Source organism: Microscilla marina ATCC 23134, from assembly GCF_000169175.1.
GTDB classification, from domain to species: Bacteria; Bacteroidota; Bacteroidia; order Cytophagales; family Microscillaceae; genus Microscilla; species Microscilla marina.
Genome location: NZ_AAWS01000022.1, coordinates 1 through 57,671, shown reverse-complemented (window position 1 = coordinate 57,671; position 57,671 = coordinate 1). Strand labels below are relative to the sequence as shown.

At 41.6% G+C, this 57,671-nt stretch carries 39 protein-coding genes and 1 riboswitch (1 of these 40 running past the window's edge); of the genes, 15 read left to right on the top strand and 24 right to left on the bottom strand.

Translation table 11 applies throughout. From position 1 onward, the window contains the following. From M23134_RS20050 to M23134_RS19990, 13 genes are all read right to left on the bottom strand, one after another. On the bottom strand, positions 1-173 hold the 5' end (the start) of the coding sequence (locus M23134_RS20050; RefSeq protein WP_002699221.1) for a hypothetical protein. Its footprint begins 427 nt before the window's first position; only the first 173 of its 600 coding nucleotides appear in the window; the start codon lies at positions 171-173; its stop codon lies beyond the left edge, outside the window. A 7-nt stretch (positions 174-180) separates the two neighbouring features. After that, a complete protein-coding gene (locus M23134_RS20045) occupies positions 181-1,623 on the bottom strand; it encodes an intein C-terminal splicing region domain protein (RefSeq protein ID WP_002699219.1) in 1,443 nt (480 codons plus the stop codon). A 37-nt stretch (positions 1,624-1,660) separates the two neighbouring features. Beyond that, positions 1,661-2,935 (bottom strand): hypothetical protein, encoded by a 1,275-nt coding sequence (locus M23134_RS20040; protein ID WP_045113953.1) that lies wholly within the window; start codon positions 2,933-2,935, stop codon positions 1,661-1,663. Next, on the bottom strand, positions 2,926-4,008 hold the full coding sequence (locus M23134_RS20035; RefSeq protein ID WP_002699215.1) for a polymorphic toxin-type HINT domain-containing protein: 1,083 nt from the start codon (positions 4,006-4,008) through the stop codon (positions 2,926-2,928). Before M23134_RS20035 ends, M23134_RS20040 begins: the two co-directional genes overlap by 10 nt. A 79-nt stretch (positions 4,009-4,087) precedes the next feature. After that, a complete protein-coding gene (locus M23134_RS20030) occupies positions 4,088-4,777 on the bottom strand; it encodes a hypothetical protein (protein ID WP_002699213.1) in 690 nt (229 codons plus the stop codon). A gap of 16 nt (positions 4,778-4,793) precedes the next feature. Beyond that, on the bottom strand, positions 4,794-5,489 hold the full coding sequence (locus tag M23134_RS20025) for a hypothetical protein (RefSeq protein WP_002699211.1): 696 nt from the start codon (positions 5,487-5,489) through the stop codon (positions 4,794-4,796). A gap of 4 nt (positions 5,490-5,493) precedes the next feature. Next, complete coding sequence (locus M23134_RS20020; RefSeq protein ID WP_002699208.1) at positions 5,494-9,123, bottom strand: polymorphic toxin-type HINT domain-containing protein; 3,630 nt, start codon at positions 9,121-9,123, stop codon at positions 5,494-5,496. A 15-nt stretch (positions 9,124-9,138) separates the two neighbouring features. Further along, a complete protein-coding gene (locus M23134_RS20015; protein ID WP_002699206.1) occupies positions 9,139-11,499 on the bottom strand; it encodes a fibronectin type III domain-containing protein in 2,361 nt (786 codons plus the stop codon). Positions 11,500-11,777: 278 nt separating this feature from the next. Next, positions 11,778-12,026, bottom strand: coding sequence for a helicase associated domain-containing protein (locus tag M23134_RS20010; protein ID WP_002699204.1), 249 nt, complete (start codon positions 12,024-12,026; stop codon positions 11,778-11,780). A 151-nt stretch (positions 12,027-12,177) separates the two neighbouring features. After that, complete coding sequence (locus tag M23134_RS20005; RefSeq protein WP_045113952.1) at positions 12,178-12,372, bottom strand: cold-shock protein; 195 nt, start codon at positions 12,370-12,372, stop codon at positions 12,178-12,180. A 188-nt stretch (positions 12,373-12,560) separates the two neighbouring features. Then, the gene (locus M23134_RS20000) at positions 12,561-12,998 is read right to left on the bottom strand and encodes an SRPBCC family protein (protein WP_002699203.1); all 438 of its coding nucleotides are present in this window, start codon (positions 12,996-12,998) and stop codon (positions 12,561-12,563) included. 66 nt (positions 12,999-13,064) lie between these two features. Further along, positions 13,065-13,823 (bottom strand): SDR family NAD(P)-dependent oxidoreductase, encoded by a 759-nt coding sequence (locus M23134_RS19995; protein WP_002699202.1) that lies wholly within the window; start codon positions 13,821-13,823, stop codon positions 13,065-13,067. A 128-nt stretch (positions 13,824-13,951) separates the two neighbouring features. Next, positions 13,952-19,240 (bottom strand): AAA family ATPase, encoded by a 5,289-nt coding sequence (locus M23134_RS19990; RefSeq protein ID WP_002699201.1) that lies wholly within the window; start codon positions 19,238-19,240, stop codon positions 13,952-13,954. Between the two features lie 594 nt (positions 19,241-19,834). Between M23134_RS19990 and M23134_RS19985 the strand changes: the two genes are divergently transcribed. Together M23134_RS19985 and M23134_RS39965 are read left to right on the top strand one after the other, a co-directional pair. Further along, positions 19,835-20,737, top strand: a complete 903-nt coding sequence (locus M23134_RS19985; RefSeq protein WP_002699200.1) for a histone deacetylase family protein — start codon at positions 19,835-19,837, stop codon at positions 20,735-20,737. Positions 20,738-20,901: 164 nt separating this feature from the next. Beyond that, a complete protein-coding gene (locus M23134_RS39965; RefSeq protein WP_075164051.1) occupies positions 20,902-22,293 on the top strand; it encodes an eCIS core domain-containing protein in 1,392 nt (463 codons plus the stop codon). 145 nt (positions 22,294-22,438) lie between these two features. On the opposite strand, the gene M23134_RS19975 is transcribed toward M23134_RS39965, so the two are convergent. Continuing rightward, complete coding sequence (locus M23134_RS19975; RefSeq protein WP_002699198.1) at positions 22,439-31,501, bottom strand: fibronectin type III domain-containing protein; 9,063 nt, start codon at positions 31,499-31,501, stop codon at positions 22,439-22,441. 756 nt (positions 31,502-32,257) lie between these two features. Between M23134_RS19975 and M23134_RS19970 the strand changes: the two genes are divergently transcribed. Then, positions 32,258-33,172 carry a bile acid:sodium symporter family protein gene (locus M23134_RS19970; protein WP_002699196.1) on the top strand — a complete coding sequence of 305 codons (915 nt, stop codon included), beginning with the start codon at positions 32,258-32,260 and terminating at the stop codon, positions 33,170-33,172. 573 nt (positions 33,173-33,745) lie between these two features. Here the strand turns inward: M23134_RS19970 and M23134_RS19965 are convergent. The 3 genes from M23134_RS19965 to M23134_RS19955 form a co-directional block, all read right to left on the bottom strand. Then, complete coding sequence (locus M23134_RS19965) at positions 33,746-34,792, bottom strand: YncE family protein (RefSeq protein ID WP_002699194.1); 1,047 nt, start codon at positions 34,790-34,792, stop codon at positions 33,746-33,748. 283 nt (positions 34,793-35,075) lie between these two features. Then, positions 35,076-36,974 carry a TonB-dependent receptor gene (locus tag M23134_RS19960; protein WP_157558560.1) on the bottom strand — a complete coding sequence of 633 codons (1,899 nt, stop codon included), beginning with the start codon at positions 36,972-36,974 and terminating at the stop codon, positions 35,076-35,078. Between the two features lie 95 nt (positions 36,975-37,069). Then, positions 37,070-37,266, bottom strand: a riboswitch (cobalamin riboswitch). A 305-nt stretch (positions 37,267-37,571) separates the two neighbouring features. Continuing rightward, positions 37,572-37,961, bottom strand: coding sequence for a DUF1987 domain-containing protein (locus M23134_RS19955; protein ID WP_002699191.1), 390 nt, complete (start codon positions 37,959-37,961; stop codon positions 37,572-37,574). 370 nt (positions 37,962-38,331) lie between these two features. On the opposite strand from M23134_RS19955, the gene M23134_RS41260 reads away from it, so the two are divergent. Next, on the top strand, positions 38,332-38,484 hold the full coding sequence (locus M23134_RS41260; RefSeq protein WP_002699190.1) for a hypothetical protein: 153 nt from the start codon (positions 38,332-38,334) through the stop codon (positions 38,482-38,484). Between the two features lie 98 nt (positions 38,485-38,582). Here the strand turns inward: M23134_RS41260 and M23134_RS19950 are convergent, their stop codons facing one another. Continuing rightward, complete coding sequence (locus M23134_RS19950; RefSeq protein ID WP_002699189.1) at positions 38,583-39,185, bottom strand: carboxymuconolactone decarboxylase family protein; 603 nt, start codon at positions 39,183-39,185, stop codon at positions 38,583-38,585. 514 nt (positions 39,186-39,699) lie between these two features. Between M23134_RS19950 and M23134_RS19945 the strand changes: the two genes are divergently transcribed. Beyond that, complete coding sequence (locus M23134_RS19945) at positions 39,700-41,802, top strand: OmpA family protein (RefSeq protein ID WP_082226609.1); 2,103 nt, start codon at positions 39,700-39,702, stop codon at positions 41,800-41,802. A gap of 84 nt (positions 41,803-41,886) precedes the next feature. On the opposite strand, the gene M23134_RS19940 is transcribed toward M23134_RS19945, so the two are convergent. Next, entirely contained in the window at positions 41,887-42,318 is a 432-nt protein-coding gene (locus tag M23134_RS19940; RefSeq protein ID WP_045113951.1) for a hypothetical protein, read from the bottom strand. 401 nt (positions 42,319-42,719) lie between these two features. Between M23134_RS19940 and M23134_RS19935 the strand changes: the two genes are divergently transcribed. From M23134_RS19935 to M23134_RS19925, 3 genes are all read left to right on the top strand, one after another. Beyond that, complete coding sequence (locus M23134_RS19935) at positions 42,720-43,355, top strand: alpha/beta fold hydrolase (RefSeq protein WP_002699185.1); 636 nt, start codon at positions 42,720-42,722, stop codon at positions 43,353-43,355. A gap of 78 nt (positions 43,356-43,433) precedes the next feature. Next, positions 43,434-43,892, top strand: coding sequence for a TspO/MBR family protein (locus M23134_RS19930; protein ID WP_045113974.1), 459 nt, complete (start codon positions 43,434-43,436; stop codon positions 43,890-43,892). Positions 43,893-43,915: 23 nt separating this feature from the next. Further along, positions 43,916-44,809, top strand: coding sequence for an ATP-binding cassette domain-containing protein (locus M23134_RS19925; protein WP_002699183.1), 894 nt, complete (start codon positions 43,916-43,918; stop codon positions 44,807-44,809). Positions 44,810-45,293: 484 nt separating this feature from the next. On the opposite strand, the gene M23134_RS19920 is transcribed toward M23134_RS19925, so the two are convergent. From M23134_RS19920 to M23134_RS19910, 3 genes are all read right to left on the bottom strand, one after another. Further along, positions 45,294-46,166: a phytanoyl-CoA dioxygenase family protein gene (locus M23134_RS19920; protein ID WP_002699182.1), complete on the bottom strand. Its 873-nt coding sequence runs from the start codon at positions 46,164-46,166 to the stop codon at positions 45,294-45,296. Between the two features lie 178 nt (positions 46,167-46,344). Beyond that, positions 46,345-46,914, bottom strand: a complete 570-nt coding sequence (locus M23134_RS19915) for a Crp/Fnr family transcriptional regulator (RefSeq protein ID WP_002699181.1) — start codon at positions 46,912-46,914, stop codon at positions 46,345-46,347. A gap of 89 nt (positions 46,915-47,003) precedes the next feature. Beyond that, on the bottom strand, positions 47,004-48,290 hold the full coding sequence (locus tag M23134_RS19910) for a metal-dependent hydrolase family protein (RefSeq protein WP_002699180.1): 1,287 nt from the start codon (positions 48,288-48,290) through the stop codon (positions 47,004-47,006). Between the two features lie 296 nt (positions 48,291-48,586). On the opposite strand from M23134_RS19910, the gene M23134_RS19905 reads away from it, so the two are divergent. The 4 genes from M23134_RS19905 (at position 48,587) to M23134_RS19890 (ending at position 52,230) form a co-directional block, all read left to right on the top strand. Beyond that, positions 48,587-49,201: a sigma-70 family RNA polymerase sigma factor gene (locus M23134_RS19905; protein WP_002699177.1), complete on the top strand. Its 615-nt coding sequence runs from the start codon at positions 48,587-48,589 to the stop codon at positions 49,199-49,201. Beyond that, positions 49,170-50,378, top strand: coding sequence for a hypothetical protein (locus tag M23134_RS38535; protein ID WP_157558559.1), 1,209 nt, complete (start codon positions 49,170-49,172; stop codon positions 50,376-50,378). The genes M23134_RS19905 and M23134_RS38535 overlap by 32 nt, the downstream gene beginning before the upstream one ends. Positions 50,379-50,646: 268 nt before the next feature. After that, the gene (locus tag M23134_RS19895; protein ID WP_002699172.1) at positions 50,647-51,072 is read left to right on the top strand and encodes a hypothetical protein; all 426 of its coding nucleotides are present in this window, start codon (positions 50,647-50,649) and stop codon (positions 51,070-51,072) included. Between the two features lie 192 nt (positions 51,073-51,264). Further along, a complete protein-coding gene (locus M23134_RS19890) occupies positions 51,265-52,230 on the top strand; it encodes a hypothetical protein (RefSeq protein WP_002699169.1) in 966 nt (321 codons plus the stop codon). A 574-nt stretch (positions 52,231-52,804) separates the two neighbouring features. On the opposite strand, the gene M23134_RS19885 is transcribed toward M23134_RS19890, so the two are convergent. Then, positions 52,805-53,434, bottom strand: a complete 630-nt coding sequence (locus M23134_RS19885; protein ID WP_002699165.1) for a hypothetical protein — start codon at positions 53,432-53,434, stop codon at positions 52,805-52,807. Between the two features lie 131 nt (positions 53,435-53,565). After that, complete coding sequence (gene rpiB / locus M23134_RS19880; RefSeq protein ID WP_002699163.1) at positions 53,566-53,994, bottom strand: ribose 5-phosphate isomerase B; 429 nt, start codon at positions 53,992-53,994, stop codon at positions 53,566-53,568. A gap of 826 nt (positions 53,995-54,820) precedes the next feature. Here rpiB and M23134_RS19875 point away from each other — a divergent pair. The 3 genes from M23134_RS19875 (at position 54,821) to M23134_RS19865 (ending at position 57,557) form a co-directional block, all read left to right on the top strand. Further along, positions 54,821-55,273, top strand: a complete 453-nt coding sequence (locus M23134_RS19875) for a cold-shock protein (RefSeq protein WP_002699160.1) — start codon at positions 54,821-54,823, stop codon at positions 55,271-55,273. Between the two features lie 347 nt (positions 55,274-55,620). After that, positions 55,621-55,896, top strand: a complete 276-nt coding sequence (locus tag M23134_RS19870; protein ID WP_002699158.1) for a hypothetical protein — start codon at positions 55,621-55,623, stop codon at positions 55,894-55,896. 92 nt (positions 55,897-55,988) lie between these two features. Continuing rightward, on the top strand, positions 55,989-57,557 hold the full coding sequence (locus M23134_RS19865; RefSeq protein WP_002699156.1) for an Eco57I restriction-modification methylase domain-containing protein: 1,569 nt from the start codon (positions 55,989-55,991) through the stop codon (positions 57,555-57,557). Positions 57,558-57,671 lie beyond the last annotated feature (114 nt).

Sequence of the window (57,671 nt, the reverse complement as noted above, 5' to 3'; positions counted from 1 at the left end):
TTGTCGTTGTAGAAGTTTGAGGCTTTAACGATAAGAGCAATACGCTTCTCTTTGGCTAAACCATTAATATCTTTTATCACTGGCAATATAGCTAAACGATCTACTGGCTGACAGCGTGCATTAAAAGATGCTTCCCACAATGCATTAACAAGGTTATTTATGGTTTTATCCATATTTTATCTAATATTTAGAGTATGAAAACTTTATTCTTTTGACATCAAGACCTTGTTCTGTCAATAGTCTTTTAAAGTATTTTACAGCAAACTTATATGATGGCAGATAATGACCAGAGTCATTGGATACATCATATTTTTCAAAGTCAGTTTTTCCATCAAGATCGTATATAAACATCCCAGCCAATTGGACTTCATCAGCTTCTTCTGAAAGGTTATAGTGTCCTCGCCCAATTCTAAAATCACCAGATTTTGTAATAACCATAGACATTTGAGCATATTCATAAGGCTCTTGCCAAATAGGGTCTATTTCTGTAACTAGTAAGATACCATTCTCAATTTTATGTTTGTAAGGAGAACGTTTAGGTTGCTTTGTACCAACATTTTTTAGCAGTGGCCTTGCTGCATAATAGTTATCGGGCAATGCTTCTATTTTTGTTTTGCTTATATCTATATCCAACTCATTAAAAATCTCCTTAAAAAATGTTTTAGCAAAACCAACTGATACAATATAATGTCCAGAGGCATTACTTATCTTTACAAGTGAGCCGTTTCTAATATGAAGAAATCCTGCAGCGTCTACTTCTTTTGCTTCATCGGCTAAATTATAATGTCCTTTACCTATGACTAACTTTCCGTTTATAACTACAAAACACAAAAAGCCCGTTTTAATTAATGTTTTTGTGTCAGGGTAATATACCTCTAGCTTTTTATTATGAATGTTATAAGAATAAGGAGCTAATGGGTCTTGCTTTAAACCAATATAATCAGGATGAATTTTAATTTTAGGTCTACACTCATTATTATGCACCAACACCCCCACATTCCCCACATAATAGTTATGGTATTTCGCCACAGTAAAGTTATACACTGTAGCCACCGTGTCTTTTACAACAATGCTATCGATCAATACCTGAGCGGAGCGGGGCAAGTGACGGGTTTTACGGGCGAGGAGCTGACGATAGTTGAGCAAGGTGAGTTGGTCACCTTTTTTGAGGCTACCTGCGGGCATCCACTTTCCATTGACATAGAAGGGATGTTCAGGCGTTACCCATAAGGCATCGGCAACAGTGTATACGCCAATCAAAGTGGAGGATTGTTTGATCATCGTGTGGGTAACCCTGCCTAGTACTTCTTGCTGGGTGGTGACATCAAAAGCTCTTACCGTGTCTTCAGGGAGTACGTCTTCGATATTTTTCTGGCTATAGTCATGTAGCCATATTTTGGTGCCTGCCACAAAGCAAGCGGTTTTGGCAAAACGTATGTTGTTGTTGCGCACCAGGGTATACTTGTATTCCTGGGGCTTGCCTGCTAATTTGAGGTTTGCCGCCCAATTGCCCACCAGGGTTTTTTGTCCGGCCTTGTCTATCTCGGTTTGGGGCTTGTCTTTCAGTGCTTTGAAATCACTCATTTTGACGCCCGCCGCCGCCTCTGCCACAATCACGCTCACGCTTCGTTTGCTGGGGCTTGCCTTGGCCTGTTATGAATCATTCCAAAAGATGACTTAGTTTTACTATATCCAGTCCTTCTGAACCCCAAATAGGAATAAATATTTCTCCTTTCTTATTTATTTGCCATGTTTTGGGCGGTTGTAATTTGACTTCTGAAGTGAATTCTTTAAATTTTCTTAGTTTTTTATCACTCAATGATATATGATTTCTTCCTAGTTTATCATATATTATGGATTCATTTGTTTGTTTATTGACAACATAAATTTTTTTATCAGTATCAATGTACCTTGGTTTCCAATTATCTAAAACATTTTTGTCTTCTGTTGGAACTAACAACTCAAGCTGTTTCCCTGTTCTCATGGGCGAGCTTTCCTCAAGTAGTATTTTCCCTGTTCTTGATGTTTCACTTTGACGAATAATGTAAATGGTTTTATCTTCACTGATTAGGATGGAAGAGAAGGTTTCCTTAAATAACACACTTCCTTTTGAGTTAAAACATGAAAGTATAAAGATATCTTCATCAAAAACAGTATTATTATTATCGTAATATGATTGTGTAAATTCAAGTGCTGAAAATAGTACATCTCCATTCGATATACCTAAGATATCCATAGACAAATAATCTTCAAAAAACTCAGGTATATTATCTGGTGAGGAAGGAAAAGGCATAGTTACCTTATGCTGTGGATATGGATAGTTTATAAAAGATTGATCAAGGGTCATATAATTATGAAAAAGCCAAATAGGTGGTTTGCCATCCAATAATATTGGTAAGACGACTCCATCACCCGCAACTAATATTTTTTCGGCCTCTGTATTGTATCTCTGAAAAAAGGTTATAGAGTGATCTTTGCCTATTTTAACAACAATAACCTGTGAATAATCATCTCGAACCTTATACGCTAAAAAGAGTTCATCCAGCACAGAGAAAAAAGTTAAGATTTTACACCCTACAGGAAATACTTCATCAAGGGGTATTTGATATATGCATTTTCCCTCAACATCATGTACTTGAAAAGTATATCTATTACCCGATAACAAATTAATAGCAAATATCTTTTCTTTGAAGTTATGTAAAGCTATTGTGTTCTCTGGCACATATGCAATTAATGTATCATGGTCCACATGTTCAAATTGAAATTCTTGTATATTCTCTCCTTGCCTACTTTTATTCCAAAAAAACATGTGTTCATTGATGATTTGAAAATTATACCAATTCTCAATATTTTCGTACATACCTTTTCTATATGACTTGGCTATCTTTTTCCAATTAATTGTCTTGATTAGCTTAAAATACATATCTATTTCCATTTGGGTATCTTATACATTGCTCTAGCACCACCAAATAGTTGCCCTAATTTTTTTAGGCTTAACAATGCTACTGGGACTCGATCTCCAAATTCCACGGGTGCAGATGGAAATGTGATTACTTCTGGAGATTCATCATCTGCTTGACGTCCTGTTGCAATAGCAACATGCTTCAAGAACATGCGACCTTTAGCAAACAATATTATATTTCCTCCCGATATTTTACGCCTTACCATCTTACCCTCAACCATATCAACTGGGCGGTAGAAATTAATAGAGGAACTTTTAAGTCCTAACTTCTTTGTGAAGTCAGCTTGGAAGGCACTGGATGGATCAACTGAAAATTCATACCCTAGACGGTCATTTGTATAAATCTCGTGTATTTTTTTCCAATCAAGTTCCCCAGCCAAATACGCCCCTAACAGTACCAACTCCCAACAATTAAGCTTTAAATCAGCTAAAGGTGGAAGTGTTTTTTTTGTAGAGTAGGTTGCCCAAATAGCAAAAGAACTTACCATCGGATCATTTTTGGATATATAATTTAGAATGCTGTCACGTTGACTTTTTTCTGATTTCCACAGCTGTAGATAACTGTTATACAAATTAGTTACTTCTTGATAAGATAGTGTTTTATATTGGATAAAGAAATTACTTTCTGTTAACTCTTTTTTTAAGTCTGCAGATAACTCTGATACTATATCATTTATCTTTTTATCCATCAAAGTAGAATCTTTTTTTATTTCTTCTTCTAACATTTTATACCCCTTACCTATATCACCCAAGTGTTTAACTAATGGCCCAGAATTAACCCAAGTAAAGGTCTGCTTTTTTTCAACAAAATTTGATAATAAATACTCTACTACCACACAATCATTATGCACCCCAACCCCCAACTCACCCACAAAGTAAGTATGGTTGTTAGCCACCTCAAAATTATACACCCTTACTACAATCCGCACTACACTATCAATGGCAATTTGTTGCCCATTATAGAGCCACAAACTATCGCCTTGCCTTAGCTCGCTGGCAGCACGCCACTTGCCCGCTACCCAAAACGGATGTTCTGGAGTAGGCATGAGGACATTAAAAACAAAAGCTAGACTTGTGTAAGCCCAGCTCTAAAGTATTACTGTAAAATATCTGATTATTTTTATCCTATCCAATTGTATTCTTCATCTGCCAGCCTTTTTTTACATAATGCGTTTGTATAAAATCTCTAAAGTCAAGAGCCAAACTAGGAGGGAAAATCTCATATCCTTTTTTGATTAAATCAAATGATTTTTTGTTGTCTCGAGGCAACAACTCTCTTATCCTAAGAAAAGAGGATAATAAGCCTTCATACCATTCCTTGGTTACTTTTGTAAAACCCAGCATTGTCTCCATTAAATAAAAAGCGCCCTGTTCTTCATTTAACCACTCCATCAATTGTTCAAATATATAACCCAACTGATATTGCTCCCCCTGCTCTTTGTTATACCTATAGGGTTCAATTAGTTTGGTAAGCATAAACAATACTTCTTTTGGGCTGGGGTTGAAAAAATCACCTGAAAATAACTGCGATAATAATAAAACTTCCAACAAAGATAAATTGTGATCTTGAGCAGCATTCATCAAATCTTCTTTGTATTGCTTCTGTGGATTTTCTGACTTTAGTACTTTTTCAGAATACTGAATGGCACATATTTTAGCCATTTCCTGAGTAAACTCTCCCAAAATATAATCATACTCATCCCTTGCCTCTTCATCATCTGATATTTGAGAAGCTTTGATAGTCTGACTCGTAAATTTGTCAAAAACCTCATAAAGTGACTCAAAGCTAAGCAGTGTTTTATCAATTTTTGTCATTCACTCTAACAACTTCTCAATTATTCTCTATCCAATTATACCTCTCATCTACTAAATTTTCTTTCATGTAGGTTTGTTTTATAAAATTTTTAAATGTCCATCCAATATCAGGTATAAGAAAGCCCTTTTTTAATATGTCAAAGCCCTTTTTGTTTTTAGGCAGGTGGTTTTTTAACTTTGAAAAACAACCAAGGAAAGCCTCATACCAATCTTCATTTACTGTATCAAAACCTAACATTTTGTCCATTAATCTCAAAGCTTCTTCTTGTGGAAAATACTCCAGATGGTCAAGAAAATATTCAAAAAATAAACCTGCCTTAAGTTCTTCACCTTGATTTTTTTTTGTTTCATAAGGTTCTACTAGAATATTTAAAATTCTTAATAATTCAGCATCCTCGAGCCTAAAAGATTTGTTATAAATAAAAGGTGTCTCAGTAAGAATTTGAATAAATGACCAATTATATGAAGAAATACTATTTAAAATATCATTTTTAAACTTGCGGACAGGATAATCATATTTTTCTAAATCTTGAGTATATTTTAGAGCACACAACTTTACAAGATGATCAATTAAATCATCTGCAACTTGTTCTAATATCTCTCTTGCATCTTCGTCATTTTTAATACTAGATGCTTTTATATTTTGATTGTAATAGTTCTCACAAATATTACTCAAAGAATCAAAATTGAAACTAGCTTTCTCGATATCCATATTTTCAATCTATCAAGTTGTTTACCTTTACATATACAATTTCCACTATATGGGGATGAAAATGGTCATTTGCAATATCAGCATGAAAACCATAAGTATAGTGTTTATAACCTAAAAAACGTTCACCCTCTCTTTTTCTTGACACGCTCCTCTTCTTAATAAGTTTCTTGATTTTAGCTCCTGAAGTACCATGATTAACACTATTTTCATCAAGCACTGTAGTTGTACCTATTTTCATTTTATATTTCACTACTACCTGATAAACTCCTTGTTGATCAGATCTTCTTAATAACCCTTGTTGTTTTCCAGAACCAGAAGCAATAAGATATTGTAAATCCGAAGCAACAAAACTAGGTTCTCCCAACCACTCTTCTGAATCTTCATCATATTTACCCACAATCAACCCCATACCATTGCTATAAAATTCATTTGTACCCATAGCACGATAAAAATACTCATAGTTTTGATCACTTTCATCTAAAAACTCTTCTTTTGATACTTCTGCTATATTTGATAAAACTGCTTGTCCTACAATATCCAAAGCCTCCTCTAAAGCTTCTTCAGCACAGTTATTATGCACCCCAACCCCCAACTCACCCACAAAGTAAGTATGGTTATGAGCCACCTCAAAGTTATACACCCTTACTACAGTATCAATCCGCACTACACTATCAATGGCTACTTGTTGCCCGTTAAATAGCCACAGACTATCACCTTGCTTTAGCTCACTAGCGGCTAACCATTTGCTTGCTACCCAAAACGGATGTTCAGGAGTAGGCATCAACGCCAGTTTGCCCCCTGCATATACCTTGATGAGTTCTTCGGCAATACTTTGTGAAACACCTTTTACTTGTTGAAAATTTACTTTGCCCGATGGGGCCTTAAAGGAAGGAACTACATCTCCTGAACGAATGGTTTCGATGGGGGCATAGTGTGGCTTGCCTGTGTCTTCGCTGATGCCCAAAAAGATAGGTGTGCCCGCTGGAAAACAAGCAGTGCGGGTAAGTTTTACCCCATCTACTATGCCCTTTTTACCATAAGTGATAAAGGCATAGTTAAAAGCAGTTTTATTGTTGTTTTTCTTTTTTTTGCGCAAAGCCCAACTAATTACATCGCCTTTGAGTTGTTTTTGCTTGTCTTTTGCCCTAAGTTCCTCAATATTGCCCCCTTTCCGAACCACCTCAAAAACACTTTTGTTGGTTTTGGGGATAAAAATACTGGTGACCTTATACTTGGCATTAATTTTTGCATAAATCGCCTCAAAAATCGCAGGCTTATTCTGATAACTATTGGCGGCCTGTTTCTTTTCAAAATAAAGTAGCCTTGCCTCCTTGCCGTTTTTTTTGAACGAGGCAGTATATAACCAATGTTTTTGCTCCGCCTTGTTGTTTTTATGCTGGTTATCTACTGCTATCCAAGTGGCTTTACTTCGATATTGTTGTTGAAAAACATAAATTGTTGGTGCCTTCACAAACTTCACCCCGCCTTTGATCTTTACCGTTTGATAGCCTTTGCTCTTTGCCCAACGCCCTACTTCTGTATTTTCAGAAGTAGCGAAAATGCCCTTCAATTTTGTGGGCTTTTTGAAGGCCTTATCCACAATTTTTTTGATTACATAAGCTTTGCTATAGGTGCCTTTCTTTTGTAATTTGTTGATAGTAAGCAGTTTTTCGCCTTCTTTAGTAGTGGTTTGCCCTTTACCCACCGTCGTCTTGCTCTTGACTTTTTTCTTGTCTTTATACGTTACATATTCGGCAAGCAAGGCATTGTTTACAATGATTTCAGGCTTTTTCTGTTTGCCTTTACCTTTGTTATTATCTCCATCCTTCCCTTTTCCTTTTTTCTTGTTACGCTTCTTGAATGTGTCTACGCTTTCTTTCAAGACTTTCACCAGTCCCTTACCTGTGATGACTTCTATAATGACCTGGGTAAGCATATTGCCCAAATAATAAGAGGGATTGTTGATTTTGGTCAGTTTCTTTTGCTCTTCGGCAATCTTATCATCTAGTATTTTTTGTAAATCAACGTCTTTGAGTTTTGCCAGGGCTTGATCAATTTTGGCTCGGTAATCTTTGTCTACTGCATAGCGGGCAATTTCATTCAAAAGACCAATGATCTCTAAAATGCTTTCAGGAACCGAGGCTACCTGGTCTATTAAGCCATTATAGACTCCAATCAATAATGGGTAAATTGTTTTTCCTGGTTCTTCGAGGTCAGGGTTATTCCATACTTTTTCGTCTATTTTAAGTTGTTTTAATAAGTTAAGGTTGAGTTCTAACCCTCCTTTGATATACGCCAAACTTACTTTTACAAAGTCATCAAAGGTTTTGATGGTGGGTTGTTTAACTGGGATGACTTTGATAGTTTTGCGCCCCTTCGAAAACCACAAAGCTTCGCCCAAACGCATCACCCATTGGGTAATTACTTTTTGACCTTTTTCGTACCTAAAGTGCAGGCTTATTCTGACCCCTTTGGGGGCTAGAGGGCGCTCATAAGCCAATTGATGGGCAGTTTTGCCTTTGATATCAGAGGCAAAATCTGTACGTGAGGCTTCTACACTGGCATCAGAAGTAGTAAATACCTCAAGCGTAAAGTCGTGAAGGGTTTTCTTTGACAAGAATTGCTTCAGAAAAGAATCTTGCTTAAAAAAGGCATAGAATGTCTTGGGGTCCAACACCCCTGCGTAGTCTTCAACCACCAAGCGATCGTTACTTGTGCCAAATAAGTGTTTTTTATCAAATGTTTTGACCCTGGCAATGATCGCTGCTTTGTTGGTAAAAGAAAGTTGAGAAAGTCGGGTCTCTATGTTTGATTTAAACTGGTAGGTTGTGGTATCTGCCGCGAATACTTCGGTACCAATAAACACTTGCATGGTGCTGATACACACTTTTGTAAAATCAATAATGCTGGTTTTATCAAGCTTAAGATTGGTCATATTTTGTCCCTTAACAGAACCACCTTGGTTGGTTTTCCAAAGGCTTGACCTTTGCTTAAGCCTCTCCATCACCTCTTGGACACCTCGCTTGACCATACCCGCCGAAAGACGATTACCAAAGGCCAGGCACGGAAAGAAATATTCCCTTTTCTTGTTGTTGAAGACCCCAATAAAACTATCAAGATTGAGCAAAAGCCCAATACGTTTGGCACTGGCAAGCTTGCTTCTTTGATAAACTTGTCTGGTAAAACTATAAGCAGCTTTGATGGACTCCTTGATCGAATTGGATTCAAAACCCTTCTTTTGTATATCATTTGCTGAGGTACCATTTCCCTTGCCTCCAATCACTATATCGGTAGACCTTTGGATAATGGGAGGGGGGATAATCACATAAAAATCAACTTGTTTGGTGGCTTCTTTAGCTTCGTTCAGCTTTTTTAATTGCTCATTGAGTTCAGCAGTCACCTGAGCACCAAAAGTACGCTGATTGGTAATTTCAAACTTACCATCTATCACATAGTTTTGGTCAATCGTGGGCAGGTAGGCATTACGCGCAATTTGTTGATTGAGCAAAATAACCATTTGCTCTACGCGTTTATTGTCTTTATATTTGGCAACATAGGTAGTGTCGGTGGCTTGTAGACCAAAAGAAATGGCGAGCAGAATAATTGCAAGTATTCCAGTAAGTTTTTTACGCATGATTTTCCAATGTTTTTAGTCCTTTTTGTAAATTACACGAATACGTTCGTCAATTTTTTCGTGGATAAATTTCCGAATAAACACCTTAAGTGCCTCTATTCCATCTCCCTCCATAAATTTTTGAATCAGTCCTTGTCCCAACGACTCAATGTCTTTTTGAATATTGCCTTTGAGGGTTTCCAGTAATTGGCCTCCGCTCATTTTTGTAAGCGTGTCAAATTTAAAAAGTTCTATTTTAAGCTTGCTCACTACAGAAACCAACTTGTCTCTGGCTTTTGCCCAGCGAGCCATTGCACCATTTTTTGTCCGTTGCCTCCACTCCTCCTCTGAAACTTCTACCTGCTTGGGGACTTCATAAAAATAGATGACCGCTACCGCACCAGTATCGACCTCCTCTTTGGGTTTTGGTAAACTCATAGCAGCCCGTTTGCGCTGTATCTCTTCAATGGCTACTGCCATTTCTTTCTTCTGAGTTGCTTGCTCAGTCTGACTCTTCTTAATTGTTTTTTTACTCTTACCCTTTAGCTCCTGTACTATTTCTTTGATAATGTCTTTGAGGCTGGCAAAGAGTTTTTGCAAACGGTTACCAATGATTTTGGTCGCTGCCTTGATCACCTTCCCACTGCCATCTTTCAACTTTTTTAACCCTTCTGTTACCTTGCCTTTATCCATTGCCTCCTTCCCCTCCTCAATCGCCTTTTTACCAATCTGGATCGTTTCCAGTAACTCGGCTTTGTCGGGGCCATTGTAGTTTTTTACCCACTGTTCTACTTTTTTGAGTACCTGGTCTATTTTGCCCATTGCCTGGTCTATCTTGTCCAGCCCTCTTTCTATCTCGTCAAATAAATTGTTGATTTCGCCCGTAAAGCTCAGGTACTGGTCGCGCCACTCGTCGGGTATGATTTGGGTACCTGCCCCAGTGGTCGTCAATTCCCCATCAATGAGGCGTTTGTCGGTGTTGATCTTGATGCGGTCGAACCGGGCAAATACCCTGGCTCCCTGAAAATAATTGATGTGGGTATAGGCTCGCCCGGAAAACCAACCTCCCCCCAGGGGTTTGACTTCTACCAGGGTAAATTCAAAGTCGGCTGCCATTATTTTGTCGCCTACTCGCAAATTTGAGATAGGAGTTTGATTGCTGAGGTCTACCACCAAGGGTTTGCCGCATTGTACTCCGGTGGGCTTGGGGGTGGGCATTCTAAAATCTACGGTGGCGGTTTCTTCGCTGCCAAAGGCATTGCAGTTGGCGGTAAGTTTGAACGAATAGGACACTCCGGGTTCCATATCGTTGATTTGGGTGCGGTTGGAAAGGGCACGTTTGGTGTACCATTTGTAGGCATCGCCTTCGCGCTTGAAGTGTAGGGTATAACCTGTGTGGTCGGGCAGGGCATCCCAGTCGAGTTGTACCTGGTAGGGATTGAGGGCAGTTGCCTTTAAGCGAATCGGGATGGGGCAGGGTTTGCCATAACGAAATACTCGAATCTGACTCACACCGTCGTTGATAAACAAGGTTCTGCCCTGGGGGTCGCGCGCCTGGATGCGAATGGCGTACCATTTGCCCAAGCCCAGGGCAGGTTCGGCTTGCATGCCATAGTTGTAAGTCAGGCTAGTTGTGCTGGCACGAAATATTTCGGGACCCAGGCAATTGAATATTTCGCCTTGAGATATTCGGCTGGCGGCTTGGTTATTTGCGTTTATATTCGCATATTGGTTTTGACAATCGGGGCGTAGCTCGTTCAATACTAATTCATACTCAGGATTGAAAGGAGTGTTGGCGGGTCTTGTCCAACTGATCGGAATGGGTTTTAAGCTTTGATTGCTTCGATTGGTCTGACTCATCATTAGCGGAAAATTCAGAATGGGTGGCTGCAAAGCAAATACCCTCAGTGTTTTTTGCGACAGAATGTCTACATTAGACACCAAGACATTGGCTCTAAATCTATCCACGAATGAGAAGGACAACCTATAGATACCATCAGGAATACGCCTCGTTCTCAAATACTGTTGCCTACTTAGCCCCACAAACTCTAAATGTTCCTGTTTAAAATATTCGCCCAATTCTACACCGCTGAGGGTCTGGCTAGGTCCCAGGTCGAGCAAAGGTCGATAATTGTCCCTGGTTTGTATGACAATTCCCCGCCCATCCACGCTTTCCAATTTGATTCGTAAATAGCCAGAATAAGAAGTTAAACCGTTTAAAATCATGGTCAATTGAAGCGAGTGGCTGTATCCGAAGTTTGAGAGGTAGGGCGACACTGGTCTCGCTACGGTAGCGATGAGCTTGACACTGTAATTTTGCTGGGCGGTGGTATAACCACTCGCTCCTAAGAGCAAAGCTCCCGCAATAATAAGGCACTTGAATAAATGGATACGCATGACCTTGGTTTGGTTTAAGTAGTTGGTTTTGAGCTTTAGCCGTTAGCTTTTTTGTTCTTGGCTTTTGGGCTCCGTTGAATTTTAGCTGTTGGCTTTTGTTTGTCTTGGCTATTGACTGAAAGGCTATCGATTAGATATACCCATCTCAGTGGTGGTTTTGGACACTTTTAACAAAAAATATTTTGAAAATGTGGAAAGGCAGGCATTATTTCTTCAAAAATAGTCATTTTAAGTAGATTTACCCCACTGATTTGCCCTTGAAACTGTCGGGGTAAGGTTTAGTTGGTTTTCTTAATTTTGGGGGGATTCCAGACAAAACCGATACTATTCAGTAAATTTATTTTGACGGTGGATAAAATTCCTTTTTTAAAACAAGCCCTTTGGTGATCAACCCAATGACTTAGACCTTTTTGCCTGGGTTGTTTTTTAGATAGCCTGAAATGTCCGTGCTCTTCGTTGAATGCCTTGAGTGCTTCAAAGCTTTGTTTCCAGGCCGCCCCCACTGGAATCGCTCCGCCACTTTGCACCCATAGGAGATAGAGTAGAGGTAAAAAATGATGTAGGATTGCCAGAGGTTATACTAAATAAAGGGCACAAAAAAACCCTTACTCTTTTTTAGAGAACAAGGGCTTGGATTTCTATATAGACGTTGCATTACTGCAACGAAAATGTCAATGCTTATCGGATACGTTTAACGTCTACTGCATTTAATCCTTTTCTACCTTCCTGTAAGTCAAATTCTACTTCATCACCTTCACGGATGTCGTCTAAAAGACCTGAAACGTGAGTGAAATATTCTTTATTTGACTCATTATCGGTAATGAATCCAAATCCTTTAGATTCATTGAAAAATTTTACTGTTCCTGTATTCATTATAATAATTTTGTAATAAAGTATAAAGGTAAGTGATTAAAAGTTCTTATGATAGTTTCAGGCAACTTATTTTTACAATTATTCTCTCAAAAAGAGCTTTACATTCACTAAGTCACTATGTATCAATGCTTTAAAACATTAAATAATTTTTTATTCACTCTCTAAAAAATAATCACCAACTCCCCCAGCTAAGCACCAAACACCTTGCGGTAAACTGGCTTACGATATAAAAACTGTAGGTACAGTGCCGGATACATCAAATAATCGAATAAGAAAAAAGGAGTCTTAAAAGTAATATCATCTACAATGTGTGTTTGTTGCCCATGCTTTACTATGCGATGGTGGTGTTTCCAGTATTTCAGGAAAAACGGTAATTTTACTCCTTCATCTACAAACGATACTTCCTCCTCGTTGTCTTGGTAATCGGTAATAAGGCTCTCCCAGGTTTGTTTGAAAAAAATAAAATTTAGGCGCAAAGCCACCCTATCGTCTACCTTACATCCGTCAAATCTTAATAGTTTTACTGGAGGAAAAGGGGGCGAAAGTTTTACAAACAAGTCCTGGTCAAACCCAGCAAATACTTGTTTATAAGGCTGTTTTACCAAAGTACTGATTTTAAGTCGCATAATTTTAATCTGTTTGCCAGCTTTTTATTTGGTAAACCAACTCTGTAAGACAATTGTTTTTTGGAGCTAATGCACATAACTGCCCGCATTTATATCTATAGTACACCCAGTAGCATGGTCTGATAAACCACTGGCAAGCAACACTATAGTAGGTGCCAGGTCGGTAGGCTTGGTCAGGCGGTCAAGCGCCACTCCTTGCATGGCATACTCCATCCCGTACTCATCTATAAAGTCTTGAGCCATTTCGGTGGCGGTAAAACCTGGTGCAATCACAAAAGAAGTAATGCCCTGTTTGCCATACGCCCTGGCTATAGAACGGCTCAGAGCAACCATGCCAGCTTTAGATGCGGCATACCCCATATAGTCGGCAGTGTCGCCCCGAAAAGCCGCCCGAGAAGCAATATGAATAAGGCGCCCACCGCTGCCTTGCTGAAAATGTTTGATGGCAAGCCGCGATAAAATAGCTGCTGCTGTTAGGTTTACCTGCATGGTTTGGTTCCAGTCTTGCACCCATTGTTCATGAGTGGCGTCCAGCGATGACTGAATGGCAATACCCGCATTATTTACCAATACATCTACCCCACCAAAGGCGGCTACCACATCGGTAAACAATTGTTGGCAAGCAACATCATTGTTTAAATCTGCCCTAAAAACCTGCGCTCCATTGCCCGCAGCGTTTGCTACTTCTTGAGCTTTTTCGGCATTGCGTCCATAATGTACGGCAACCCTTGCCCCCGATTTACCCAATTGCTGGGATATGGCAGCACCTATGCCCCGACTGGCTCCAGTCACCAGTATGTTTTTTCCTTGTAGACTAATTTCCATAGATCAATTTTAGCCAATTTTGTTTTTTAATTCAAATAATCGGGTGGAATGGTGAGTGCTTTTATTGATGGGTAAGCACTTAAAATACCACTATATGCTGAGCTACAATCATTCAAAGTCAGCAAAACCTACATTTTAAGTCCCATAATGGTAATGTCATCGCGTTGTTCTACACCATCTTGGTGGGTTTCCAGGTTTTGCTCCAGTAGCCGTTTTTGGTTTTCCATGGTTTCGGGGTGAATACTCTCCAGCAACTGGATCAACCTCCGCTTACCAAAACTACGGCGTCGGGGGTTGGGCGTATCTGCGTAACCATCGGTGCTCAAATACAGCAAATCATTTTCCTTCAACACCAGTTGATGCTGGGTAAAATGTTTAACATCGCCCCCACGCCAACCAGCTATCGACTTTCGATCGCCCTTGATTTCACCAAACTGGCCATTGGTTACATAGAACAGTGGGCGCTTGGCACCCGAAAAAATAAGTATGGTGCTTGTGTCTTGTGGCTCCAGACGACACAAACACAAGTCCATTCCGTCAGAATTGTCTGTTTCGCGTTGTCGCAAGGCTTTTTCTACCCCCAGGTGTAAGGCATTCATTATATCGCTGGGCTCAAATATTCGTTTTTCATTGATAATTTCATTCAATAAAGTGTTGCCTACCATACTCATAAAAGCCCCTGGTACTCCGTGCCCGGTACAGTCAAGCACGACGATAAAAGTATAGCCATCTACCTTGCTCAACCAATAAAAGTCGCCCGAAACCACATCTTTGGGAACAAAAAGCACGAAATGATCTTGAAAACACTCTCCCAGGTCTTTGCCAGAAGGCAAAATAGCCGTTTGAATATGCTTGGCATAACGAATACTGTCCATGATCTTCATATTGGTTACCTTTACGTCGGTAAGTGCGTTGTTGAGGTCATTGGTACGCTCTACTACTTTTTGCTCCAGGTTGTCATACAACAAGGCATTTTCAATAGAAATGGCCATTTGGGTAGAGAGCATTTTCAGCAAACGAATCCGATCATCGCTAAATGCCTGATTGGTGAGGTTGTTTTCAAGGTAAAACACACATATCAAGGTTTCTTTTCTTGATACCGAAAAGCATAAAACCGATTTGGGGTGGTGCTGTTGTATGTATTCATCGCGCGAAAACTCTTCAATTTGAGAGGCATCGTCAAGCACCAGGTATTTTTGAGTACGCGAAATATAATTAATAATGCTTTGGGGCACTTTCAGGCTTTCTTCTAACGGTTCGGGGGTTTCAAGCATTTTTATCTCTTTCGAATCTCCCTCACCCACTACCTTTAGCTGGTCATTTTCTACATTAATTAATACGCCTTTTTGCGCTCCGGCATTTTCAATCACAATTTGCAACATCTTGCTTATCAAGTGATTAATGCGTACTTCTTCGGCCAGGGTTTGCGACGCCTTCATGATAGAGGCAAGGTCTAAGGCCGATGCTGTATCCTTGGTAGCCTGATGGGTGTCGTGGTTTGGTGTAGCGGCTTTGCCCCGCAAGTTGCCCCGGCTTCGGAACGCTTCTTTTGGTAACACCTCGTCTCCATACCGGGCACGTAGCCAAGCCAGTTTAGCCCGTCCTCCCCACTTCTTGTAACCCCTATATGCTTGCTTGAGGTGACTTTTGGCATACCTGAGCTTGTTTTTATCGTACCAAAAAACTGCCAGCAACTCGTTTGCCAATGCCTCAAGGTGGGTAAATTTCTGTTCTTTGGCTTGCTCAATGGCTTCAAGGTAAAAGTCCAGTGCATCGAAGCCATTGCTAGTCACCCGAATTTGTTCAGCGGTCACCAATAAGTATAAATGTTGGTAGTTTTCCGGGCAGCTATCCGCCCATACCTTCATTTGTTGTTGGTTTATTTTTACCCTGGCAAGGGCTATCTCTTTTTGGCTTTGGTCGGTTTGGGCAAGCATGGCAAGGGTGGTCATACTATGGTAAAAGTTGTATACAGGCTCTACATAAGATCCCGTACTGCCTGGCATTACTTCGTCAGCAATCGGCAACAGCTCCTGGGCTTTTTGAGGCTTACCCAAAAGGTAGTAAGTCATTATTTTTAACAAGTAAAAATGCGACAAAGAGAACAAGTTGGCTTCAAAAGCTTTTACAAAAGCAGCTTCTTCAAAACCTTTACTGTCAAAACTTGCGGTTTCGGGGGTTTTGCCTTGCATGCAACGCACCATTTGCCGAATGGCAATGCTCATTTCACGACAAGTGTAATCGGCCTTTTTGCGTAAAAAATCAGTATAATTATTGGCTTCGTTGTGCACTTGGTCTAGTGGGTGCCCATGCAACAAACTGTACATCAGGTAGCGCGACGCAGAATACCCTGTATGTATGTGGTCGCCCCCTTCCAGGCTCCTCTGAAAACCTTCTTTAAACACCTCAAGGCTGCGTTGTAGGGGTTGCCCCCAATGCGACACAAAATTACCAAAAACAAAGTGCACGGCTCCTTTCATGGTCATTGCATTGGGTTGGTTTGCCAACTCCATAGCCGTTTGTCCAAAACGAAACGAGGCAGGGTAATCGTGTAACATTGCTCCTTGCAAAATGGCAAACATTGCATAGCCGTACGCCGCAAATGGGGTATTACCGTATTTAAACGAGGTTTCTACCATGGTAGTAATCACCAATGCCACCAGCCTTTGGTCGGTTTGGTAAGCCGGAAGCACGCTTTTTACCAATATATTCATCAAAGCAAGTTTTTCCTGGTCTTCCATTGAGGGCAAGCTTCCTAAAGCTTCTATGCTTTTGTCCTGAAGAAACTCCTGAATAAACCTGAGTTTTTGCTGTACCTTTACCATCAGCTTGGCGGGACTGTCGGGAATGGGCTCATCCAATATACCTACCACTTGTCTACAGTACATGACCGCCTCGGTCATGTTGCCCAGGTTGGTATACAACAAAATCATCGTTTCATATATTTTTGCCAAGTCGAGGGGTTCATCGGTGTTCTCCACAATGTACGTATGCAAGGCAAAGGCTGCATCAAAGTTAGTATTGAGGTATTCGCATTCTGCTTTTTCCAGGTGTATGTCGCAAGTAAGGCGATACACGTTCTGCCAGGCATTTTGAGGTAAGAGTTCCAAGGCTACAGCCAAATAGTCGACAGCTGTTTGATAAGCAGTAGCTTCTTTAGCTTTTTGGGCAGCAAACAAGTTGAGTTTTGCCAAGGCTATTTTTTCATTGCCATCGGGCAGCACATCCGTGCTCAGGTTGAGGTGCCCCACCACATCAAATATGTGCTCTTCCAAAGCTTCTTCTGCCAGATTTTTTAGGAGCAGTTGTCCAATTTCGTAATGAATACGCTTTTTTTCTTCGTCTTCTATCAACGAATAGGCTGCCTGTTGTACCCTATCATGCAAAAAGCGAAACTGGCAATTAATTTTTTGTGCATCCTCATTGTCAAGTTCTCCGTTGAGCAATAAATTGTAGTGGTTATCGAGCGGTAAAATTAGCCCTTCAGCAATGGCGCTCCATAAATCTTGTAAAGTTTGGGTAGGTAATTTTTTATAAATCAGCGAAAGCGTATGCAAAGAAAAGTGATCGCCTATAGAGGCGGCAAGCCTCAAAATATGACGGGTTTCGGGCAAAAGCCGCTGTATTTTACCTGCCATCAGGTCTACTACATTGTCAGTAATGTTTTTGGCTTCTATTTGGGCAATGTCCCACCCCCAAACCTCATCGGCATCTTCAGCATTGAACCACAACAGTTTTTCTTCATAAAGTGAGGTTAAAAACTGGCGCACAAAAAACGCATTACCCAAAGTTTTGCTATATACCAGTTCGGTCAGCGACTCGGTAGCCTCTGGAGTACTGTGCAATGTGTCGGAAATTAATTGACGCACGTCTTTTTTAGACAAGTTCTGTAACGTAATGCGGCTTACCACAGCATCGGTTTGGGCAATGTCTTCCAGCGCCATAAACAGGGGGTGTTGTTCGTATACCTCATTGTCGCGGTAGGCACCTATTACCAGCAAATATTGATTTTCTACATCCTCCATCAACACTTTCAGCAAATTCAACGACGCCAAGTCTGCCCAATGCAAATCGTCAATAAACATCACCAAAGGGTGCTCTTGGCGACTGATCACGCGTAAAAACTGTTGGAAAACCATTTGGAAGCGGTGTTGACTTTCGGCAGCCCCTAAAGCAGGCAATGGGGGTTGTTGTCCAATAATGAGTTCGAGCGATGGCAACACATCTATGAGTACTTGTCCATTGGTGCCAATGACTGCGAGTATATTTTGTCTCCATTGATCAAGCACTTGGGCACTCTCAGTGAGCAATTGCCTAATAAAGCTTTTAAGTGCCTGATGAATGGCATAATAAGGGATATTACGCTGAAACTGATCGTATTTGCCACTGATAAAGTAGCCTTGGTTTTCAATCAATAGCTTATGTACCTGATTAATCAATGCCGATTTACCCACACCCGAATACCCCGTAACCAACATAAGCTCGGTAGCCCCACTGCCAATGCGCTCTACTGCCTCTATCAAAAGTTGTTCTTCGTGTGACCTGCCATAGAGCTTTCCGGGGATTTGAAACAAACGCGAAAAGTTTTGTTGTGCTATATCAAATGCCTCCACCTTTCCGGTATTCACCCATTGTGTCCGGCATTTTTGCAGGTCGGTTTCCAGTATATATGCCGACTGATAGCGATTTTCGGCGTTTTTCTGCATAAGTTTCATGACTATGTCAGACAATACCACAGGAATCTCAGGGTTGAGCAAATGGGGAGGTTCAGCAATTTGGGCAATGTGACAGTGTACTAACTCCAGCGAGTTTTTAGTTTCGAAGGGCAGCCGTCCAGTCAATGTTTCGTAAAAAGTAACCCCCAACGAGTACAAGTCTGTACGGTAATCTACTACCCGGTTCATTCGTCCGGTTTGCTCTGGCGACACATACGCCAGGGTACCTTCCAATTGGTCGGGGTTGCCTATGTATTGTTGGTTGTAGTTGATCCTTGACGAAATACCAAAGTCAATGATGCGGGTTTCTCTGGTAACAGGGTTTACCAGTATATTGGCAGGACTTATATCTTTATGAATAACGTATTGCTCATGTATTTTGCCCAATGTGTGGCTTACCCCAATGGCTATGTCCAAGAAATCGCTTAAAGTTTCGGTGGTTAACGGCGCCATACTAGTAATTTTACTCCCATTGAAGTAATTCATTGCAAACGAGGGCTTGCCAGCTAGTGCGTCCTTGTCGTGTGCCCTGAGCACCCCCTTGATATTGAGAGATTTTAGTATTTCGTATTCATTGTACAATCGGGTGATTTGAGGTGGGGTTAGAAATTCTTCTTTAAGGGTTTTGATTGCCACAGGCGACAAATCTCCTTGTTCGCGCAAGTAAATCAAAGATTTATTGCCTTCATAGATCAACTTCATTCTAGTAGATTTCGTCTGGGTTGGCTCCATACTTTAGTGCAATTATTTTTTACAAATCGTGATTGTGTTGCTTCTGTTCGTAATTCAATCAAGATATTAAAGCCTGCTATTCAGGTGCAAGATTGGGTATAAGTGGTAGGGTTATGCGCTTGTTCTAAACATGTGATTAAAAATGATGCTGTAACAACAGCATTCTCAACATACATATAAACAGCAAAGTGATACCACTGGTCAGGGCTTAAGCTTCTGTTGGTTAAGATAATAAGTTAAAAGGAAACTACACATTTTTCTAATCAAATTTCTTGCAGAAAGTAGAGCGGACGTTGATATTTAACTTTGGCTGATTGTTTTATTTAATTAAGTCCTGATCAGGCGTACAAAGTTAAAACCAAGCAACTTTTGCCCAAAATATCAGCCCTGGACATTCAATTAAAAAAGCACAAATTTACTACCTTCGCCAAGTCTTGGGAATGGCGCCAAAGATGGAATACCTGGATAAAAAGAGCTACAAGATTATAAGTAGTAATACTAATAACCATCTGGCTTTTTAATAGGTTATCTGTAAACTATTGGTACAACAACAAAATCATACAAATGCTCAAAATAGCCTGGTCTGATATATACGCCCACCACTTACCTCCAGGGCACCGTTTCCCTATGGAGAAATATAACCTCTTGCCCGAACAATTGCTCTACGAGGGCATCGCAGAGCCTGACAGTTTTTTTGCCCCCCTGCCAGTAGCCGAAGAGTGGATATTAAAAGCCCATGACCCAGTTTATTGGCAACGCCTCAAAAACCTGGAGCTAAGCCATAAAGAAGCCCGACGCACTGGTTTTCCATTATCGGCTGGTTTGGTACACCGCGAAATAGTCATTGCTCAGGGTACTATCGACTGTGCTTTGTATGCCTTAGAGCTGGGGGTATCTTTAAATATTGCCGGAGGTACTCACCACGCCTTTACTGACCGGGGGGAAGGTTTTTGTTTGTTGAACGACATTGCCATTGCGGCACACTACCTGCTCGACAAACAACTGGCAACCAAGGTATTGGTAATAGACCTGGATGTACACCAAGGCAATGGTACTGCTGAAATTTTCCAATACGACAACCGGGTATTTACATTTAGCATGCACGGCGCAAAAAACTACCCTCTACGCAAAGAAATATCTGACCTGGACATTGCCCTGCCCGATGGTGCCAACGATATGACTTACTTGACTACTTTGCGTAAAACATTGCCTGGCCTGGTGGCCGAGGTCAAACCCGATTTTGTGTTTTTCCAGTCAGGGGTAGACGTACTTGCCACTGATAAACTAGGCAGGTTGGGGATGAGCATTGACGGCTGTCGTCAACGTGACCAAATAGTATTTGATTTGTGCAAGCAACACCAATTACCCATAGCGGTGAGTATGGGTGGGGGCTATTCACCCAAAATAGCTGATATTGTCAATGCGCACACCAATACTTACCGTTTGGCACAAGAAATATTTTTTTAGGTTGCCAAGGCTTTAAGTTTGTTGGCTTGCGGCAATACGTTTAGCGTAAGGTAATAGAAACAGGGTCAAAAAGCTAACTTTGAGTCATACATAGGTTATTTAAAAGATAATTCTTACTTTAAATAAATTCTTTATCAGATATATAGCACAAACCAAATATGCGCATGAGTCACACTCAAAAAAAAACACCCCAACTACCACAAGAAATTGTACAGCAAGTAGCCGAAACCAGGCACCCCTCTAAGGGAACAAATCAGTTAACACCTACTACAAACAATCCCGCTATACAAGCGAAACAACGTCCAATACAACGTAAAAACTCAAATAATGCTTATGCCAGCAAAGAAGGGCAAAAGCCACCTATACAAGCAAAACAAGAGCCTATAAAAAGAAGGCAAAATAATAATAAAGAGACACAAGTAAAGAAGAACGTGGGACAACTCATGGGAACAGATGTGTCGGATACCAAAGTACACTATAACTCAAGCAAACCTGCACAACTGCAGGCCGAAGCCACTGCTCAAGGCAACCAGGTACACTTGGCACCTGGCAAAGAAAAGCACCTGGGACATGAGCTTACCCATGTAGCCCAACAAAAACAGGGCATTGTAAAACCTACAGTGCAAGCCAACAATGGAACCAGCATCAATAACGACCCTCGCCTGGAAAAACAAGCCGATGACATAGGGGCTAAAGCTTTGCAAATGAAATCGAACAATACAGATGACACACGCTCTACTACCAATAGTACCAATACAAGTACAAGCAACAATCAATCGTCTCCGGTACAACTGTATGCGGCGGGTACTTATATTACAAAGGAAGATGCCAACCTACGCGATGACGACAAAAAAGAAAAGATCACAGGATTGAACAAAGGAGAGGTCATCCGAGTGGCACCCAACGCGCGTGAATTAAAGTTTACCACTGGTTTCATTTTTGGCTCCAAAAACCACGTGTGGGTTACCGATAGTCAGGGTAATAGAGGTTGGATCAGAGAGTCGGCCATTGGCGGCAAAGAAACCACCCGTTTGGTAGATGACTATACCCAAAATGCTGTACGAGACACTATGCGAAATGTACCAAGAGGCGGGATGAGGAGAGGTTTTACCCCTCCTGATGTACAAAAGCATCAACGGTCTAACCCCAGAATTAAAAATATAGTAAGAGGCATAGACATTTCACAAAGCGCTACAGCGGTAGTCACTAAACTTTTAAATAACATTAATCAAACAGGCTATTTCACCTACAATGGCACGCATCACAGTGCCTTGAACTTTCTTTCGGGACAAAACAATGGAGGAGACTGCCGTACACTATCAGAATCTATTCGTACCATTATGGTTGATATATTTGGCTTCACAAATATCAACATAAAAAGCAAAGATAATGCATTTAGGGTAAACAATACCAAGCCATTATTTGATGGTACCACACCCAACCGCAACGACCACTGGGAATTTGACAACCACTACTGGCTTGATGTAAACGGTACAGAGATGGATGTGTTATTTAATGCCCATTTAGATAAAAGTGATTGGGTTGACATTACCTAACCAGCAAAAAGACAGCAATTTTATTACAAGCACACAAATAAGTAGCTTTGCGAATACCTGAACTCGATTGAACAAAAAAAAGCGGAGTATTGGTTAAAAATACTCCGCTTTGTAATATGATCCCAAGGATTTAAAAACCGTGTCTCTAACCCTCTGGCTCCAGTTTATCTAACTTTTCCATGAGCGCTGCTGCAGCTTCGGCTTGTTCGGTAGTATAGCCACCTTGCTGCAACGCATTGGTGAGGCTTGTTGCCGAAGTAATTTCAGGGAAAAACTCTAGCAAAGTCACGCTTGCTTTGTTCGCGCTTACCCCAATTGCACGCAAGGCGTCTACAATATCGCGCTGGCTACTTTGTGCCTGTTGCAATTGCCCGGCTACTTCTTTGATGTCAAGCAATGACAACAACACTGACGACAACGAATAACGAGCTCCCTTGAGCGCGTCTATCATCTCGTTGGTTTCTATGGTAGTCCACAAATACCTCATAGCAAGCGCGGCATCCTGGGCATTAAAATAGTTCATTTTAAGTGCTGTAGCAAGGTTCTCTGCCTTGAAGTCGTCAAAGGTACGAGGCAAAACAGTGCTAATGGTAAGAAAATCTTTTTTGAGCGTTTTCAAAGCCTTTACCACCTTAGAAGGCAAGTGTTCGGCAAGTACCGAACTAGTAAAGGCGTGTTTTACTCCTTGAGCAATGTCTACCATTTCGTAATTGGCTTTTTGCATAGCCACCGCCAACGTATCGCAAGTAAGTTTGCGCTGCGACAACTGATATACAGACTTGGCAAGTGCTTCTACGTCGCACGTGTCCTTGAGCGCATGTACATAAAAATCTATTTGCTCGTTGGTGGGTATATCAGTAAAATGCATTGTTAAGGCAGCGGTGATGGCAGGCAATTCATACCCAGCACCATTCATAGCTTCTACCATTCCTGCGGCAACCATTTTGGGGTCTTTTCCAATCAAGGTTTTGCTCAGCGAGGTTTTAAGCATAGTGGCTACCTCTATGGGGTCGTCCTTGTACGACTTTAGCATTTTGGCAAGCTGCGTGGTACTCATATCGGCACTTCCCTCAAGCAATGCCTCCATAATTTCTTCACTGGTAAAATATGCCTCACCCTCCTTAGATTTGAGCGACCCAAGTAATGCAATCAACTCCTTTACTTCTTCATAGGTAGAGTCAATCGATACAATCCCTTGTCTAATCGCATTGATGTCATCAAAACGGGTTTGTTCTTTCAGTATTTGTGCAGTTTCGGCAACTGTATGCAAATAAGGCGGGTGTACCAACACCCAGGCAATAGTAGTTACTGGTGCGCCCATTTTGCTTAGACTATGGGCTGCGTTTGCCCCATCCAGGCGATGCATTGCCGGAAAATCATCATCTTCTACAATGCTTACATAAGGCAAGTCTTGTTCGCTATCTTGCCCTGCCTGAGGCAACAAAAACTTAAAGGGGTAAAAGGTTTCGTAAATATGACCATGCCATTTACCCTGTAAACCCAACGAAGGTAACTCGTCTGCTTCCAGCCGGGCCTTTAACTGCACTTCTTCAAATAGCCCCAGTCCCTCAAGGCGAATATCGCCACAGTTTCCATCTATGAGCAGGGCATTTTCGGCAAAACTATAGGCGACACTAAAGTTTCTCAGTGTTTGTTGTTGCAGGCTTTCACTTATGTCAGCCTTGTCAAATAGTTTACTCAATACATCGCCCAATTGAGCAGCTTGGGGTTGCCATAAAATGGCCGTATGCATAGGTTCAGAAGCACTCAGTGGCAGTTCTAAAGTGGTTTGTTCCCCAAATATTTTGATTGGTGCCATAATCTTTGCTTCTGCCCCTTCTAGCGTTGCCACAATGTGTAATTCAAAAGCAGACAAGTGCAAAGGCACAGGTTCAGCGGTAAGCTGCCAACCTTCCCAATCTTCTGTATTGGTAATAATCATTCTGAAACAAGGCGTACCACTTGCCTGACTGTAGGTAATATCTTTGAGTATTACATTGTGCTCCAGCGAAGCAATTTCTTTGGGTAAGGCATTGACCAGCGCGGGGGCTGCCAATGCTACCATTTCCTGTAGCGAGGGTTGTTCCAGTATTGAGTCCAGGCGAATGCTGTGGGTGTCGACTTCAAAAGGCACGGGCATACTAAGCGAAACCGCCCCTGTGCCTATGGGCAAATTGCCAAACAATCTAAAGTCAAACTCGCTTTGCAAATCGTTGGTACTTCTGAAAATACGCAGTCCGGCGTGGTCTATCCAAATATTTGTATCTTTAATGAGTTGCCAGCCTTCCCAGTTTTGACTCGTACTCACTTCCATAATGAAAGTTTTTTCAGGAATATCAGCATTGTCTTCCAGGTACAACAACTGAAAATTTTGAATCTCCAGGTCACTCTCAGTCTCTAGGTGTTGCAACGCATCAGGCAAGCGGTGTTCCCAATCAGGATTTGCCAACGCCAGCAGGTCGCTAAACTGAGGAGTAGAGAGCGCTTCGTTGAAATGTACCAGCGAAAACAAATAGTTTTTCTCGTCAAACGGAAGGGCGAAAATCAAAGGAAAGAAAATCTTCTTGCCCAAGTCAAACTCGCCAGACAAATGACCACTGATCTCTTCGCCGCTTTGCTTGCTAATACTTAACTCAAAGTTTTGTAAGCCAAACGAAACCACTGTGGGTAAAAACTCATCGGTAGTCCAGCCTGGTTTAGACTCTACCAACAAGTTAAAGGCTTTGTCCAGTCCCAGGTTTATTTCCAAGTGCTTCAACAACAACCCATTGCTTAATTGAGCAAGACTTTGAGGTATTTCGTTTTTCCAGTGATCGTCAAGGTAGCCAATTAGTTTGGGTAATATTGGCAGTTGATGCTCAAAATTACGGTCTGCATTAAATACCCAATTGCCCTCGGTTCTTTCGGCAATCAATCGAATTTGTGTATCGTCTGATTTTATAAACCCGAAAAAATGCATCTTTACTTTGAGGTCATCCTCCAGCAATACCCGACGAATAGTAAGCCCTACATTTTGCAGTTTTAAGTCTTTATCGTGGGTTACTTCTATTTCCCAAGGGGTTTCAGAATGCCCTGTTACATAAAACTCTCCACTGAGAGGTTCTATGCGCAACTCCAAGCGGGTGATACTAAAATTGGGTAAACTACCTGGCAGTGGCACATCAGACGTCTCACCATAGTCTAATATGAGGTCAGATGCCTCCAGGTTGTGGTCAATTATACAATCGGCTACCAGTTCAAAATCAGGCGCTTGGGCTACAAAAGGCACATAAATACCAGACAGACTCACAAACCCTTCTAACTGAGCCTCTACCTTAAGGTTGGTTTTGTCAAACGGATACTGAGCTGATACCACCCAAAGAGGGCTGTTGATAGAGTAATAAGGTGCCAGGGCTGCCCAATTGCTCAGTTCAAGTTGTATGCGCATAGCCACAATACTACAACTGGACAACATCACCTGCATACTCACTTGTCTCACCGGCATTTCTTCCAGTGTTTCCTGGTGATATTTTTCGGGCAATAAGCTTGTCCATTCGTTGTCGTGCCCTACCCAACCTTTCAACAAAGCTATTACATTTTCCTGCAAATTGGCTTGTAAAGCCTCTGTATTTTTTTGCTTTGGAGTACCAATCATCGACTCTATAGCCTGCATGAGTTCCTCGTCGTTGTCCAGGTTAGGTTCGGTCACACTTTCGCGGTCTTCCAGGTTATTGTCTGCTACCTCATCTTCAGCCTTGCGCCCATCTTCCCTTGTTTCACCCTCTACCTCATTTCTTGTTCTGAGTTCTTCCGATGATAGTTTTTCTTCGGTTTCCTCTTCAGCCTCCTGCCCTTCTTCGGGGGTATGAAGGTCAGGAGTATCAGTATTTTCTTCGGTTGTTTGACCAACCAGAGTACTTACCTCGTATACCAGCTCCAGACTATCCACTTTAGGGTCAGTCAGGCGTGCCGACAAACGCGCATTCGCAAGAAAGTCAGCCTCGGTATACAAACAAACTTCCGCCCTTATCTCAGTAGTTTCGGCTGCTTCCTGGTCTGCCAATACCGTTTGTAATAAAGCTTTTATTGGTAAGGTATCTTCGCCATAGTTGAGCTCAAACTTACTTTCCGTAAACTGAAGTTGAATCACAGGCAAACCATTTTTGATAGCTACTTTACCCGACAAGGGCAAGGCATTGTTTTGCTTACCGTTGAGGTGTTGCACTACCTCCAGCGATTCGTTTAAAGTAGTTTTGGCATAAAAATTCAGCCCTGGTGTAATAGGTACTTGCCACGACGCCTCTAAGTAACCAATCGATGAATAAGTAAATTGAGCATCCTGTAGTTGTAATTCTTTGAAATAGGTGTGCTCAAGGCTGGCAAAACTATCGGCAAAAGTCCAATTACGGGGCATTTGAAAATGCATGGTAGTTTGTACCTCGCCACCTTGGTTCATCAAAATTAATTGAATATTGAGCGATGGCATACCAAACAGCGAAGGGGTAGTACCTGAGAGTAATATTTGTTGACCTTGTTCTTGTAAATCTTTAGGGGTGTGTAGTTCTATTTCGTCTACCCCTAACGATGCCTTCAGTGAGTCATACAAAGCGGTTTCGCCCAAAGTGTAATCATTCAACACATAAAAGCCTTTGTTCTCTTTTTGCTCGCTCAACCGCTGTTTGATAATTTCGAGCTTGTCTTCCAGGTGTTTTACTTTAATCGTGCGTGCTGCGCTCCATTCGCCTTGCATACCCTCGGCAAGCGCGCGTACCTGCACTTCATATATTTTGTCTTTTTCTATGTTTTCGGTAAATGTACAAATGGGTGCGCTTACCTCACGGTTTTCTTCCAATTTTTCGCCCGTAGTGCCATCTTTTATCAGCACTTCATAGTTTTGGGCAAAGTCTACTGCTTCCCAGCTTACCTCAATGCCTCCGTCTGGATTAGTCAGGTTTATCTGGGGCGTTTCCAGATCGTTGGCAACCAATGTAAAAACTTCATAAGGTTCACTCCACTCTCCGGCTTTATCACCTACCATTGAGCGCACCTGTACAGCATAGTTTTTCCCCTTATCAATGCCTGATGCCTTACTTGCTGTAGTGGTGTCTACAGTGAGGTTGGCACCTACTACATTGCCCGATGCTTGGTCTTTGACAATAACCTCATACTTTTTAGCATAAGCCATTGCTTCCCAACTCACTTGAATAGCTTCTTCGGCATAGTCAAGCACTATATTGTTGGGGGGTGTCAGGTCTTCAGTATCAATGGCCACCACTTCACTTGTCTTGCTCCACCCGCCTTGAGCACTGCCTGCAATCGCACGCACCTTTACCTGATATAGTTGGTGCTTTTCAATCTTTTCATTCCATTGCCAGTGGGTACTGTCTGCCATCACTGTAAAACCATTTTCGGTAGAGGTTTCTGACTCACCTTCGGTCAATAGCATTACCTCATAGCTTTGGGCAAACTCTACTACTTGCCATTTGGCACTAATGCCTTCCTCGCTGTATTGCAAAGTCACCTCAGGCGTAGCCAAGTCATTGGCTTCCAGGGTAAATACCTCTACATGTTCGCTCCAGTTGCCTACGGTACGCATGGCCACCGCTCTTACTTTTACACGGTAGTTTTTACCTTTGTCAATGCCATCGTGTACAAACAAAAAGGTTTGCATAAACTTTGTTTTCTGATACACCACCTCATCGGTTTCGGCATCTACAATGTCTATGTCATACCCTTGTGCATACCTTACAGCTTGCCATCGCATTTCTAAATGCCCTTCAGTATACTTTATTTGTACTTCGGGAGGGGGAAGGTCGTCAGGCAACAAGGCAAATACACGTTGTGGTTGGCTCCAGGCGCCCACATAGCCCTGGTCTTTGTCTACTGCCCGTACTTGGGCAATGTATTCTTTACCCCGTTCAATCTTTTCGTGCCTTTCGGCAAACATCCATACCTTGTCGCTGGTGCTCGCCTCGTGTACGCCATTTTGCGAGGGTGTGGGTACTGGGTTGGCACTAATACTAAGACTCGTTTCCTGGGTTCGTCTGGTATAAGATGGGTGGTCTTGTCGCTGGTCTTCCCAGCATTTAAAATCATAAGTAAACACCTCTCCTACACTGTTCCACTGGGCTTCTATGTTGCCTTCTTCGTAACGCAGGCTCAACTCAGGTGGGGTAATATCGAGTGGCATCACCGATGTTTTACACACAGGGCTAATAGTCACTTGCACTACTTCTCCCTCTTCGTAAGCCTCATTACCTACAGTAATTTGTTGGCTCAAAAACAAGGCTTCGTATAATTCGTCAGTGCTAATGTCTTGTGCCCAGCTAAAATCACTGCCTACCAAATCCCTTTCAAGCGCAAGCAATTGGTCGTTTTTTCTAAGCAGTAAAATCAGGTTTCCGACGGGTACAGTTGGTTGCTCCCAGTAAACCTTGATCAGGTTGTTTTGGGCAAAGTACAATAAGTTGGGGTAAAGCTGAGGGGCTGCCTCCAGCTGTAAGTGAAAAGTGTGGGCAAGTGGTACTATTTCTTCACTCATTTTTGGGGCAATGGTTACTTCATAGGTTTTGCCTGCCTCTAGCGGCTTATTTAGCACAAACTCATGTTGGCCGCTGATGGTTTCCTGGACAAAGTGTGATGGGCTTGCTGCCGGAAGGTGTTCTCCCTGCACCAATTGCCCTATCTGAAAATCAAGGTCTTTGATGCTGATATCATAACTATCGACAAAATCAGAAGGTTGCCACTGTATCCACAGTTGATCATTGTCGTACACAAATAGCGGGTTTTTGAGGGCATTGTATATGTTGCTGAATATCTCCTGAAACTTCATGGTAGGCAAGAGATTGTAGGCGCCTGCCTCCGACTTGTTTCGTCCGGTTCTTTTTGCCGATGAGGTATCACGCAAGCGGTAGTTGTTGGCTTGCGGATTGATAAATATAGGTTTGCTCGAACTATTGGTTTTGAAGCCCACCGAGTTGTAATTGAGAAATTGCTTGTTGCTTCGATCATTCTCTAAAAACAAAGTAGAATACATAGGCATTACCCGGTGCATTTCTTCTACATTGTGGGTACGCACCAAATATTCTGACTGAATGATAGAATTGTCTATCATTACGTTTGCCCCTGACGAGATCACAAAAGCATAGTTGCCTCCTACAATGGTGCAATTGCGAAACAAAGGCAACGAATTATTGCGTGCTACCAATGCTGCCCTGCCTATGTCTTCGAGCACAAATACGCAATTCTGAAAACTTGGAATAGAGTCACGGTAAGTGATTACCAGGTCGTCGTTGGTTTGTTGCAGGGTGAGCCCGTAAAAGCCAGTTTGACGCTGGTCATTTTGGGCAAACACAATAGAATCAGTTGGTTTTATTACGGTTTGTGCGATATACTTGGTTTGTCCGGTAAGGTAAGCCAACGATGCAACCAGTACATTTTTGTCGGTAAAATCAATATTTTCCTGATAAGTGCCCGGAGCAAGTAATATTACGCTGTCTTCGTGTGCAGCGTCTATTGCAGCCTGTATTGTACGGAAGTCTTCGGGCACTTTAAGTATCTCAGGGTTTTGGCTCGTTGGCGGAAACTCCACCCCTTTGCCTTCTACCTCTGCCCATACTGTTCCATCGGCTTCTATCGTAATATTGAGCAGACTCCCTTCGGTGTTATAGCCCAAATACTCTGACCATCCTCCATATTCAAGCCTTACTCCAGAGGTAGTATCGCCTCCAGCAGCAAGCCCCGATACACTAGTGATATGAAAATGGGCTGTGTAGCCATTTAGAGGTATTTCTAAAGTACTGGTAATGAGCGTAGCCTTAGGTTCTTCTGCCATAACGGTTACTTCTTCAGCCACCGCAAGGCTTCCTTCATCACTGTTCGTTACCACTTCTTCAGTAGCTGGGTTATTTTCTGCTACTTTGGGAGGGGTGATAAAATCTTTGGTAAAAATCGCGTTTTCAAACGACTTTCCTGCCACCGTTTTATTGTGAGAAGTAATGGACTGCTCATTGTTTAGCTCGTTGCTTACATGCAATACAAAGTTAGACGGGTGAGGTGGACAGTCAAGGTGAACACTTTGTGTGCCAATAGTGGCTTCTATTTCTCCGGTAGTACTCACCCACAAAGTAAGCATGCTATCGGGGGTGTTGTAGGCAAGGTATTTTACTTGGTTGCCGTACTCAAACCTGATGCCTGACTTATGATTAGTCCCGGTTTCTTCGCCCGAAACTGCCTCTATATTGAGGTAAATTAATTGACGGGCAGCTACTGATATAGACAGTTCGGCACGATTAAGTGACCACAGCAATGCCTCAGGCAATTGATTGAAAAAACAATTGCCTGACATAATATTGGTGCTGCTCATACCGCCTTGTGCCCGGTAAAGAATATACCCTATGTCAGGACGGTTTTCTTGTTGGTTGTATACATTCAGCGAAAAGGTAGACGGATGAGGAGGACAGTGTAATTTTATTTTTTGGTTTTGTATGGTGGCTTCTACCGAGCCATCGGGCAATATGGTGAGACAAATAAGGCTGGCTTCGTCGTTGTAATTCAAAGTTTGACTGTTTTGCCCATACTCTAGCCTTACGGCCGACAAATACCCTTTTTGCTGGCTGGGCAATGCAATGATTTTAAGAGGGATTTTAAACTTTTCGTTGATAGAAATTGTCAGGCAAGCTTCTGACAACACCCAAGCTTTTACCTCGCCATGCATGGTATACAAATCGCCTTGGGTAAAGTGCAAGCTATGCGTAGGGTTGCCGGGCAATACTGCCGAGACTGCTTCATACAGTACAGGGTGGTTCGCCATTTGGTTATTGACCGAAAGGGCAAAAGTAGAAGCATGGGGCGGAGGGGCAAACGCCCACACTTGTTGCTCCTCTATTTCGGCGTCTATGCTGCCATTGTGCAACACCGTAAGGGTAAGCAAACTCCCTTCTTGGTTGTAGCCCAGCACTTTTTCGTAGGGGTTACCTTCAAACTTAAGCTTGACTCCAAACTTATAGCCTTGGGGGGCTGCTACTGAGGTAATATTTAAGTATACTACTTGCTTGGGAGCCACCGAAATATTTAAACGGGCGTCTTTCAATACCCAATCTTTTCCGGCATCCAATGCGTGCAGGCTACTTTGAGGTTCTATATGAATGGTTCCTTTTCCTGTTCCGATCAACACAACTTTTTCGCGTGGTGTCTTTTGTTGATTACGGATGTCTATTTTAAAAGCCATAATCTGTCTCCTTTTCTATGTCTGGTATGTTTTAGGTTAATAGGTAAAAATCATACCATAATTTTTGATTGTTCTTTTTAAAGGGTGGTATGCCTTGCTATTAATTCTATCTTACTGTTTTGCAGGTAGTTTATAAATAAGCTTACAATAATCAATACTTTTTGGGTGGGTTCAAAATAGGAGAGAAGTTTTTCTGTGTTTTAATAAATAGCTACCAAGGGTGAGCATTAGGCAACAAGTACTCATATTCAGCACTATGCTGTTTGCTCTGCTCGGTTCATTATAAAGCCCTTAAGCAATCAATAGTCCATAGCGCCTGCAGGGGCAAGCTTCAAGCGACAAGTCGCAAGTCCTTAGATACCGATGAATATCGGTGCTACACCTTGAACTTACCGATTTTATAGGACATTGATTTTTAGCGGTTTATAAAATCGGTAGATGGAAGTCCATAGCTGATTTGAGTAAATGTTCACCTTGTTAAATGCTGTAAACCAGTATTTTATATTAAGATTGTGTACTCACTTTATTTTTAAAAGCGTTTCGGTTTTACGCCTAAACACCCAATTAAATAGTTTTTAAATTCATCAATGACTGATAAACAGCAAACAACTTTGACTAAAATCACTGCGGAGTATTGGCAATACAACCATCAAATAATACTTTGGCTTGTAATTTTCAAATTCGTACACAAATCAAACAGAATATCATATATTTGCTGTACAATCAAGAATGTAAGTTTAATTACAAATACCACTAATGCACTTTTTGGCAATCGATCTTAATCAGGCAGTATTAAAATTTAGCGATGACAATGTAATCTTACTCAAGATATGCCTGGGCATTGTAATGTATGGGGTAGCACTCAATCTACATACCAAAGACTTTAAAGAAATTTTGACCAATCCCCGCTCGGTGGTCATTGGTTTGTTGTCGCAAGTAGTGCTGTTGCCTGCGGCTACATTTGGGCTCATTACCTTGCTCAACCCACACCCCAGCCTTGCCCTGGGGATGATTCTGGTGGCCGCCTGCCCCGGAGGACCTCTGTCTAACTTTATTGCCCACCTATCAGGTGGCAACGCCGAACTATCGGTCAGCCTTACTACCATTACTACCTTGCTGTCGTCGTTTACTACCCCATTCAACTTTGCCTTTTGGGCAAATATGCTGGATATTCAAAGTGCTTCGGGCAAACCCCTGACCATTGATTTTATAGAAATGGTCATTGTTATCTTAGAACTCACCATTATCCCTACCTTTTTGGGAATGCTTACCCGCTACCGTTTCCCTCAGTTTGCCGAAAAAATCACCAAGGCTTTCCGCATTGTTTCGCTCATTATTTTTGTTATTTTTATTGTAGGTGCTTTTGTCGATAACCTGGGTATTTTTGTAAAATATTTGTTCCACTTTCTGGGCTTGGTACTGGCACACAACTTAGTGGCTTTGTTGGTAGGTGGACTCACCGCCAGGGTATTTAGAGTACCAGGGCGCGACTTGCGTACCATTACTATAGAAACGGGTATTCAAAACGGGAGCACAAGTGTGGTATTGACAATGGCTTTTTTTGGCGGCGTAGGCGGAATGGCACTTATTGTGGGTTGGTGGGCTATTTGGGACATGTGCTCTAGCCTGATACTGGCTTTTTATTGGTCAAAAAGACCCGTAAAGACTTAAAAGCCCTGACAAGGTTTTAGGTACAACCTTATAGACAACTAAAAAACCCATAGTACACTCATTTTCAACGAATTACAAACTTATCAGTTAAAAGCCCCGACAGGGGCAAGTCCTTAGATACCGATGAATATCGGTGCTATTTCCTGCATTGAGCTCATCACAGCAAGCTGCCGCGATAAATGTAAATCGGGATTTAGAAATAGATTCGGTTCATAGGGAGCTAACCAATTATAGCATTACTTATTTTCATCGGGTGATGAATTTATTATACCAAGTCTGATTAAAAACCCATACAAACTCACTTGTAGTGGTCTTTTTTGGCAAGATCAAGTTCTTCGCTATCGTTACCTGCTCTCTTGGTCAGCTGCGCTTAAAGGAGGGGACAAGCTTGGTGAGATGTAGACATACAATAGTGTACGGGTAATGGCAACGACTTAAAATTCACAATAACCTCATTTTCAATTATTTACAAGTTTTTTTAATTAGAAATCAGGAATAGTAAAAAAATAAAACCCGGTAGGATTTTTAAAGTATCCTGCCGGGTTTTTGAGCATAGTGTTGATGATTACTCTATTAAAACACAAAATTGCTGGTGCCACGTCCTGCTTCCATTTCGTCTATTTTAGTACCATCTGCTTTATAGCGCTCTATTTTTCCAACCCCTTGAAAAGCTGCCGAATTACCAATATAAATATTCCCATTGGCGGCTACCCCAACCCCATAAAAGTTGTTGCCTTTGATCAAAGAAGTAGTAGGTGCAGCAGTCGCTGTGATATCTAACACAAACACTTCTACATCAGTAGCAGGCCAGGGGGCTGGCGCCAAATAATAAATTTTATCTTTGGCAGGATTGGTAGCCACTTTTTCGTTAAATCCAGCGACTTTAATTCCCGAAATAGTAGCTTCTATCGAATTGTCTGCGGGGTCTATTCTCACCATATTACCACTGGTACATATTGCCCAAATCTTATTGTTGGCATCAAGCACCATACGCGAAGGGCCTTTCGCCACCACAATGGTAGTTTCTACTGCATCGGTAGAGGCATTTACCACCGCAATTTTATCGCTTCCTTCCAACGCTACGTACACTTTGCCATTATAAGCAAGTACCCCTTGAGGCTTGGCCTCTAAAGCAATGGTTTTGGTAATGGTACCAGCGGCCAAATCAATTACTTTCAAAGCAGCGTCTGGATAAGTCACAAAGTCGGTCTTGCCCCATTGCGACACATACCCTTTGTTGCCCACTCCCGCAAAATCAACGGGGTTTACCATCGCAGCATCGGTAATGGTATGTTGTTTTTTAAAATCTTTGGCATTGGCTACAATCACCTTGTCAGCGCTATTTGTTACTATTACCGCGTAGCTATCGTGCACACGCAAAGCTTGGATAATACCACCTACAATTTGTTCATTTTCAGCCTTGAAAATGTTATTGGTGATTTTGTCGTCTGCCGACAAAAAACTTATAGAACCATCTGCATCGCCAAAACTTCCTTCGTTTACAACCAATACTCCTCCCTCATACTTACCCAAAGGAACCGGAGTTTCCTGTTTTTTACAAGCTGTAAAAACTAGGCTGACAGCCAGCAAAATGTAGAAAACAAAATTTGACTTTTTCATACTAACCTTTTTATTTATTATTAATTATAGTTTTAGTTTCTTGGTTACTCTACCCAGCTTTTAACTTCGTTGAGCTCAGCACAGTAAAACTGTAGCTTCGGTTTTTCAAAAGTACCGTCATCGCCTCAGCTCGTGTCTCCACGAGCTGATCGGAACTCTGAAAAACACTATTTACAGGTGCTACGACGAGGCGAAAAAATAGTAGGGTAGAGTATTTCTTGGTAATGAATGTTTAGCTTTTTTACTGGTCTTGTATCAAAGACTTATTGCCCTTGCCCAGAACCTAACTCCCTATCTTATAGCGCAAGCTCAACTGATAATTGCGCCCTGGCATTGCCCGGTTGTTTACGCTCTCGTAGTCTTCGTTGAACATATTATTTACCCTTGCCGACAAGCTCCACCAATGCTTGCCCAGGCGAAAGTTTTTGCCCAAACTTGCATTAAACAAAGTAAACCCCTCGATAAAAGAACTATTGCTGTTTTCTAAGTAGCGCAACCCTGTATGGTTCAAATCTGTTTGAATAAACCAACCCCGGTATTGCCAATGCGCATAAACATTGGAACTATGCAACGGTGTGTACAACAGTTGTTTGCCAATAAAGTCTGCATTATCAGCTTTGGCAATGATAGATTGAGTATAGGCGTAGTTTCCTCCCAGCATTACATAGCCACTGGTTTGTTGCCACTTGAGCCTTAAGCTCCCCTCTACCCCTGTGCCATCTACTTGCGACACATTTTCGGGCGACCATACACTGCCTACCGGTTTCCAAAGTATCCAATCGGTTACCTGCATTTGGTAATAAGTAAGTTCTGCCTGCCAACTAAAGTGCTTGTTTTGTTGGCTATAGGCCAGCCCGGTTTCGCCGCTCCACCCGGTTTCGGGTCTGAGCGTTGGGTTGCCTACCCCACCTGCTCCCTGCCAAAAACGGTCATTGAGCGTAGGTACTCGATAGTTTCTCGAAGCCAAAAGTTTGAAAATCAGGCTTTTGTTGTTTGTTTTATACAAAGCCAACTCCGACCCCAGCGAAGGGGCAAAAGGAGCCACAAAACTAGTCACGTGTGCCTGGCGTACATTGGCGCTCAACTGCCAACGCGGTAATACCTGCCAACGCAACGAACCATAAATGGCGGTGCGGTCTTCGGCAATGTCTCGCCCATAAGCATCTACATTGGTTTTGATGTGGGTCCACTGCGACCCCACCTGGAGACTTAACTTTGTATTGAGTTGTTTCTCATATCTGATAGTGGCTATTCCACGCCTGGTGGCAGTGGTAGAGTTTTCGTTATACAACAAGTAGTCGTCTATATAGCCCAACTTTACATTCAAAAAGCCCACCTTATCATTGAGCACATAATCGGCCACTATACGAGTGTTGGTTTGCTTGATCAAATCATTGCTAAAATTATCGCCACGGGTTGCCTGGGTTTGTTTATCTGAGAAACTATACCAGCCCTGCACCGACACATATTGGTTAGAGGCAATGCGGTAACTCAAGGCTTGCTGAAAACCATAGTTGTATACACTGGCATTTTGCTGAGTACTATTTTCGGTAGGTGAGATACGCACCCTAAAGTCATTGTTGGCAGAGTAACGGTATACCTGACTTACCGATTCAAACTTGCCCGTTCCAACGCTGGCTTTGGCTGCACTAAAGTACTGCCCAAAGCTACCTATGTTTTGTTGAACTTCGGCTTGCCAACCTTTGCGCCAGGTAGGGTCGTTTTGTAAGTGAATACTGCCCCCTATAGCATCGCTGCCATACATGGCGCTTGCCGACCCTGGTTGAATACTCACCTGGTCGATAACAAACATGGGCACCAGGCTAAAATCAGTTTGTCCGTTGCTAAGCGTGTTAATATTGAGTCCGTTCCACAATACCGCCGTATGCCCGGCACCTGTACCTCTAAACGAGGCAGTAGAGAGCATTTCGTTACCATAAGACTTGATATATACTGGCGACTGTTGTTGTAATATGTTTGCCAGAGTAGTATGATTGACTGTAGCCAGCAAAGCACTGTCTAAGCGGTGAACTTTGCTACCAGTGGCGTATTTTTCTATGGGAATACCATAAATGCGCACTTCTTTGAGCACATCGCCACCAATGATTGTATCACTTTGGGCTTGAGCCCGAAACGCTACCAAGGTCAACAGGCAACACCATACCCACTTGAACTTCGACACCTGTCTGTACATGAAAATAAAGAGTAAAATGAATTTTATTGAACAATCACTGTTTTCGCCCGAAACAATGATGCTAGTGCGCCTTTCTAAATATTGATTGCAGGCTTTTTTTGGCAGGTCTCCTGGCTTGCCCAAAATTCAACGCCTTCCCGTTGGAGTTAACAACAGTGGCAGGGGTGATGAATTTGTTTGGTGGCTTACAGTTGCGGGGACAGCTCTCGAATCACACGAGATTCCCTATTAAAACACGCCTCTGAAAAAGAGGAGTGTTACCAAAACTGGTGCAAAGGAACGACTTTTTTTGAAGCAAAAGCAAGTTTTAAGCACTAAAAAGTTTGACTTGATTGATTGTTAACCTGCTTTTTGACTGTAACTGATTATTTTGACTGACGATAAAAGGCCGGGAAATGGCTTGGGGCAGTGATGGTTGAAGTGCTTTGAAGCCTTCGTTTCTTAAATGAAGTTTACTAGGTAAAATTAAAGTGATAACACAAAGGAAGCTTGCCTGTGGGGTAAAAGTTATGAGCTATAGATAGATGCTGCTTCCACCATAGTGGTCATAGTATGAGGGAAACAGCATTGGGTAATGAGCAATGATTAATCTATTTTTTGTACTGAAATATGAAACGGAAGTGTAGCAAAGTCATCTTTGTAGTCTTCGCCTGCTTCAATCATATCCAGGTCGTTTGACTTGGCGTACCAGTGGATGACTACCTCATTGTTTTGTTGGTGGTAAAAATCTTCCAACATTTTTAAAATCTCAAAAAACCTTCGGGAGGTACTGGTATTAAAGTAGTTCATCCGAAAGTTAAAGGTTAGTGATTGACTATTTTGTGCTAAGTAGCCTGACAACCAACTGAGGACTGGCTCAAAAAACTCGAGGGTGTACTCACTGTACGATTCTCCCGCCACCTCAAATACATTTGTGTCTGTATCAAAGCAGATATAAGGGGTATAATTGCCTTCTGGAATAATTAAACTTTTCATCTTTGCCTAATGTTATAATAGTAGGAGCAAGCATTGGATTCATAAAATACAGTGTAAATTTAGGCTGGATATTACATAAATCAAACCAGATTCGATGAACACCACAAAAAGTTCGATAAGGGTTTATTTTTACTTAATTGGCGGCTTTTTGGCAAAAATCACTACTTTTTACCTGGAGGGGAGGATCATAATTAATAAGGAAAGGGGATTTACCAAAACAGTTTTTTTAATACATGGACGGTATACTAAAACCTAGGAGTTAAAGACACTTATGTAAGTTTTGAAGACAAACTCGCTGTTTTTTATTTTAGATAATTCGTATAATAATTAAAAGATAAAAATTAACAAAAAAGACCAAATTAAAACCTCTATGATTACCAACTTGATAGCAATAGTATTTGTTGTATTAGCCATATTGATGGCAATTCCTAAACTTGTGATGTCGTCGCAAAAAGGGCTGAAAACATCTCAGGAAAAAATTAAGAACCTGAAAAGTATTTTGCCCAATAAAAAAGCAGAATAATATCAGAAGCGTCACCTAAAAAATAAAAGTTAGAAGTAAGAAAGAAGACACTTTCTGCTTCTAACTTTTTTTATGTTTTTAGACAAGGACTTATTTTGTTAGTGATGGCTCCAGTTGTTGTTTTCGGTACTATTAGGCGAAAGCCCCAAAACATCACCTTTAGTAGTTACTCCTAAGCCTTGTACGGTACGGTTGGCATAAGCAAAATAGCTTACCACCTGGTTAATTTCCAAAATTTCGCCATCGTCCCAACCAGCTTCCCGCAAGGTATCAATTGTTTCTGATTTTATTTCTTCTGGGTATTGGGTAAGCTCACGAGCATACTCTATGGCAGCCAGCTCTTTGGTGTCATACACTTTGTCAAAGCTATTTTCCATAATGGCATCCCATATTTGCTGGGCACGTTCGTCATTGTTGAGTAGTCGCTTCATACCTGCAAAATGATGCTGTACACAGTAGTCGCAACGGTTGAGGTGGCTTACCAATACTCCCAGGTTTTCTAAAAACCATTTAGGAATCGTATTGTCACGGTGGTGCAATACGTTTTTATATAAAGCCATGTGCCCCTCTAGTGAATGAGGGCGTAAGCCGTGTACTTGCAAAATATTGTCTATATTACCCTGGGGGCCTTTTACCCGGTCATACAAAGATTTTAGTTTGCCAACGGCTTCTTCGTAAGAGATTAACTTGATCCAACTCATAGTTATTTTTGATAAGTTCAGCTAAATAATTAAGTGTGCAGAGCAGTAGGGATTGGTAGCAAAATGGTGGTTTTTGCTTGCATCTCAATAGGTGTATGATTTATTGTATACTCTCTAAAAACAAGCCACACCACTGTACTTTACTACTTTGTTGCCTTACCTCAATCAATGCTCATAGTATTGAGCATCAGACAAATAACAAAAAAACTTTGACCATGTAAGGTAAATACCAAAGCTTGAATTGCTCCGCTACAAATATTGTATAAATCTTTGATTTATGATGAAAAAAAAAGTTTTTTTAGCAGTTTTTGATTAATTATTACAAGCATGCACGGCAAGGTTGAGCAAAAACTACGATGAGTGAAGCGGGAAATGATAACTTTGTTGTCTTAAAAAACTGCCAATGATAATACCACTGATTAAACAAACCAAGTGCTTGTTATAAAGTGGGTTTGCCAACGTATGATTGCCTGGCAAACGTATTGAAAGTTCAGCATAAATCCATTTCGTATCTATGAAAATACTATACTTAATAATGAACTGCTGCCTGCTCAGCACTGCCTTGCTCACGGCACAAGATCACGTGCTTTTTAGAGAAGACTTTGAAAACAATGACCGCCAGTGGTTGATCCAAAACCAAGAAGGCGTAACAACTACTGTGGTAGATGGTGTATACCGCATTCAGCATAAAAACCGAAAAAGTGGACGGGTGTTTCACCACGACATTTATATTAACCCCAGGCATAATTTTTATATCGAAACCAAGCTTACTCAAGTAAGAGGTACCCGCAAACATGGCTCAGGGTTATTATGGGGGATGAAAGATGTAGGCAATATGTATAGCTTCATTATTACCAATGATGGTTACTTTCGTATTTCTATGTTCAAAAAAAGAAAATATTACCACATCAAAGCCTGGACCTACTCTAAATACATCAACGGCACGGGCAAACCTAATGTGCTTGCCGTAGAAAAAAAACGTTTTGTCCTCAACTATTACATCAATGGGCACAAGGTACACCAAACCCCCTACCCTCCCTTGTTTGGCAACAAAATAGGTTTTGATATCAACTACAACACCTTTATAGAGATAGACTACCTATTGGTAAAACACCCCCCTGTAAAGATAAACCTGATACCCCAGGCGCAAGACTTCAGCGCTAAAGAAAACCTGGGCAACCATATCAACTCACCCCACGCTGAGGTAGCCCCCGTAATTTCGCCCGACGGCAAAACCCTGTACCTGGTACGCGACAAGCACCCACAAAATATAGTAGCCCACCAAAACAATGATATATGGATGTCGCAACGCCTGCCTGACAACACCTGGAGCCCGGCAAAAAATATGGGAAAGCCATTGAGTAACGAGGGGCACAATCAGGTAGTATCGGTCATGCCAGATGGCAATACTTTGTTATTAAATGGCACTTATGGCAACAGCAAAAGCCCCAAGGTAAGGCGAGGACTATACCTGACCAACCGTACCCAAAATGGCTGGACAACCCCAGTACCTGTACAGGTGAAAAATTACTACAACCGGGCTAAGTTTGTGTCTGAGTGCCTTTCGGCAGATGGTAAAACGCTGATATTGAGCGTAGAGCGAAAAGATACGCACGGACAACGCGATTTGTATGTGTCGTTTATGCAAGCCAACAATGTATGGAGCGAACCGCTCAACCTGGGTATGCAGGTAAACACTTTTGCCGACGATATCACTCCTTTTCTGGCAGCCGATAATGTAACCCTGTATTACTCTACGCGAGGCGAGCCAGGCTATGGCGATAATGATATTTTTGTGACACGTCGTTTGGACAATACCTGGACCAATTGGAGTACCCCACAAAACCTGGGCAAAGGCATCAACACACCCGATTGGGATGCTTACTACACCATTCCGGCTTCGGGTGAACACGCTTACTTTGTTTCTTACGAAGAGTCTTTAGGTAAAAGTGATATATTTAGGGTCAAGCTACCCGATGCTGCCAAACCTAAGCCAGTAGTGTTGGTACACGGCAAGGTATTAAACAAACTCACCCAACAACCCATAGGCGCTACCATTACTTATGAAGATCTCAAGACCCGCCAACAAGTGGGAGTGGCACGGTCAAGCCCTGGAGATGGTACTTATACCATTGTGCTGCCTTATGAAAAGGTGTACGGCTTTAATGCCGAAAAAGAGGGGTATTATCCCGTGAGTAAAAACCTGGATTTGCTCCAGGCCAACCACTACCGTGAGGTAAAACACGACTTGTACCTGGTACCCCTCAACCAAGGGCAAAGTATCAGACTCAACAACTTGTTTTTTGACTATAACCAAGACACGCTCAAGCCTTCGTCTTACCCTGAACTCAACCGCTTGATTAAGATTTTGCAAAAACATCCTCAAATGAATATTGAGATTTCAGGGCATACAGATGCGCATGGTAGTGCTGATAAAAACCTGACTTTGTCGCAAGCACGCGCCAATTCAGTGCTCAGGTATTTAACCACCCAAGGCATAGCTAAACAACGTTTGCGAGCCAAAGGTTATGGGCAGGGTCGTCCGGTGGCAAACAATACGACTGTCGCAGGGCGGGCGCTTAATCGGCGGGTAGAATTTTTGATTTTGAAAGAATAAAACGGAATCACTCAAAGGTTACCTTAGTACTACTACTTATAAGGTACTAAGGTAATCATAAGACATGGCTTTCATACCGTTGATTTAAGATTTTACCAAGGATACATTGAACCACTCAGGCACCTCATCGGACGAAGTAAAGTACTTGATTTGCATATTTTTAAGGGTTATTTTTTCACTAAAAACCTGTTTGATGGCCAGGTCAGCCACAAATTCTCCTGTCAGTACTACCCCTATTTTTTCAAGCCCAGCCTTGACATATTTTGGAATAATATTTTTTTGATACCACTCCTGCAACTCCGGAACAATGATAAAGTTCAATTTTCTGGCATTGATCAGTAAATATTTGGGTTGGCGCTGTTCTACAAAGGCTGTTGCTCGCTCTGCACTTTCCCGGAAGCCTTGGTTATTCAACCATTTAGACCCCTCCTGCCAATCTACTGACAATACAGCAGGAGATTGTTTATAAAAACTTATATTGTAAGTTTCAGAACTAAACAAAGATTCTAACATCATAATTAGTTGTTTTGGTATGGTGAGTAAAGATCAAGTCCGGTTGAGCGTATGACTTGATAAGAGGCAAGCTTTTTTAGGGGGATTGTACTCAAATAGCTTTTTGGATCAAAAACCCAAGATAGGTTTACATGCATCAATAACTATTATAAGCGCAATAAGTTTAAAATAAAGGAAAAAAAACAGCGTAAGGAAACAAATAAAGAACTGTTGTAACGGTCAATACTCCGCAGTGATTTTAGTCAAAGTTGGTTATCAGTTATTGATGAATTTAAAAACTATTTAATTAGGTGTTTAGGCGTAAAACCGAAACACTTTTAAAAATAAAGTGAGTACGCAATTTTAATATAAAACACTGGTTTACAGCATTTAACAATTAGCTATGGACTATTAAACGGTAGCTTATGAAAATATATGGTATCAGTGGTCTGGGAGCCGATGAAAGGGTGTTTCATTATTTGGACATAGAAGCAGACTTTGAACCCGTTGCCTGGATTACACCACTAAAAGACGAAACCTTGCCAGCCTACGCCCAAAGGCTGGCCGCAGTAATAGATACCAGTCAGCCTTTTGGTTTGCTAGGGGTAAGCTTTGGTGGTATGGTAGCTGTAGAAATCAGCAAAAAACTGTCTCCTAAGGCTACTTGGCTCGTATCGTCGGTAGCCACCCGCACCGAGCTACCCCTGCTGTATAGAATAGCGGGACAATCAGGTATTTTACGCCGATTACCCCCGTGGTTGTTTCGACCACCGGGCTTTGCTTCACGTTACTTCTTTGGTACACAAAACCCTTTGCTTCAACAAATTATAGGCGATACCGACCTCAAGTTTGCCAAGTGGTCGGTCAATCAATTGACTCGCTGGCAAAATATGGAATTGCCTCCCAACCTTATTAGAATTACAGGCAGTAAAGACCGCACATTGCCCGCAACAACTATTGCCAATACCCACGTCATTCCACAGGGAGGGCACTTTATCATTGTAGACCGGGCGCAGGAAGTAAACCAAAAAATCAACGAAAGTATAAACAAACTTTGTTGAGGTAAGTTATCAATGCGTATTCAAACTTGGCATACCTACCAAGTATTTCCACCGAGCAATTATCACTTTTTTAAAAAAATGGCATACAGACTTATCATATTCTTATTGATCAATTTTGCTGCCCTGGCTTTGGGCTCTATGTTTACAGGCAAGGGAGTACCTTCTGAATGGTACATAAATCTTAATAAAGCTCCCTGGACTCCCCCCGGCTGGGTATTTGGAGCTGCCTGGACTACTATTATGGTATGCCTGGCAGTATATATGGCGTATGCCTGGCGGTCAATCCCCGACCGTAAATTGCTGATTGGCTTGTTTGCGCTTCAGTGGGTGCTCAACGTATTGTGGAATCCCGTCTTTTTTGCTATGCACCAGGTAGCCGTAGGTCTCATTGTTATCTCTTTACTGACCGTGTTGGTGGGGTACTTTCTGATAGGTTGGTTTCCTTACCTCAAAGCCAAGGCGTTGTTGGTATTGCCCTATTTTGTATGGTTACTCATTGCCACCTCTCTCAATGCTTATATTTTGTTGAAAAATTAGTGGGAAGTCGTAAAAACCATTGAATGCTTGAAATACAACTAAATAAAACCCTTATGTCGGCACAGGGCACCATGACGCTAGAGGTAGACACTGTGATTGAGCCGGGCAAAATCACTACCTTGTTTGGTGAATCGGGGGCAGGTAAAACCTCCGTGTTGCGCATGCTTGCCGGGTTGCTCAAGCCCGATGGAGGCAACATAGTAGTCCATGGTAAGGTATGGTACAATGCAGCACAAAAAATAGCACTTCAACCCCAACAACGTAGTATTGGCTATGTTTTTCAAGACTATGCCCTGTTTCCTAATATGACAGTGCGTCAAAACCTTGAGTTTGCTTTTGCCAGTAAAAAAATAGCCCGCCAACACCAAACACAGATTGATCAACTGATGGAGCTGGTAGCCCTACAGGCATTACAACACCGCAAACCCCACACGCTCTCTGGTGGTCAATGCCAACGGGTGGCATTGGCTCGTGCCCTTGTTACTCAACCCGACTTGTTGCTGCTCGACGAACCTCTTTCGGCACTTGACCAAACCATGCGACAAAGACTACAGGATTACTTATTGCAACTTCATCAAAAGTTTAGCCCTACTATTTTACTGGTTAGCCACGATGTAGGCGAAATTTTCAAAGTATCACATCAGGTACTTGTACTTGAGCATGGGCGCATTACCCAAAAGGGCACCCCTCGTCAAGTTTTTGCCCAACAACAAATCAGTGGCAAGTTTCAAGTGGTAGGCAAAGTACTCGACATTGTAACCGAAGGGGTAGTGTATATTGTATCGGTATTGGCAGGCAACGAGGTAATAAAAGTAGTAGCCGATGCAAGCGATATCACACAATTGAACCCAGGCGATGAGGTATTGGTAGTAAGCAAAGCTTTTAATCCTTTGATAAAGTCTATAGTAGGGAGTTGATAGTTAGGAGCTTTTACAGTCTTAAGCTTTTAGTCATTAGCTTGCGGCTGCTTTACAAGCAAGCAACCACCTTTATAAGGTGCTGACTTTTAAGTTTTTATGAAATTACCAGAGGGAAGCCGGGAGTTTTTTGTTGTTTTTTTAGTCCTTGTTTGGCTGCACTTTAGTCGACAGCCCAACGCTGTTTCCTTAACGCCTTCCGAGACCTTATGGTAAATAACCATCCTACTATACATTTTGGCTCAAGCTGGCAGTGAAGACACTGCCAGCAGTGCGTCCGCCTCGAGTTGTGTCTCCACAACCGAAAAATGTATAGTAGGATGGTAAATAACTGAAGTCTTCTCCTAAGGTCAGCTTCGCGTGCCAAGGGCTAACCCCCAACAGCTAATCGCCAGATACGCTTTGCACAACCAATCACTAATAGCTTTGTGCGCCAGAAGAGGCAAAGAGCAGCTACCAATCACTGCTCTTTAGGATAAACCCCTCAACCTTCTAAAACTCGTTTGGGGTGCATGCCATTGGTCATGCCCATAAACGGAGGGTGAATGCTATAGCCAAGCATACGCTTAATGTCTTCTGAGACAGCCTTTACCGTATCTTTTGAGATAGATAAGAAAAAGTTTTCTTGGGTGCGCAAATAGGGCTGGCAATATTGACAAGTAATAGCCATTCGCGCGCTTTCTGATTTATTGGCGCCACCGCCATGCCAAAACGTTCCAGGGTAAAATAATACTGATCCCGCTTTCATTACCGCAGGAAATATATCATCTGTTTGCTGAGGCACTCGATCCGTCTCCCATTGATGGCTGTGGGGGATTACTCTAGTAGCACCATTGGTTTCGGTAAAGTCGTCTATTGCCCAAATGGTGGCAGCGCTTAGCTCAGGGCGTGGTCTGGCAATCCTATAAAAACCGTCGTCAGGGTGCAATGCTTGGCTGGCTTCACCTGGCAATATATTGATTACTTGACATTGTGATAATAGGTAGTTTGGGGAAAATATTCGATCCAAAATTGCCATAATTCTAGGGTGGTCTACCAAACGATCAAACGCCCGTGTTTTTTCTAAAGAAGCATACAACCTTTGGGTATACTTTCCCTCAAAAGTGTTGCGCCCCACTGGTCCTAGCAAGCGATTAGCTTCTTGTTTGATGTGGCTGATTTCGGCAGTAGAAAGCACATCGGGTATGATGATATAACCTTTCTCTTCAATAGATTTGATGTCAGAGTCGGTCAACTCTTTCGGGATAACTTCTGAAGCCTTGCTAGTAGTAGCCGCGTACTTTTTTGCCAAATCTTTGCCCTTCGCCAAATTTGGGTCGTTGACTGTCACCGATTTTTTTACCTCATGTTTATTCATATTTCTTAATTTTGATTACAACATTCAGCAGCCTGGTTTGTAAATTGAAATATGATTTTGCCTTATTTAAGGTATGCAATACAAAGTACTTTATAAGTGTATTTCAAAATGCAAAAACATAGGCTGCGATTAACAATTCAAAATTACAGCAATCACAAGAGTTTGCTCTTGACATATATCAAGAATTCTTAGAGGCACGTATTCTACTTAAAGTTTCGGGGGTCATGCCCAGCATAGAGGCTATGTATTGCAGTGGCACTTCGTTGAATATGTTTTTGTACGATTTGAACAAGTAATCGTAGCGTTGTTTGGTGGTCATCGACAAAAACGAATAGACTCTATTTTCTAAGCCAGACATAAACTTCACAATCATTACCTTTTCGTACTCATTCCACCCAGGTATTTTTGTTTTAAGCAATTGATAACTACGGTTAGTTATAGTATATATGGTGGTACCAGACAAAGCTTGGATATTCCATTTGGCGGGTTCGTTTAAAAAAAAACTGGCAATATCTGTCACGAGTTGCCCTTCGCCAAAAATCCAGTGAGTGATTTGCTTATCTTCATTGTATGAATAAAACCTAAAATAGCCTTGGTGTATGTAAGACATTTTTCTACAATATTGCCCCTCCTTCACCAAATAACTCCCTTTAGGCACTTCCTCTTTTGTAAAATATGTCACCACTTCGGGTAACAAGCTTTCAGGAAAGTTTGCCGTATTCTTCAGAAAATATAACAGTGTATCCATGGAGTTTATGGTTATGATGATTTCTAAAATAAAAAGCAAGCCGTTAAGATATATCAGCTTGCTCTCAAATTTATGTAGTTATTTATCCTTTATTTCTTATATACCTTGCCATCTTTCATTACAAAAGTCACTCTTTCTAAGGTTTTGATATTTTTAATGGGATCTTCATCTACAGCAATAATATCGGCATACTTGCCTACCTCCACACTTCCCAAATCTTTGTCTACCCTTAGTAACCGGGCGCTCACTATAGTGGCCGATAGAATGGCTTTCATAGGGGGCATACCTGCGGCTACCATATAGGCAAACTCTTGTCCGTTTTTACCATGTTCCGACACGCCCGTATCTGTACCATAAGCTATTTTTACCCCAGCCTTGTATACTTTTCGAAAGGTTTTTTTTACTTGAGAGCCTATTTTCAAAGCTTTAGGCACAATCACCGCAGGTAACTGTTTTTTTTGAGCCATTTTTACCACGTGCTCGCCTGCCGAAATAGTAGGCACAAAATAAGTTCCGTATTTTTTCATCAACCGAATGCCCTCATCGTCTATCAGGGTGCCATGTTCTATAGAGTTGATTCCCGCCCTAACTGCACGTTTGATGCCCTCAGCACCATGGGCATGGGCGGCAGTTACCAGGTCAAGGTCGTTGGCCGTGGCTACTATAGCTTTTATTTCTTCTTCGGTAAACTGAGGGCGGCTCCCGTCTTTTGCTACACTCAATACTCCACCAGTAGCCGTTATTTTTATCACATCGGCTCCTACCTTGTACTGATACCTCACCGCCTTTCGGCAATCATCCACTCCATTGATTACCCCTTGGGCTGGGCCGGGGTCTCCCATCAGGTCAAGCCTGAAACCATTGGTAGGGTCGGCGTGCCCTCCGGTAGGCCCTATAGCCTTACCTGCCGTAAACACACGGGGGCCTTTTGCCCACCCCGAATTAATGGCTTTGCGCAAAGCAATGTTTACACCACTGCCGCCCAAGTCGCGCACGGTAGTAAAACCTGCCATCAGGGTGCGGTCGGCATATTGTGCCGCTCTAAAAGCCACATCTTCTTTGTTCATTGTAAAACGTTCAGCATAACGATTGGGCTTTAGCTCGCCCTCTAGGTGTACGTGCATATCCATCAACCCTGGCAACACCGTTTTATTTTTCAGGTCAATGACTTGAGCATTTTCAGAGGCTTTTTTATAGCCTTTTTCTACCGATTGTATGCGATTTTTTTCTACAACAATTGTCATTTCTTGCTGTACCTGGTCACGTTTGCCATCGATTAATTGCCCACAGTGAATATAAATAGTTTGAGCGTTGGTTTGCATACTCAGGCACCACAGCACCAGGCAGCTCAAAAATAATTGAGTAAATTTGTTCATAAGCGGTTTTATATAAGAGCTTGTTTTGGATCAAACCTAATTATTTTATGGCATTATTTTCCGCTTCAAGGAAGTTTTTTGAACTTGTAGCTTCTAAGTATTTAGTTTCATGGTGTTTTACTGGCATCCCTCCTTGCCCTTAAAATACACCATTTCTCAGCTTTTATAGTTGGAGTGTTTACTTTGTACCTCAAGTTAAAATGTATTAAATTAGAAATGGGTTTAACAAAATTGTATAACTTACTCAAACAGCACAGCTTCTATAACCATATATTATGTTAAATTAGATACTCATCATGGAAATCAAGCACTACAAAGAAGCCACAAATATTTGGGCAGATTATAAAGAAGGATTACGAAACTATATCCTAAAAAAAGTCAAAGATTCAGATACTGCCAACGAGTTGTCACACGAAGTTTTAATGAAAATATATGGCGCTTGCTGCTCAGGCAATCAAATACGCAATGTGCGGTCATGGCTCTACCAAATAGCCCATAATACCAGCATAGACTATCTAAGAAAACAGCAAAAAACAAGTGCTCCACTGCCAGAGCTCGCCGATGCCCCAGAGGATAATACTTATCAAGAAGCCATAGAGTTGGTCACTCCCCTGCTGATGTTGCTTCCACCCAAATACGCACTGCCCCTCAAACTGGCCGACATTGATGGAGTAAAACAAGCGAACATTGCCCAACAATTGGGCTTAAGCCTTACGGCAACCAAAAGCCGGATTCAACGGGCGCGTAAATTATTAAAGGAATTAATTATGGAGTGTTGCCACATAGAAACTGACCACCAAGGCAACTTGATGGCTTTTGGGGTAAAAAATACCTGTGCACCTTTACAGGCTTATCAGAAGGGTAAAAAAGACATTACCTGTGGTAACAATAGTACGCACCACCATTGCTAAAAAATTCTTGATGAAAAACCTCTGCCTCTTTTTATTTGTATTGCTGCCTCAGGTGTTGATGGCACAACAGCCCCCTGTCATTTGGCTGGAAACCAACCGCCAAAAAGCTGACTATGGGGTGCTAAAAGTAAAAAATTTACCTGAGCAGTTGTTGACAGCTTTGCAACAAAAAAAACCGATTGCCCAAGACTGGAAAAAGTTGTTTCCGGTATACACCGGGGGCAAAAAACCAGCAGATACTGACCAGCCCAGCATTATAGGCGATTATTTTATCAAGCAAACCCTGCTCTGTTTCAAACCTCGCTTTTTTTGGGTAAACGACCTGCACTATTACTGCGAACTTCGCCTACTTGAATTAGCCAGTTTTGTCCAACAAAATCATTTATTTAGCCACTCCAGTGTACCTTACCGTTTTGAGATCGATGCACCACCTTCGCCGGCTACTTTTGTAACCAAGGTATACCCCAGTGCCTCGACATTGCCTGCCAATTTGCTGCGGATGTATGTGTATTTTTCGGCTCCTATGCGGCAAGGTCAAGCCAAAAAGTTTATCAAAATACGAGACGCCAACGGAGCAGAAGTACCCCATGTATTTGTACCCATCAGAGAAGAACTCTGGAACCATAACCGTACCCGACTTACTTTATTTTTTGACCCTGGGCGCATCAAGCGGGGGCTTCGCCCCCACCACGAAGCAGGTACACCGCTCAACCCCGGACAAGTTTATACGCTGGAAATAGATAAAAACTGGCAAGATGCCCAAGGCAGGGAGCTCAAAGCTTCTTTTCAAAAAAGGTTTACTACTACTCAAGCCGATCGCACCCAACCTCACCCTAAAAAATGGGCATTGCAGTTGCCTAAAGGCAATAGTAAAAAGCCACTTGTTATCAATGCATTACACACAATAGACCACGCTTTGGTACAACGCTATTTGTATATAAGCAACGCAGAGGGCCAAGAAGTAAAGGGCAAATGGGGCACTGCCAACACCGAAAAAGAAATCAGGTTTGCTCCCACCCAACAATGGCTGTCAGGCAAATATACTTTATACATAGACACTCGTTTGGAAGATCTGGCAGGCAACAGTGTCCGTCAATTGTTTGATGTAGACACTCAACATACCCAAACGAGCACTAATATAGCAACTACATTAACCATTAACTTTGAAGTTTTTTAAGGTCAGTAGCATGTAACCTTTAGAAAAGCTCCAAGCTTGATTAGAAAGGTGTAAAAAACTAGCGACTGAGACCACAACTCCACTGTATCAGGTGTAGGATATAAAATTAAAGTCATCCGAAATTAAGCTTATAATATAATTAGCTCTTTGGTAAATCTAATTCTCAACACTGGCACCCAACATATAAAATATGGGGGGTGATGACGAAAACCTTGTGTAATGGGTTACGTACAACAAAGCAAATTAACAATCTTTAAATATATAGTTCATGAACATCTTATACGGATTAATTCTGATTGCTTTAGGCATTCTTGCTGCGCCGTCGTTGCTGCTTTCACGACGTCCTGATGCAAAAGAAATTTTAGATAAAATTGCCCCTTATCAAGGGTGGCTAGGGCTCATCTTTTGTGCCTGGGGAATTTGGTCTATCATCAAAACATTTTTGTTTATAAGCTTGCTTAAGTACCATGCCCTATGGTGGTTTACCTGGCTTGCCGGAGGCATTACCGAAGCCGTGCTAGGTTTTATATTAGGCTACGCTGTTATCAACAAGTTGGTGCTCTCTAACAGCGAAGAAGCACAGGAAAAAGGAGAAAGACTTATTGCCCGCTTGCGTCCTATTCAGGGCAAACTTGGGTTAGTCGGTATTGCATTGGGGATTTGGATGATTGTTGCCCGATTATTGTTTTATTAAAAAAAATCGCCTTTCTTTCTTGTACAAAAAACAGCAAAATACCACATTTTGCTGTTTTTTGCTTAAGCAATATCCATTTCAAACCAATGTGCAGGTATTGATACATAATGAAAGCTTGGTAAAGCACTCGTTTTTTACTTATTTGAACACTTGCTACACTGATTGTAAACTACACAACACCTTTTGAGTACAATGAAAAAAAACTACTGGATACTTTTTCTGTTAACGGCTATACAGCCTGTTGTCACCAGCGCACAAACACCCCACAATTCTACCAAAATAAACTTTATTGCTTATTGGGCAAAAGGCGATGTATATAGGTTTAGAGTAACCAAAACCAAAAAAAAATGGGAAAAAGATCAATTGATCAAAGACCAAAAAAATGCCTACATTGCCCGTTTTGAGGTGATAGACTCCACCGAAAAAGGCTATAAAATTAAGTGGAGTTATAAAAACAATTTGTCAAAACAACTCTCTATCCCTCAAGAGCTACGAGATAAATTTACCAAGTACAAATTCTTAGATGTGATTTATACTACCAATGAATATGGTGAGTTTCAAGGCATTGAAAACTGGCGGGAGATAAGCAAAATGATGGAAGAGATGATGCAAGAAATCATCAAAGTAGCAGGCGCCAAACTGAGCACCGATGCCAACATTCAATTGAAAAAAATAATGACTCCTTTTTTGGTGATGTACAAGTCAAAGCAAGGGCTCGAACAACAGGTATTTAAAGAACTGGCCTTCATTCACTCCCCTTTTGGGGCACAGTATAATGTAGTTGATAGTGTACAATATGAAGACCAACTCCCTAACCTGTTTGGGGGGGCTCCTATAAAAGCGGACGCTAGCTTATACTTTCAATCGGTAGATACCGCCCAACAACGCTGTATCATGGTACAACAGCTCAAACTCAACCCTAAAGATGCGATGCAAATGATGACTAATCTTTTAAAAAAGATGGGCTTAACTGCCGATAAGGCAAAGAATATACTAAAAAATGCCCAAATCGACATCCGTGACCATTGCAAAATGGAGTTTTATTATTACCCAGGAATCCCCATAAAAATTACTAGCCAACGAGATGCTATCGTGCATATGCAAGACTTCCAAGGGCGTCAACGCGATATTGTTACTATAGAACTTATCACAGATTGACCTCATGACATACACCTACCTTCTTCATTTCCCTTTTTGCCCTCTTATACCAAGTCTGATTGAAAACCCATACAAACTTCACTTGTAGTGGTCTTTTTTGGCAAGACCAAGTTCTTCGCTATCGTTACCCGTTCTCTTGGTCAGCTGCGCTTAAGACCAAGAGGAGGGGACAAGCTTGGTGATGGCTTTTAGATATAGACATACATTAGTGTAAGGGTAATGGCAACGATTTGGTATTAGCCTTTTTTTATAAGGCTGTTGGTCAAGCTTGTGGGCGACAATGTGCTGCCATTTTCAAACACCACAACAACTTGCTTCGAAGGATTTAGAAACTCAGCAAAGCTGTACACAAGTTCCCCCCTGGAAAATAAGCATCCTATGAATTTATTAGTTGCCTGTAGAACAAGGTACACCTAGAACCTTGTCGAAGCTTCTAACTACGCTTTTTGTAAGCTGCTGAAAATCAAAGTGATATAAAAGTGTAGTTACTTGTGGAACAGGGTCTAGCACCGATATTCATCGGTATCTAAGGACTTGCGACTTGTCGCTTAAAGCTTGCCCCCTGTCGGGGCTTTTAACTACAGCATTTTTCAAAAATATAAGAGTCTGCTGTTTTGGTATACCCTACACCTTTACCCAGCTTTAACAGGTATTCAATAGAGAGGTCTAAGTCTTTTTTGGGACAAAAGTACTCACCCAGTGTACGCTCGTCAATTCTATGTTTCCCCTTGCTTGACTTTACTACACCAACCAGCTGGAAATCTGGGTCTAACGCTGCAATTCCTGCATCTGCATGGCTGTTGTTTACCAGCAAATGTCCCCCTTTTTTTAAGTACTTTTTACACGCTTGCGATATAGGTCCAGCATATTGAGACACCAGTAAATCAACTGTCTCTTCCTGTATATCAATAGGTTTGAAATAGTCTTGCCCAAAAAAGTCAAGCACTGTGTCTTCTGAATAAATCTTGTTTTTACCGATCAACCCCATCACATCTTCTTTATTGGCGAAGAACTTTTTTGCGGCTTTGTCAGCGTCTACATAATATGCCTTGGGAATAATAAAGGATGGAGTAATATGAACAAAACTTCCAGGGTATAAAACAACTTTTATTTGATACTTATCGGCTAGTAATTCAAAAAGATCCGCTTTTTCAAACTGTCGGTCTACATAATACTTGTTGTAGAGGTCAAGGTGGTTTTTCATATTCAGGTTACTACTTTGGATATTTTATGTTTGATAAATGGCTAAACAATCAGTCTGACAGGGCTCACTCAGAAGTAATGCCTCAACTGCTTACCACCCCCACAAGTCTATTTGTCAGGGTGGTAGTTGTTTTAGCAGCTTATTTTATTTACCCGACGCTCATGACGCCCTCCCTCAAAACTTTCGTTTAAAAACGTTTCTACCATATTCTTGGCAAGGGCAAGGTCTACAAAACGTGCTGGAATACACAACACATTGGCGTTGTTATGCTGACGAGCCAAAGCAGCAAGCTCGGTTTGCCAACACAAGGCAGCTCTTACACTTTGGTATTTGTTGGCAGTCATTGCTACCCCATTGCCACTACCACAAATCAATATACCCAGGTCGGCTTCTTTAGCGTCTACTTTTTTGGCTACCGGGTGCACAAAATCAGGATAGTCTACCGACTCTTCGCTAAAGGGACCAAAATCCTCTACTGCCACACCTTTGTCTTTCAAAAGTGCCACTACTGCTTCTTTATAGGCAAATCCGGCGTGATCGCCACCAATGGCTATTTTCATTTTTTTTCAGAAAGTTTAAAGTTTTAAAACCAGTTTGCGCAAAAGTACATGAATTAGTTTGTAGTCCATAAATAATGACTTATCCAGACTTAAAAGTTTTTTTGTTGCCTGGCTGGGCTACTTCGCTTTGGTTTCAATAGGCGCAAATATGTGACAGTTCACTGAAGCAAAATTTGCTTAGTAACTGAAGTTACGCTGACCTACTTATTTTGAGGGTTATATGGCTTTATTACTCAATGGTTGGGCTACGCATTGCGCAACAATATAGCCATTTAACAATAGAAACATGTGACCTTCAGAAAACTGCGTAACTTGAGTTAGTAAAACAACCCAAGTCGAATTTAGCTACGAGGACACGCCAAGAAGATATGCTATATAGCAAAACTCCCCTTAAAATTGGTGGTGATAAATTGGTACCGTATGACAATTATAGAACTTGCCTGCTTAAGCGAATCCATCATCAAAAACCTTCCATTTTTTAAAAAAGTAAGTGAAAACACCTATTTTATCTATTTAAAATCTAATTAACCAAACCTTTCGCAACTAAGATTTTCTTTCCGGCAAAAAAAACGTTATATTTACTTTTTCATAGGCTACATCTTATCACTCCATACATCAAACATTCTGGTTAATTCCTCATGTTGCTGAGCCATCAAATAGTTTAGATAACTTTTCAGGTTGTTCAATTGATCGTATGTTTAAGAAATATACTATGCCTGAGAAGCATTTCAAAAGATGTATCTGTACAGATAAGATCTCTTTCTTTGCAATTATTTTTTTGCAATGCATCCAAACTTAAATTTTTTATAAACTCTAACATTCATTTATGGGTAGATCTCAAGAAACATTTGGTAAAAAAGAAGTAAGAAACAAAAAAGAGCGTAAAAGAAAAGAAAAAGCACAGAAGCGACTGGCTAAAAAAGAAAAAGAGAAGTCTTCAAAATTGGAAGACATGATTGCTTATGTGGATGAGTTTGGTAACATTACCAACACGCCACCCGATCCTGAGCAAAAGAAGGAAGAAATAAATGCCGAAGATATTGAAATTGGAGTACCTAAGCACAACGAGGAAGACGAAGATCCGGTAAGAAAGGGAATTGTGACTTATTTTAACGATGACAAAGGGTACGGCTTTATTAAGGACTCAAAAACCAAGGAGAAAATCTTTGTGCACATCAACAATGTACTAGAAGACATTAAAGAAAACAACGTAGTGACCTATGAAGTAGTAATGGGACAAAAAGGCCCTGCAGCTACCGAAGTAAAAGTATTCAAGTAACAGTCGCTCGTTCATGAGGAAATGAACCTGTAAAAACACTGACTCTTGTCAAAAGGAGTCAGTGTTTTGCACTTAAGGAATTGTTCAAAAATAAATTTACACTCTGAGGGGTGATTTTTCGCCTTGATACTTCGTTATTTTTATTGCCCGTAGCGCTGCTATGGGCGCAAAAAATAGCCTCGTCTCAAAACAAAACCTCTACCTCAAGAATGGTAATTTAATTTCTCACCATTCCTAAAAAAGGCCACAAAATAAATTCACCTCAAAAAAACATGATTTAAGACAAACACTACCACCAGGTTTTTATAAAAAAATAGTACTTTTAGGCAAAACAAACTATTCAACTTATGGCTCTGACTCATTTAGCCACCAAATGTGGCATTTCTACCAACCAACTCCAGCAATTGCTCAAAGGAAAAGTATCGGCATCTATTAGTAGCAAACTTGGGGTGTCGGCAAACGCACTACAGGCTTTTATCAATGGACAAGGCAGCCCAGCGCTTGCCAACAAACTTGGCATGAGTTCAATTGCCCTAAAAGAACTCAGGCAAACACTTGATAAACAAGGTGCTGTAGGTTTGTTGATAGGTTTGCTCACTCCTTTTACTGCTGCCACACCATAAATACAAAGCAAGGTCGTTAAATAGCCACCCAGCACTCTTTTTTTCAGGTATAATACTGCCATTATTTACTTGACATACAGTCCTCAAAATGAATGACAAACAAAGTAGAAAAAAATAAGTTTGGTCAATACTTTACTCCAGAGGCAGTGGTTGACTTTATGATCTCACTGACTGACGCTCCTTCCGATGCACAAGTGTTGGAACCTTCGTGTGGAGCGGGCATTTTTATGGAACGCTTACAAAAAAAAGGCTTTTATAACCTCACAGCTTATGAAATAGACCCCAGCCTTGCCCATGGGTTTGACGGGGTACAGTACCAAAGCTTTGTAACTGCCCATATTACCCAAAAATTTGACCTGGTGATAGGTAACCCTCCTTATATTCGCTGGAAAAACCTGGAACCTGCACTTAAAGAAGAACTGGCGGCTCATCCACTGTGGCAAACATATTTTAACCGTCTTTGCGATTATCTGTTTATTTTCATTCTTAAATCTATAGAAGTCCTCAACGACCAGGGGCAACTTATTTTTATATGCCCTGAATACTGGCTCAATACTACCCATTCGCTGAGCTTGCGTAATTACATGGTACAAAATGGTTGTTTTGAACAAATCTACCATTTCAACGAAACCCCTATTTTTGATAATGCCAGTGTATCGGTCATTGTATTTAAATACATCAAAACCCAAAGCAGGGGAAAATCAACCATACAAGTAACAAAATATCACAAAAGCAAAAGGCTCACCTCCGAAATATTGACCACGCTTCGCCACCACAACTCACCACCCCAAGGCATAGAAAAATTTGAGGTAGCACAGTTTAAACAAAACCAACGCTGGTTGCTTGCTCCCCCGCGCGAACTGACCGTCATCCAAGCATTTGAACAAGCTTGTACTCCTACCCAAGCCCACTCATACCCTATTATAGGTGAAATATGTCACATAGGCAATGGAATGGTGAGCGGCTTGGACAAGGCTTTTCAATTGCCCGCTTCTCAAGTACTTACTACAAACGAAGCAGCCCATGTGTTGCCTGTGATCAAAGCAAAACAACTGGCACAATATCGTTACGAAACAACTACCCCTTATTTGTTTGTCAACCATATTCAGTCAGAAACCGTACTCAGAAAAGATTTCCCCCACTTTTTTGCCCACCTCCAACCCTACAAAAACCAACTGGTGCAACGCTATCAATACAATAGACACATTCCTTATTGGTGTTGGGCATTTTTGCGTAGCTACCGCCTCTTTAGTTTGCCAGTGGCTCGCTTGTTTGTGCCTTGTAAAGAACGCATTTCCAACAAAAATCACTTTAGGTTTAGCTGGGTGCCTGCCGGGGTTTTTCCCACTCAAGATGTCACCGCCTTGTTTATCAAAGACGGGGTACAAGAAAGTATTTACTATGTGCTGGCTTTTTTGAACAGCCCCCAGGTATTTGCCTGGCTACGTCACAAAGGCATTGTTAAAGGTAGTATTGTGGAGTTTTCAGAAAAACCACTGTCAAGCATCCCCTTTCGGGCAATAGACTGGCAAAAACCCACCGAAGTACAGCTCCACCAACAGATTGTGGCTGAATGTCAGGCGTACATTATACAACCACAACCTGCCTTGCTTGCCAACATAGAAGGCTTGTTTCACAGGTTATTTGCTATGCCCCAATAAATTTAGGGTGACAAAAGTGTATGGAGCTGTAGGTTTTTTTATAATTTTGAGGATTCATAAAATTATATAGCATCAAGTACAATGAACTACCTTTCAGTTGAGAATTAAGCAAGT

Excerpts from the sequence above, each read along its gene's own strand:
- M23134_RS19965 (WP_002699194.1), bottom strand. The coding sequence starts at position 34,792 with ATGAAAAAGTCAAATTTTGTTTTCTACATTTTGCTGGCTGTCAGCCTA.
- M23134_RS20040 (WP_045113953.1), bottom strand. The coding sequence starts at position 2,935 with ATGGAAATAGATATGTATTTTAAGCTAATCAAGACAATTAATTGGAAA.
- M23134_RS19985 (WP_002699200.1), top strand. The coding sequence starts at position 19,835 with ATGCTCAAAATAGCCTGGTCTGATATATACGCCCACCACTTACCTCCA.
- M23134_RS19885 (WP_002699165.1), bottom strand. The coding sequence starts at position 53,434 with ATGAAAAACCACCTTGACCTCTACAACAAGTATTATGTAGACCGACAG.
- M23134_RS19910 (WP_002699180.1), bottom strand. The coding sequence starts at position 48,290 with ATGAACAAATTTACTCAATTATTTTTGAGCTGCCTGGTGCTGTGGTGC.
- M23134_RS19875 (WP_002699160.1), top strand. The coding sequence starts at position 54,821 with ATGGGTAGATCTCAAGAAACATTTGGTAAAAAAGAAGTAAGAAACAAA.
- M23134_RS19935 (WP_002699185.1), top strand. The coding sequence starts at position 42,720 with ATGAAAATATATGGTATCAGTGGTCTGGGAGCCGATGAAAGGGTGTTT.
- M23134_RS19955 (WP_002699191.1), bottom strand. The coding sequence starts at position 37,961 with ATGAAAAGTTTAATTATTCCAGAAGGCAATTATACCCCTTATATCTGC.
- M23134_RS20005 (WP_045113952.1), bottom strand. The coding sequence starts at position 12,372 with ATGAATACAGGAACAGTAAAATTTTTCAATGAATCTAAAGGATTTGGA.
- M23134_RS20020 (WP_002699208.1), bottom strand. The coding sequence starts at position 9,123 with ATGCGTAAAAAACTTACTGGAATACTTGCAATTATTCTGCTCGCCATT.
- M23134_RS19905 (WP_002699177.1), top strand. The coding sequence starts at position 48,587 with ATGGAAATCAAGCACTACAAAGAAGCCACAAATATTTGGGCAGATTAT.
- M23134_RS20035 (WP_002699215.1), bottom strand. The coding sequence starts at position 4,008 with ATGCCTACTCCAGAACATCCGTTTTGGGTAGCGGGCAAGTGGCGTGCT.
- M23134_RS19870 (WP_002699158.1), top strand. The coding sequence starts at position 55,621 with ATGGCTCTGACTCATTTAGCCACCAAATGTGGCATTTCTACCAACCAA.
- M23134_RS20015 (WP_002699206.1), bottom strand. The coding sequence starts at position 11,499 with ATGCGTATCCATTTATTCAAGTGCCTTATTATTGCGGGAGCTTTGCTC.
- M23134_RS19865 (WP_002699156.1), top strand. The coding sequence starts at position 55,989 with ATGACAAACAAAGTAGAAAAAAATAAGTTTGGTCAATACTTTACTCCA.
- rpiB (WP_002699163.1), bottom strand. The coding sequence starts at position 53,994 with ATGAAAATAGCCATTGGTGGCGATCACGCCGGATTTGCCTATAAAGAA.
- M23134_RS19950 (WP_002699189.1), bottom strand. The coding sequence starts at position 39,185 with ATGAGTTGGATCAAGTTAATCTCTTACGAAGAAGCCGTTGGCAAACTA.
- M23134_RS19890 (WP_002699169.1), top strand. The coding sequence starts at position 51,265 with ATGAAAAAAAACTACTGGATACTTTTTCTGTTAACGGCTATACAGCCT.
- M23134_RS19895 (WP_002699172.1), top strand. The coding sequence starts at position 50,647 with ATGAACATCTTATACGGATTAATTCTGATTGCTTTAGGCATTCTTGCT.
- M23134_RS19915 (WP_002699181.1), bottom strand. The coding sequence starts at position 46,914 with ATGGATACACTGTTATATTTTCTGAAGAATACGGCAAACTTTCCTGAA.
- M23134_RS41260 (WP_002699190.1), top strand. The coding sequence starts at position 38,332 with ATGATTACCAACTTGATAGCAATAGTATTTGTTGTATTAGCCATATTG.
- M23134_RS19930 (WP_045113974.1), top strand. The coding sequence starts at position 43,434 with ATGGCATACAGACTTATCATATTCTTATTGATCAATTTTGCTGCCCTG.
- M23134_RS19940 (WP_045113951.1), bottom strand. The coding sequence starts at position 42,318 with ATGATGTTAGAATCTTTGTTTAGTTCTGAAACTTACAATATAAGTTTT.
- M23134_RS20025 (WP_002699211.1), bottom strand. The coding sequence starts at position 5,489 with ATGGATATCGAGAAAGCTAGTTTCAATTTTGATTCTTTGAGTAATATT.
- M23134_RS19975 (WP_002699198.1), bottom strand. The coding sequence starts at position 31,501 with ATGGCTTTTAAAATAGACATCCGTAATCAACAAAAGACACCACGCGAA.
- M23134_RS19995 (WP_002699202.1), bottom strand. The coding sequence starts at position 13,823 with ATGGAAATTAGTCTACAAGGAAAAAACATACTGGTGACTGGAGCCAGT.
- M23134_RS19920 (WP_002699182.1), bottom strand. The coding sequence starts at position 46,166 with ATGAATAAACATGAGGTAAAAAAATCGGTGACAGTCAACGACCCAAAT.
- M23134_RS39965 (WP_075164051.1), top strand. The coding sequence starts at position 20,902 with ATGAGTCACACTCAAAAAAAAACACCCCAACTACCACAAGAAATTGTA.
- M23134_RS19990 (WP_002699201.1), bottom strand. The coding sequence starts at position 19,240 with ATGAAGTTGATCTATGAAGGCAATAAATCTTTGATTTACTTGCGCGAA.
- M23134_RS19970 (WP_002699196.1), top strand. The coding sequence starts at position 32,258 with ATGCACTTTTTGGCAATCGATCTTAATCAGGCAGTATTAAAATTTAGC.
- M23134_RS20000 (WP_002699203.1), bottom strand. The coding sequence starts at position 12,998 with ATGCGACTTAAAATCAGTACTTTGGTAAAACAGCCTTATAAACAAGTA.
- M23134_RS20030 (WP_002699213.1), bottom strand. The coding sequence starts at position 4,777 with ATGACAAAAATTGATAAAACACTGCTTAGCTTTGAGTCACTTTATGAG.
- M23134_RS19925 (WP_002699183.1), top strand. The coding sequence starts at position 43,916 with ATGCTTGAAATACAACTAAATAAAACCCTTATGTCGGCACAGGGCACC.
- M23134_RS19945 (WP_082226609.1), top strand. The coding sequence starts at position 39,700 with ATGAAAATACTATACTTAATAATGAACTGCTGCCTGCTCAGCACTGCC.